This is a genomic window from Allopusillimonas ginsengisoli (assembly GCF_004153455.1).
Classification (GTDB): Bacteria; Pseudomonadota; Gammaproteobacteria; order Burkholderiales; family Burkholderiaceae_B; genus Allopusillimonas; species Allopusillimonas ginsengisoli.
This window is the reverse complement of the sequence record NZ_SDQE01000004.1, coordinates 112,153-169,823: the sequence shown is the minus strand read 5'-3', so window position 1 is coordinate 169,823 and position 57,671 is coordinate 112,153. Positions and strand designations below refer to the sequence as shown.

The window sequence follows — 57,671 nt, the reverse complement described above, 5'->3', positions numbered from 1 at the left end:
CAGCAGTCGGCGCAAGCGCTCGGCAACGCGTCGCATGTCTTTGAGATTGTCCACCGGCGCAGTGCCCAGCAGAACGCCCGCTTCGGGAAGATTGGGCGTGAGCATGGTGGCCTGGGGGATAAGGCTTTCGCGAAGCTCGTCCACCGCCGCCCTTTCCAGCAGATGGTCGCCGCTTTTGGCGACCATGACCGGATCCAGCACAATGTGAACAGGTTTCCAGTGGGCCAGGCGTTCTGCCACGGCGCGGGTTACCGCTTTCTGGCCGAGCATGCCGATTTTGACGGCATCGATGCGTACATCGGCGAACAGCGTGTCGATTTGTTCGACCACAAATGCCGCAGGCACGGGCGAGATGCCTGTGACACCCCGTGTGTTCTGGGCGGTGAGCGCCGCGATGACCGCCGTGCCGTAGGCGCCCAGCGCGCTCATGGCCTTGATGTCGGCCAGAACGCCAGCGCCGCCGGACGGATCCACGCCAGCGATGGTTAAAGTATTAGGGATCATTGCATTACCTGCTCCGGATTGATGTGCGTATTGTATTCAACGCGCTCGATCAAGCAGCACGCACAGGCGTTCGGCTGCGTCCACCATGCGTGGGCCGGGGCGAAACAGCCAATCTGGATTGATGCCATACACCCTGTCCCGGGTGGCCGCGGGCAGGCCAAGCCTGGCCCAGCGTTGTTTCAGATCCGAGATGTGTTTTGCGTCCAGATAAGGGGCAATGATGACATCGGGCTGTCGCAACAGCACGCTTTCGCGGCTGGCCTGCGCCGCAGGCAGCTTAATATCAGCAAAGACATTGACGCCGCCGCAGGCCTTGAGGGCGTCGTCGATGACGGGGTCGCTGGCCACGACATACAACGGCGGTTCGCTGATTTCGATGAACACCGACACGGGCTTGCGCGGCGCATATCGCGTGCGCAATGTCTGGATGCGCGAGGTTAGGGCGCTTGCGGCTGGTGTCGCGGCCTCGTGGGTACCGAAAAGCTTCCCCATGGCCAGCACCTGGGCGGGAATATCGTCCAGGGATGCGGGGGCGGACAGAGCGAGGGGAACGCCAGCGCGCTGTAGTGCCGGCGAGAGGCGGCGGGCCGCGCCTGTGGCGCGCCAGGAAAGCACGAGGTCGGGATCCAGGGCCAGCGTGGCTTCGATGCTGACGGCCACGCCATCTCCCACGCGGTCAATGGTGCGAGCCGGTGGCGGGTAGTCGCTGCGCGCTACGGTGCCGACGATGTACTGGCCTGCGCCAGCCGCAAATATAAGTTCAGTGATATGCGGCGCCAGGGAGATGGCGCGCCGATATGGGCCGCTCGTGCTGGCGGCAGAACCTGTGGCTGCTTCCTGGTCCTGCGCGGTGGAGGCAGTGACCGCCTGAGCGGCGGCCGCCTCGCCGGCCATGGCTGGCGAGGCGACGCATGCCGCGGTCGCCAGGAGCAGGGCGCTGGCCAGGCGAGGGACGACGGCGCCTGCCTGCATGGCCTACATCCGCACTGCGAGGTTGACGAAGACCGTGGAGCCGGGCATGTTGTAGCCGTATGCGTTGCTGTAGCGCTTGTCGAGTATGTTGTCCCAGCGTACTTGCACGCTGGCGTTGTGTGTAAGCGCATACTCGGCCGTAAGATTCATCAGGCTGTAGCCGCCCAGGCGGATCTGGTTTGCCGTGTCGTCGTAGCGCTTGCCGACAAACATGTATTCCGCGCCCATTTGCAGCGTGCCGAAGGCATGTTGTGCGTTCAGGCGATAGACTTGCCGCGCGCGCCGGTTCAGTTGCTTGCCGGTATTCACGTCTTCAGGATCAAGAAAATCCGCGCTGCCGCCCAGCGTGGTGTTGCCCCAGGCATACTCGCCCGTGAGTGTCACCCCTCGCAGGCGCGCTTCGTCGATGTTGATGCTCCGGAAGGTGAGGCTTTCGGACCCGATCATGTCGCGAACCCGGTTCTGGAACGCGGTGACGCCAAAGCGCATGTTGTCCTTGGCATAGGTGACGCGGGCTTCGACGTTGCGTGACTTTTCGGGTTTAAGATCGGGGTTGCCGTAGTAGGGGTAGTACAGGTCCGAGAACGTGGGTGCGCGAAAGCCGGTGTTGGCGGCCACGCCGACGGTCCAATACGGTGTCACATCCAGATCGTAGCCCAGCCCGCCCGTGGTTTCGTTGCCGTAGCCGGTGATGTTGTCGTTGCGCACGCTGGCCTGCAGATGATGCGCGCCCACGTCCGCGCGGTAGATCAGGCCGACGGAGTTCGTATCCCGGCGGCTCACGTCGAAATTTTCTGAGTGCTGGGGGCGTTCTTCGAGCCGCTCAAACACGGCGGAGACGCGCTGGCCTTCTCCCAGGCGAACATTGTTCTGCCACGTGAAGCTGCGCTGCAGCGTCGAGAAGATAGCGTTCCAGGCGCGGTCTTCGTACCCCGTTTTGCTAAGGCCAAGGCGCAGCACGCTTTCCCAGTAATCGGTGAGGGCGTCTGTGCTGGTTATTGAATAGGCCTGTTGGCGGTTAAGGCTGTAGGCGGGGTGGGCGAAGGCCCCAGCGTCGTAGTCGGCATTGATATAGCTGTTGTAGGCCGTGATTCCGACGTGGTGCCCGGGCTTCCAGCGATAGCCCACAGAACCGGACAGCGAATGCTGGCTGTAGCCGTCTTTGTCGTCATGGTAGCTGTATGGGCCTGCGTCCGGATTGCTGCTGTTGAAGCCGCTGCTTTCGGCCATGCTGGCCGAGAAGGCGTAGTTCCACCCGTCTTGTGCGCCCGAGAATCCGGCGCCGGACTTGAAGGTGCTGTGGCTGCCCAGGCCGATATTGGCATGCGCGGCAAACGGGCGATCTTCCCCGCCCTTGCTGGTAATGATATTGATGACACCGCCGATGGCATCGGAGCCATACAGGCTGCTGGCCGCACCACGCACGATCTCGATGCGCTCGATCGTTGCCGCGTCCAGGCTGTTCCAGTTGAAGCCCCCCGCCACGGAATCGTTGGCCCGAATGCCGTCAATCAGCACCAGTGTCTGGGCGGGCTTGGCGCCTCGCAGGAATATACCCGTGGAGGTTTGCGGGCCACCGGTGTTATAAAACTGCAGATCGGGCTGGCGCGACAGGATTTGGGCGACGCTGTCCGCGCCGGCTCGTTCCAGTGTTTTGCGGTCGATGACGGTGACGTCGCCGATGACATTTTTTTCGGATTCGGCGGCGCGGCCGGGTGTTACCACGATGCCGTCCAGGCTGGGAATGCCTGACCCGGATGAGGGCGGCGCCACGGCGCCGCTGGTGGCCTGCGCATGGGAAACACAGGAAATGGACAAGGAAAGAATGGCGAGCGCCAGCTGATTGCGTTGCACAGGCATGATGGACCCTGAATGACGCGCGTCCCCGCACGTCGTTGTGATACGAGACGCTTCCACACCCTGGCCGGGCGCGGGCGCGCCGCGAAATGGCGATGCAGGATAGGAAACGGGCCAAGGAATGATTGAGGCTGGTGTCGGGCTGGCATGCGGACATGCTTACCGTTGCGGGGGCAGCACAGGTTGGACGCACGTATAGCGCGGTGCGTATTCTGTTTCCCATTTAGCTTTCGCAGAGCAGGGCCTGTGGCCCGGGCTCCGAAAGCACCTCTTTCGTGACGAAATATAACATGGCGCCTGCCGTGACCGTGCGATAAGGCGCCGCTGGCGGCGTCTGCGTACCACCGGGGTCTGCGGCGATACAATGAAGGCCTTGCTAACCAAAGGTATCCTCCCAACGCCGTGTCCCATCCATCCTTGCCCTACCCTTTGTCCTCCTACACTCACGGAGCCGAGTTCGCGCGCCTGCTCGGCGAGCGGATACTCATCCTGGACGGTGCGATGGGCACCATGATCCAGCAATACAAGCTGGGCGAGGCGGATTTTCGCGGAGACCGGTTCGCCGATCATCACAAGGACGTCAAGGGCAACAACGAGCTGTTGTCGCTGGTTCGCCCTGACATCATTGCCGACATCCACCGTCAGTATCTGGAGGCTGGCGCGGATGTCATCGAGACCAATACCTTTGGCGCCACGGTCATTGCCCAGGGTGATTACGACCTGTCGGATATTGCCTACGAGCTGAACCTGGTCTCGGCCAGGCTTGCGCGCGAAGCCTGTGATTCGCTCAGCACCCCGGAGCGTCCGCGTTTCGTCGCCGGCGCGCTGGGGCCGCAGCCCAAGACCGCTTCCATTTCGCCCGATGTCAACGACCCGGCGGCGCGCAATGTGACGTTTGAGCAGTTGCGCGATGCCTATACCGAACAGCTCAATGGCTTGCTCGACGGGGGCATAGATATTGTTTTGATCGAAACCATCTTCGATACGCTCAACGCCAAGGCGGCGATATTCGCGGTTGAAACGGTGTTCGAAGAACGGGGCGTGCGCTTGCCGGTGATGGTGTCCGGCACCGTGACCGATGCCTCGGGCCGCATTTTGTCGGGTCAGACCGTCGAGGCTTTCTGGAATTCAGTGCGTCATGCCCGCCCGGTCACGATCGGTCTGAACTGTGCATTGGGCGCAGCCTTGATGCGGCCCTACGTGGCTGAACTCTCCAAGATCTGCGACACCTATGTCTGTGTGTATCCCAACGCTGGCCTGCCCAATCCCATGGCCGAGACGGGTTTCGACGAAACACCCGAAGACACCTCGTCGCTGCTTGAAGAATTCGCTCAGGCCGGGCTGGTGAATATGGCGGGGGGCTGCTGTGGCACGACCCCCGAGCACATCCGGGCGATTGCTGCCAGGGTGGCATCCTTGCCGGTGCGGGTTGTGCCCGATGTGCCTGTCAAAACCCGGTTGTCAGGTCTGGAGCCGCTGACGATTGATCGCGACAGCCTGTTCGTGAACGTGGGCGAGCGGACCAACGTCACGGGCAGCAAGATGTTCCTGCGTCTGATACGCGAAGAAAAATACGAAGAGGCGCTTTCAGTTGCGCGACAGCAGGTCGAGAACGGCGCGCAGATCATCGATATCAATATGGACGAGGCCATGCTGGACTCGGCCGTGTGCATGCGCCGCTTTCTCAACATGATTGCGTCCGAGCCCGACATCGCGCGCGTGCCCATCATGATCGACAGTTCCAAGTGGGAAGTGATCGAGCAGGGGCTGCGCTGCGTGCAGGGCAAGCCAGTGGTCAATTCGATTTCCATGAAGGAAGGCGTTGAGGCGTTCCTGGAGCACGCCCGTCTTTGCCGCAAGTACGGCGCGGCGGCTGTTGTCATGGCTTTCGATGAGCAGGGCCAGGCTGACAATCTCGCGCGGCGCAAGGAGATTTGTGAGCGTGCTTACCGCTTGTTGGTGGATGAGGTCGGTTTTCCGCCGGAAGACATTATTTTCGATCCAAACGTATTCGCCATTGCCACCGGCATCGACGAACACAATCATTATGCCGTGGACTTTATCGAAGCCACCGGCTGGATTACCAGCAATCTGCCCCATGCGCGCGTATCGGGCGGCATTTCCAATGTGAGTTTTTCCTTCCGTGGCAACGAAGCCATGCGGGAAGCCATTCATACTGTTTTTCTGTATTACGCCATCCAGCAGGGCCTGACCATGGGCATTGTCAATGCGGGCCAGTTGGGCGTCTATCAGGATATCGACAAGAACGTGCTGGACATGGTCGAGGACGTGGTGCTGGATCGCTCCGAGCCGTTGGGCAAGACCGATCCCGCTGATGAGCGCACGTCTACCGAGCGGCTGGTCGAGTTGGCCGACGCCATCAAGGGCTCGGGCGTCAAGAAGGAAGAGGACCTGACCTGGCGCGAACAGCCTGTGGAGCAGCGGCTGTCGCATGCACTGGTGCATGGGATCACCACCTTTATTGTCGAGGATACGGAAGAAGTGCGGCAGAAAATTGCCGATGCAGGGGGGCGTCCCATTCAGGTCATTGAGGGGCCGCTGATGGACGGCATGAATATCGTGGGCGACCTCTTTGGCGCCGGCAAGATGTTCCTGCCGCAGGTCGTCAAGTCGGCCCGGGTCATGAAGCAGGCGGTGGCGCACCTGATTCCTTTCATCGAAGAAGAAAAGCGCCAGATCGAGGCCGCGGGTGGGGACGTTCGCTCCAAGGGCAAGATAGTGATTGCCACCGTCAAAGGCGATGTGCACGATATCGGCAAGAATATCGTGACCGTGGTCTTGCAATGCAATAACTTCGAAGTCGTCAACATGGGCGTGATGGTGCCCTGCGCCGACATCCTGGCCAAGGCCAAGGAAGAAAACTGCAATATGGTCGGGCTCTCCGGCTTGATCACGCCGAGCCTCGAAGAAATGGCGTATGTCGCTTCCGAGATGCAGCGCGACGATTACTTCCGCGAGCGCAAGCTGCCGCTGCTGGTGGGGGGCGCGACCACCAGCCGCGTGCACACTGCCGTGAAGATTGCGCCCAATTACGAAGGCCCGGTTATCTATGTGCCCGACGCCAGCCGCTCTGTGGGGGTGGCCACTAATCTGATGTCTGATCAGGTGGATGCGTATCTTGCCGAGGTGGCCGAAGAATACGAGCTGGTGCGCAAGCGCCATGCCAACCGCAAGGCCACGCCCATGGTCAGCCTGGAAGAGGCGCGCGCAGGCCGGCCCGCGATTGATTGGCAAAGCTATACGCCGCCCCGCCCCAAATACCTGGGCCGGCGTACGTTCAAGAATTACGACTTGCACGAGATCGAGCGCTTTATCGACTGGACGCCGTTTTTCCAGACCTGGAGCCTGTTCGGGCAGTATCCCGCCATTCTCAATGACAAGGTGGTCGGTGAACAGGCCCGCAAGCTCTTTGAAGAAGGCAAGGACATGCTGCGCCGTGTCATCGAAGGCCGCTGGCTGACAGCGAGCGGGGTTGTGGCGTTCTATCCCGCCAACATGGTCAACGACGAGGACATCGAACTCTACACCGATGAAACCCGGTCCGAGGTGCTGCTGACCTGGCGCAATATCCGCCAGCAGACCGTCAAGCGCGAAGGCGTGGACAACAAATCGCTGGCCGATTACATCGCACCCAAGGAGAGCGGGGTAGCCGACTATATCGGCATGTTTGCCGTGACGGGCGGGCTGGGCATGGAGAAATACGAAAAAATGTTCGCCGATGCGAACGACGATTACTCTGTCATCATGCTCAAGGCGATTGGCGACCGGCTTGCCGAAGGCTTTGCCGAATGCCTGCACGCGCGGGTGCGGCGTGATCTGTGGGGCTATGTGCCTGACGAATCATCGCTCAGCGACGACGATATCATCGCCGAGAAGTATCAGGGCATACGTCCGGCGCCAGGGTATCCCGCTTGTCCTGAACATGTCGTCAAGAAGGAGATGTTCCGCGTGATGCAATGCGAAGAAGTCGGCATGCAGCTCACCGACAGTTATGCCATGTATCCCGCGTCCAGCGTGTCGGGCTTTTACTTCAGCCATCCCGCCTCGCAGTACTTCAATGTAGGCAATATCGGCGCCGATCAGTTGCAGGATTATGTGCGGCGCAGTGGCCGCGACGAAGACGACGTACGCCGCACATTGGCCAGCGTATTGGGTTGACTGCCATGGATCCGTCTTCCGCCCTCACCGAGCAGACGGGCTCCGCCCGCCGCAAGGCACTGGGGGATTTTCTGCGCCGCGTGCGCGGTCGGGTACAGCCCGAGAGCGTGGGGCTGACGGCGGGAGGAAGGCGTCGAACCCCTGGGCTGCGGCGTGAAGAGGTGGCACAGCTGTGCGGCATCAGCGTTACCTGGTACACCTGGATCGAGCAGGGGCGCGACGTGTCGGTATCCACAGGTGTATGGGCTCGGCTGGCCTCGGTCATGGCCTTGTCCAGGGCCGAACGGCAATATTTGTTTGAACTGGCTGAATGCGCCGACCCGGAGCACGGCGACGATCAGGTCTCGCCGTTGCCCGCCTACCTGGCGGACTGCGTGCACAGCATCACGGCGCCCGCTTACATACTGGATCGTTGCTGGAATGTGCTCGCGCGCAACCAGCCTTTGCTGCGCCTGTTCGATGGCTGGCCGGATCGAGACCCAACGCCTAATCTGCTGCGCTATATTTTCATGGACCCTGCGGCGCGAGCGCTGGTTGTGGATTGGGAGCAGCGCGCCAGCCGTGTCGTCGCCGAATTCCGTGCCGATGCAGGTGTGCATCAGGACGAATCCGATGTTCATGCGCTGCTGTCCGAGCTTTTGCAGGGCAGCAGCGTGTTTGCGCATTGGTGGACGCGCCACACCGTGGTGGACCGCGCGGGCGGCCTGCGCGAATTCAATCACCCCGCCGATGGGCTGCTGCGCTACCAGCAGATTACGTTCAGGCTGGCGACCCGCCCGGATTGCAAGCTGGTCATGCTGCTGGACTAAGCGCGCGCGATGCTTGCCTGGCCTGCATCTGGCCGGGATGTTTTTGGCGCGGCGCGCGCATTTTCCGTCAAGCGCGCCTCTACAATTCGTCTGCATGCCAGCCGTCTTTGCCGATTGGATGGCAGGCAAGAACGGTGGGTATGCGCAGCGAACAGGCCAGGAATTGGCTCTTTATCCTCTTGACAACATCCCGTAGTGGGACTAATCTCTTATGCGTGTGATAGCAATAAGTTCTTTACGCAAATTCTGGGCGCAATACCCGAATTGCGAGCAGCCCCTGAAAGCATGGGTAGACGAAGCCAGGCAGGCCAGTTGGCTTACACCCGCCGACATCAAGGCGCAGTTTGCCAGTGCCAGCATCCTCAAGCGTCGGCGCGTTGTATTCAACCTCAAAGGCAATCACTGCCGCCTGGTTGCCGCGATTGCGTATCGCACGGGTATTGTTTACGTGAAATTTGTCGGTACGCATGCGCAATACGATCTCATCGATGCCGACACCATTGAAATGGAATGACCGTGGAAATCCGACCTATCCGTACCGAAGCCGACTACAAAGCCGCTCTCAAGGTCGTCTCCAGGCTCGTCGAAAACGACCCGGAGCCTGGCACGCCAGACGGCGACAAGCTCGATATCCTCGCAACGCTGATTCAGTACTACGAATCGCAGCATTATCCTGTTGCGCTGCCTGATCCCGTCGAAGCCATACGGTTTCGCATGGAGCAGGCCGGTCTCAGCGCCAAAGACCTCGAGCCCATGATTGGGCGCCGCAACCGTGTCTACGAAATCCTGAACGGCAAGCGTACGCTTACACTGCCCATGATCTGGAAGCTGCACCGTGAGCTCGGCATTCCAGCCGCCAGCCTGATCCAGCCGCCGGCGCAAGGCTGATCAGTTGCGCTTTACACGCAACTGATCGCCCGCGTTGGCGGGCAGTCTGGCAAATGAAAGGGCCGATGCGGCCGCAATCAAGCCAATCACGATAAAGCCCCAAATGATGTCCGCCAAGGCGAGCGTGGTATCACCCCGGATTTTCATGCTCACATTCAGCGTGACAGCGGCACAGGCAACGCCCAGGCTGATCCCCAGCTGCTGCGCCATGGCGGCAAAGCTGCTGGCACGGCTCATGGCTTCGGGCCCCAGATCCGCGTAAGTCAGGGTGTTCACCGCGGTAAATTGCAACGAACGAAAAAAGCCTCCCGTAATGAGGATGGCGGTCATGACCCAAATAGGTGTATCCGCGCGAAAAAATCCGCATAAAGCAACAAAAACACCCGTAAACAGCGCATTGATGATGAGCACCTGCTTAAAACCAAAGCGATTCAGCACCCGGTTGGCCACTAGCTTCATGGCCATTGAGCCGATCGCGCCGGTGAACGTGATCAGCCCCGCCGAAAAAGGGGATAGGCCGAAGCCAACCTGCAGCAGAATCGCCAGCAAAAAGGGCGCAGCCCCAATAGCGAAACGGCAGAGATTTCCGCCCACGATGGAGATCGAAAACGTACGGATGCGCAGGAGCGACAGATCAATGATAGGGTAGGCCACCCTGCGGGCATGCCATACATACAGCAGTCCCGTAACGAGGCCCGTCGCGATCAGCAGCGCCAGTTGCCGCGGGGGCATGGAACCGTGTCCGGCCGCCTCAAAACCGGAAACCAGCGTCGCAAGGCAAATACTGCTGAGCAGAAAACCCAGCCAGTCCAGGGGCTGGGGTTCCACGGGGTAGTCATCCCGGATATAGTGAATGACCAGCGCAATGCCCAGTATGCCCACGGGCACGTTGATCAGGAAAATCCAGTGCCATGAAGCATAGGTAACCAAAAAACCACCGACCGGCGGACCTATCATGGGGCCCAGCAGGGCGGGCAACGATAAAAAGGCCATGGCCTTGATGAGTTCTGTTTTGGGCACCTTGCGCAGCAGGATGATGCGGCCTACCGGCACCATCATGGCGCCGGCCATGCCTTGCGCCACGCGCGAAATGACCAGTTGGCCGACCGTCTGAGACAGTGCACAGGTGATGGAGCTGAGTGTAAACAGTAAAATAGCGGCAATAAAGACCTTTTTGGCGCCAAATCGATCAGCCGCCCATCCGCTGATGGGTACAAAAACCGCCACCGCCAGCAGGTAGCTGGTGATGGCGACATTCATGCGCACCACCGTTGTGCCGAGCGATTCCGCCATGACGGGCAGCGCGGTGGCCACCACGGTGGAGTCCAGCATCTGCATAAAGAGCGCGCAGCCAACAATCAGCGGTATCATGCGCACAGCGCGCAGTTCTCTTTCCGAGAGGGTGGCGGGGGGAGGTGGTGCAGGGGTGTCGGTGCTGTCTGGAGGCATTAGGCGGCTGTGCGGCGTCCGAGTGAAGTAAACTCGAATCCGTTGGTTCAACAACGTTTACAAGCAAACATTATGGCAAAGAATTACGAGTCCGAAATTACCCAGTTCCTGAAAAAATACAAAACGGAACACCCGGATACCGAAATGCGTCAGCGTGAAGGCCGTGCGCGGCTGTGGGACAAGTACATCGATCCCGAGCTGCAAGAAGGCTTCAAGGCGGGCCGTGTTGCCCTGAAACCTTACGTCTACCAGACCAAATAACGCCGCATGTCCTCACCCAGAGACACGGCCGGCGAGCTTGCTGCATTGGTCGAACCAGACGTCGACAGCACGCCAGACGTGGTCGATAGCGTAGCGCTTGCGCGCCTGTATGGCGAGCCACTGTTTGCCCTGCCGCAGGATCTTTACATCCCGCCGGACGCCCTGGAGGTTTTTCTTGAAACCTTCGAGGGGCCGCTGGATCTTCTGCTTTATCTGATCCGCAAGCAGAATTTCAATGTGCTGGATATTCCCATGGCCGAGGTCACGCTGCAGTATCTCTCGTATGTTGAGCAGATACGCAAGCACAACCTGGAACTGGCGGGAGAATACCTGCTGATGGCGGCCCTGCTGATCGAGATCAAATCCCGCATGCTTTTGCCCGTCAAAAAGGCAGACAGCGGAGAAGAGGTCGATGATCCGCGTGCGGAACTCGTCCGCAGGCTGCTCGAATACGAGCAAATGAAGCTGGCCGCGCAAAAGCTGGACGCCCTGCCGCAGCTGGGCCGCGACTTTCATCGCACGCATGCCTTTGCCGACCTGTCCGTCGAGCAGGTGTTGCCGGAAGTGTCGCCCGATGATTTGCGTGCCGCGTGGCAGGACATCATGCGTCGTGCCAAGCTCAACGCCAGCCATCGCATCACCCGCGAGCAATTGTCTGTGCGCGATCACATGAGCCAGATACTGCGCCGCCTGGGCGATGTCCGCTTCATGGAGTTCAGTGATCTTTTCATGGAGCGCATACACGAAGGCGATGGTCCTGCCATTGTCGTGGTGCATTTTCTGGCCATGCTCGAGCTGGCGCGCGAGTCGCTGCTCGAAATCACGCAGGCCGAGCCCTACGCGCCCATTTATGTGCGCCTGTCCTATATCCGTGCCGCTGCCTGAGCGGCGTGCAGCGCTACATCCGCATCGGAGACTCTCTTGAAAGTCGTACACACCATAGAAGAATTGCGCGACCAACTGCGCGGACAGCTACGCGTAGCCTTCGTGCCGACCATGGGCAATCTTCATCAGGCACATCTGTCGCTGATGAAGCTGGCGCGGCAACACGGCGACCCGGTCGTCGCCAGTATTTTTGTCAATCGCCTGCAGTTTGGCCCCAACGAGGATTTTGACCGTTATCCGCGCACGCTGGAGCAGGATATCGAGAAGCTCGAGCGCGAGCGCGACGTCTATGTGCTGTTTGCGCCCAATGAGCGCGAAATGTATCCCGAGCCGCAAAGCTTTCAGATTCAGCCGCCGACCGATCTGGGGGGGATCCTGGAGGGCGAGTTCCGGCCGGGGTTTTTTACGGGCGTGAGCACGGTTGTACTGAAGCTGTTTTCCTGTGTGCAGCCCAGCGTCGCCGTGTTTGGCAAAAAAGATTATCAGCAGTTGATGGTGGTGCGGAACATGTGCAGGCAGTTCCAGTTGCCCGTCAACATTCTTGCGCATGAAACGGTGCGCGACCAGGATGGCCTGGCTCTGTCCTCCCGCAATATGTATCTGCAGCCGGCAGAGCGCGCCGAAGCGCCCCAGCTTTATGCCACGCTGCAGCAGGTGCAGGCCGAGTTGGCGGCGGGCAGTACGGATCTTGCCGCGCTTGAGGCGCAGGCCAGGTCGCATTTGGCGTCACGGGGGTGGGAGGTTGATTACATTGCCCTGCGCCGCCAGCGGGATCTCGGCATCCCGGTGGACGACGAAATCCAGGCTGGCGAGCCACTGGTTGTACTGGCCGCCGCCAAACTGGGTGCGACGCGCCTGATAGATAACCTCGAGATATGTAAACACTGACAGCAGACTACGGGGCGCTGCTGTGCCAATATGCCCAGCAGGCTCCCGCAACGTTGACGCGACGGAGCCTTGCAATCTTCACGAGAAGGGGCATGGAATGAATGAAATCCGTAACAAGCAGGCATCTTCGCCGTTTTCGGTGCTCACGCCACGCGAACGCGATGTCATGGCCTATGTGATGCAAGGCGAGCCCAACAAGCGGATCGCCGCGACCTTGGGCGTGTCGCAGCGGACGGTGGAGGCGCATCGGGCGCGCATCTTTCGGAAAATGCAGGTTCGCAATGCTGTTCAACTGACGCATCGCGTGCTGACGTGGCCGACGGAATCCTCGCATTAGGCGGACAGCGCCGTTTTACTTCACACACATTGCCGGGCTTGCATAGCGCAAGTTCGGCAATGCTGTTTTTGGACGCGCGCAGCTTAGCTGCAGGCCAGTGGCGCGTTGCCGGCAAGCTCGTCGATAGGATCGATATTGGCCTGGCGCGTGAGCCGGTATTCGAGCTTGGGCTGTATGTTGTTGAGCATATTGATGACCAGCACGTTGTCGTTCTGGAAGGAAAGGTCGGCCTGATTGCCCTCCTTGCCCACACTCAGCAGAATGCGCGTGGGTTGCGAGCCGATGACCTCCCAGCATCCCTGTTGAACGGTGTCCGGGAGGGTGGCGGCTGAGTTCAGATAATGCGTGCGCGCCCGCCATTCTCCGGTTGGGGCCAGCGTCAGGGTGATGCGCATGGCAGGGCAGTCGCCCCCTTCATTGGTAAGACAGGGCACTGTGCCCAAAAAGGTTTTGGCTTCTGTGAGCGGGCGTACGCGCTGGGCGGCCTGGGCCTGCGCCGCCGGTGCTTCGCCCGCCATTGGCCGCGGGCCCTCGTGATCGCCGAACCCGAGCTGGATCTGCGAGGGCGCCCGCGATGTGCTGCGGCCCTGCGCGTGCATACGCGCATCGGATTCGGTATTGTCGCGCGAGCTGGCGTAATAGTCGGGTGAGCGGGTTTGTGCGCAGGCGGTCAGCGCAAGCGCCAGCAGGGCGATGCCCAGCGACTTGCAGGAAAAGCGGAAAGGCAGAGCGGGGCTAGGCATGAAGTGTTCCTGTTGCGGCGTGGTGTTTTCTGGCATTCTACAGCCTCATGCCGTTGTCTTGAAGGGGCTGGACAGGTGGCGGCTTGTTGTACATTCTGTATTTCGGACAACAGGCTCGGGCTTTCTCGGAACCAGATGATGCGACACGATATGTACAAGATAGGCCTGACCGGCGGAATTGGCTCAGGAAAAAGCAAAGTCGCGGATATGCTTGCCCACTGGGGGGCGGCTATTATCGACACCGACGTCATCGCGCACGAACTCACCGCGCCGGGCGGGGAGGCGATCGAACCGATCAGGCATCAGTTCGGTCCCGGCGTTATCGCGCCTACCGGTGCGCTGGACCGGCAGGCCATGCGCGAGCTTGCCTTTGAAAGCCCCGGCGCGCGCCAGCAGCTCGAAGCCATTCTTCATCCGATGATAGGTTTGCTTACACAAAAGCGGGCTCAGGAGGCAGACGGATGTTATCTTGTATTCGTTGTTCCGCTGTTGGTCGAATCAGGTCGGTGGCGTGAGCGGGTCGATCGTATTTGTGTCGTCGACTGCGATCCCGACACACAGGTTCGCCGTGTGCAAGCCCGCAGCGGGCTGACGTCGGAAGCCATTGGGCGTATCATGAGTGCACAAGCCACTCGGGAGGCGCGGCTTGCTGCGGCAGACGACGTTGTTTTAAACGATGGGCGCACCGATATCGACGAGCTCACCCGGCGCGTCCGGGAACTGCACGACTTCTGGTGCGCTCAGGCGCGACAGGCAGGCAGTGGTTCCTAGTCTTTATAAAGGTTTTTGCTCGCGTGATTCTTTACGAATATCCCTGCAACGAACGCGTTCGCTCGCTACTGAGGGTTGAGCACCTGTTCGACCGCCTGTTTTTCTTTGCCAAGGGCGCAGACGTACATCATCATCAGGTGGCCGTCGCCACCTTGTTCGATTTGCTCGATATCTGTGACCGCACCGACTTGCGCGGCGCTGTGCTGCAGGATCTCGAGCGCCAGCGTGCCTCGCTTGCCGCCCTGCGGGAACATCCCGGGGTCGATGCGCAGACGCTCGATACCATGCTGGCCGAAATCCAGGGTACCGCCGCCGAGCTTGGAGCTCAGGGCAGGGTGGGCCAGGAACTGCGCGATAATGAATGGCTGGCCAGCCTGCGTGGCCGCCTGGCCGTGCCGGGCGGCTCTTCCCAGGTGGACATGCCTTCTTATTTTTCCTGGCAGATCCGGCCCCTGGATGAGCGCATGCAAGATCTGCATCGATGGATCTCTCCCTTCCTACCGTTATATAAAGGCCTGGCCCTGATTTTGCGCGTGCTGCGCAATTCGGGTGACGCCGTCGATCTGGTTGCGCGTCAGGGCGCCTACCAGGAGATGCTGGGCGGCAAAATATTCCAGTTGCTGCGGGTCTGGATTGATTCCACCGTTACCACGTTTCCCGAAATGAGCGCCAACAAGTATGTGATCTGGGTGCGTTTCGCGTCCCAGGACGCCGAACTCAAGCCTCAGCCGGTCACCACTGACGTAGCTTTCAAGCTGGCTCGCTGTACGGTCTGAAACGTGAATAGTTGTTGCGCTACATTTCAGATGGCCGAAGTCTGTGTCCGTTAGGTCGGCAATAGGCGAAAATGACGCCTGTTTCCCTCTCATCGGAGCCCTGAATGCCGGAACTTCGGTCCGCGCCTCAAGAAAAACGCCGCCTGCACTGGTTGTGGTGGGCGGCTGCATTGTTGTTGATCGTCGGCGGCTATTGGCTCGCGACGCGGCAACCGGCGCAAACTGTGAGCAGCCCTTTTTCCCGCCGTGGCGCGATGGCAGGCATGCCCGTGCCCGTCAAGGTGGCGCCGGTGCAGGATGGCAGAATCAATTACGTACTCAAGGCCGTGGGCACGGTTACGGCCTACAACACGGTCACTGTCCGTAGCCAGGTCGATGGCGAACTGATCGACATTGCATTCACAGAGGGCCAGAAGGTCCAGCAGGGGGACCTTCTGGCGCAGATAGATCCACGCAGCTACCAGGTTGCGCTGGATCAGGCGCTGGGACAGCAAAAGCAGAACGAGGCTCAGTTGCGCAATGCGCAGCGCGACTTGCAGCGTTATCAGCAGCTGTTCAAGCAGAACTCCATTGCGCGCCAGCAGGTTGATACCCAGGCCGCCCTGGTGCAGCAATTGCTTGGTGCGGTTGCCAGCGACCAGGCGGCCGTGGACAACGCCAGGCTGCAATTGGGCTATACGCGCGTGATTGCGCCGATTTCCGGACGCCTTGGCCTGCGCAACGTAGACGCCGGCAACATCATTAATGCATCCAGTACGGATGGCTTGGTGGTGATTACCCAGACTCAGCCCATTAGCGTGGTGTTCACCTTGCCGCAAGCGCAACTGCCCGAAGTCGCGGCACAGGTGCGCGCCGGCAAGACGCTGTCCGTGGCACTCTACGACAGTGCGGATGTCAGGCGTCTGGCCAGCGGCGAGCTGGTGTCCATTGACAATCAGATCGATGTGGCGACAGGCACGGTAAGGCTCAAGGCGCGCTTCGCGAACGAGGATGAGTCTCTCTTTCCCAACCAGTTCGTCAACGTGCACTTGCATGTCGACACCGCCGATTCCCTGGTGATTCCGTCTGTGGCGATCCAGCAGGGCACCATCGGCGCGTTTGTCTATGCGATCGATGACGACAACACGGTGCATATACAAGCTATCCAGACCGGCCGGGTGGACGGCGAACTCACGGGTATTGTGGCAGGCCTGCAGGCTGGCCAGCGCGTGGTCACAGAGGGCGTTGACAGGTTGCGCGAAGGCGCGAAGGTGGACATTGTCAGCGATGACGCGGCCGCTGTTGCAGCGCCTTCCAGGCCAGCGACAGGCATGGGTGGCAAGGGCGAGCGCGCGGATGGGCCTGGCCAGGCGCAGGCTGGCGCCCGCAAGGCGCAGTAGGGCAGGCCGTGAATCTGTCGCGAATTTTCATCCTGCGGCCGGTGGCGACAACACTGGCGATGATTGCCTTGCTGATCTCGGGGCTGATCGCCTACCGGATGTTGCCGGTGGCCGCCCTTCCGCAGGTGGACTATCCCACGATACAGGTATCTACTCTGTATCCTGGCGCCAGCCCCGATGTCATGACGGCGCTTGTAACGTCGCCGCTGGAACGGCAGTTCGGCCAGATGCCGGGCTTGACGCAAATGACCTCGACCAGTTCGGGCGGCGCGTCGCTGATCACCTTGCAGTTCGATCTGGAGCTGCCCCTGGATGTGGCCGAGCAGGAAGTCCAGGCCGCCATCAATGCCGCCTCCAACTTGTTGCCTAATGACTTGCCGGCGCCGCCTATCTATAACAAGGTCAATCCCGCCGACACTGCGGTGATCAGCCTTGCGGTGACATCGCCTACCCTGCCTTTGTACGAGGTACGCGATCTCATCGATATCCGCGTTGCCCAGAAGCTGTCCCAGATTACCGGCGTGGGGCTGGTCAGCGTGGCGGGCGGCCAGCGGCCAGCGGTACGGATACAGGCCAATCCCCAGGCGTTGGCGGCGCATGGCCTGACCCTGGCCAGTCTGCGCAACGCCATTACGGGCGCCAACGTCAATCAGCCCAAAGGCAATCTGGATGGGCCGCAGCGCTCCACAACCATTAACGCCAATGATCAGTTGCGCTCGCGCGAAGACTACGAAAACCTGATCGTGGCCTACGAAAATGGCGCAGCCCTGCGGCTCAAGGATGTGGCCGAGGCGCGCCAGGATGCGGAAAACATTCGGCAGGCGGCGTGGATGGGCGACACGCCTGCGATCCTGCTCAACATTCAGCGGCAGCCGGGCGCCAATGTGATAGAAGTGGTGGACCGGGTCAAAGCACTATTGCCGTCCTTGCGCGAAGCCTTGCCCACTGGTGTGGATGTGACGGTGGCCACGGATCGCACGCAGACCATTCGCGACTCCGTTGAACACGTCAAGCGCGAGATGCTGCTGGCGATCGGTCTGGTGGTGCTGGTGACGTTTGTCTTTCTGCGTAACTGGACTGCCACCTTCATTCCCAGCATTGTTGTGCCGCTGTCTCTGGTCGGCACGTTTGGCATCATGTACCTGGCGGGGTTCAGCATCAACAATCTGACGCTGATGGCATTGACGATTGCCACGGGTTTTGTGGTCGACGACGCCATTGTCATGATCGAGAATGTGGCGCGCTATATCGAAAAGGGCGAAACACCGCTCAAGGCGGCGCTCAAGGGGGCGCAGCAGATCGGGTTTACGCTGGTGTCGCTGACGCTGTCGCTGATTGCCGTGCTGATTCCCCTGCTGTTCATGAGCGATGTCATTGGCCGCCTGTTTCGCGAATTTGCCATTACGCTGGCGGTGGCCATTCTGCTGTCGCTGGTCATTTCGCTCACACTCACACCGATGATGTGCGCGCGCCTGCTGCGGCCGGAATCCGAAACCAAATCCGGCCGCTTTCAGCGAGCGGCGGCGGCAGGGATGGAGCGGCTGATCAGGATGTATGACCGGGGGCTGGGCTGGGTGCTAGGCCATCAGAGGCTGACCCTGCTCGTTGCATTGGGTACGCTGGTATTGACGGTGCTGCTCTACATGATGGTGCCCAAGGGATTTTTTCCGCAGCAGGATACGGGCCTGATCCAGGCCATCAGCCAGGGGCCGCAAACGGTATCGTTCAGTGGCATGGCCAAGCGTCAGTCCGCGGCAGTGGATCGCATTCTGCAAGACCCGGACGTTCAGGCGGTGTCGTCGTTCATCGGTATCGATGGCAACAATGCCACCCTCAACACGGGCACCATGCAGATTGCCCTCAAGCCGCTCAGCGAGCGCAGCGCCACCGCGGTTGAGGTCATTGAGCGTCTTAACGAGCGGCTTGCCCCGCTGTCCGATATCCAGGTTTTCATGCAGCCAGTGCAGGACTTGACGGTTGATGACCGTGTGGCGCGCGCGCAGTATCAAATGACGTTATCGGATCCCGATACGGCGGTGCTGTCCGAATGGACCCCCCAGCTTATCCAGGCCTTGCGGGGGATTCCGGAGCTCAGTGAGGTGACAGGCAACCTGCAGGACCGAGGTTTGCAAACGTCGCTGGTCATCGATCGGGACGCAGCGGCGCGCCTGGGCGTCACCAATGCCGTGATAGATGACGCGCTCTACGATGCATTCGGGCAGCGGTTGATTTCGACGATCTTCACACAGTCGGCCCAGTATCGTGTCGTACTCGAGGTGGCGCCGCAGTTCCGTCAGGATCCACAGGCGCTGGATCATATCTATGTGCCGACGTCATCGGGCACCCCGGTGCCGATCAGCAGCCTGGCGCGCATCGAGGAACGCAGCACATTACTGGCCGTCGAACGGCTGGGTCAGTTTCCGGCAACAACGATTGCCTTCAACCTGGCGCCGGGTGTGGCACTGTCGGATGCGGTAGTGGCGATACGTCACGCCCAGGCGGAACTGTCGATGCCGGCGTCGCTGGATCTGCGTTTTCAGGGGGCTGCGCGCGCCTTCCAGCTGTCGTTATCCAGCACGCTATGGTTAATGCTGGCGGCTGTTGCGACCATGTATATCGTGCTGGGCGTGCTGTACGAAAGCTATATCCATCCGATCACCATACTGTCGACCTTGCCTTCGGCCGCGATTGGCGCGCTGCTGGCGTTGTTGATGACGGGCGCTGAGCTGGACATGATAGGCGTGATCGGCATTATTTTGCTGATCGGCATTGTCAAGAAGAACGCCATCATGATGATAGACTTCGCGCTGGATGCCGAGCGGTCGCGCGGACTGGCGCCGCGCGAGGCCATCCACGAAGCGGCGCTGCTGCGCTTTCGCCCCATTTTAATGACCACGCTTGCGGCGCTGTTCAGCGCCCTGCCGTTGATGTTTGCAACCGGATCCGGCGCCGAAATGCGCCAGCCGCTGGGGTTGGTCATGGTTGGCGGCTTGCTTTGCAGCCAGGTGCTGACGCTGTTCACCACACCCGTGATCTATCTGATGTTCGAGCGGCTGGCCCGCCGCTCGCGCCGGCCCGCGACGCAGCGCATGGCCGATGATGGAGCCGTGTAATGCGGTTCTTCAGCCTGTTCATCATGCGGCCCGTTGCGACGACGCTGCTTTGCCTGGCCATGGTGATGACAGGCGGGCTGGCGCTGCTATTTCTGCCGGTATCGCCTTTGCCGCAAATTGATTTCCCCATGATCTCCGTCTCGGCCAGCATGTCGGGGGCCAGCCCGGAGACCATGGCCTCCAGCGTGGCGACGCCGCTCGAACAATCACTGGGTGCGATCTCGGGCGTGAGCGAGATGAGTTCGCGCAGCTCCGAAGGCTCGACGCGCATATCGCTGATGTTTGATCTGGATCGCGATATCAATAGCGCCGCGCGCGATGTACAGGCCGCCATCAATGCAGCGCGCACCATGTTGCCATCCAGCCTGCGCAACAATCCTACCTATCACAAGGTCAATCCGTCTTCGGCGCCCATTATGGTGCTGGCCTTGACCTCGGCCACAGCCACCCAGGGCCAGCTGTACGATCTGGCGGCGACAGTGCTGGCCCAGAAGCTGTCGCAGGTCGTGGGCGTCGGCGAAGTGGAAGTCGGCGGCAGTTCGCTGCCTGCCATTCGCGTGAGCCTGAATCCCCATGCGCTCACGGCGGCGGGCGTTGCGCTGGACGAGGTACGCGCTGCACTGGCCAGCGCCAACACCATGCGGCCCAATGGCGTGGTTGAGAACGATCTGTATAACTGGCAGGTAAGCTCGGGCGGGCAGATGACGCGGGCGCAGCAGTACAAGCCGCTGATTGTCGCCTGGCGGAACGGGTCGCCGATTCGCTTGCAGGATGTCGCGCGCGTCGAAGACTCGGTCGAAAATGTATTCAATGTCGGGTTCTTCAATGACCGCCAGGCCGTGCTGCTGCTGGTGCGGCGTCAGTCCGACGCAAACATCATTGAAACCGTGGATGCCATACGCGCGCAGCTGCCTGCTTTCGAAGCCATGTTGCCCGCGCATGTCACCCTGACGGTCGCCCAGGACAGAACGCCCAGCATACGCGCCTCCTTGCACGAAGCGGAAATCACCTTGCTGATTGCGGTGGTGCTGGTGGTGCTGGTAGTGTTGTTGTTCTTGCGTAACCTGCGGGCAGCCCTGATACCGGCTATCGCGGTGCCCGCGTCGTTGATCACGACCTTCAGTTTCATGTTGTGGTTCGGGTACACCCTGAACACCGTATCGTTGATGGCCTTGATTGTTGCGACGGGATTCGTGGTCGATGATGCCATTGTCGTGCTCGAGAACATCATGCGTCATATCGAGCGTGGCGCAACGCCTTTGCGCGCGGCGATACGTGGCGCGCGTGAGGTGGGATTCACGGTGCTGGCCATGAGTCTGTCATTGGTCGCCGTGTTTATTCCGATGTTGCTGATGGGCGGCATGGCGGGCCGCCTGTTCAAGGAGTTTGCCGTCACCTTGTCGGTATCCGTCCTGGTGTCCTTGTTGGTCTCGGTGACAGTCACGCCCATGATGTGCGCGCGCTTGCTCAAGGCGCAGCCGGTGCGGCAGCCCAAGGCGTCTACCGGAATGAGGCATGCCGCGGGCGGGCTATGGCGCGTCCTGCGCTCGGCCGCCCAGGCGACAGGCCAGCTGTTCCAGTCCATAGGAGATTTATTTTGGCGCGGCTATCGCCGCTCATTGGGCTGGGCCCTGGCGCACGGACGCTTCATGATGCTGTTGCTGGCCGCGACGATAGGCTTGAATCTCTATCTGTATGCCGTGGTGCCCAAGGGGCTGCTGCCGCAGCAGGATACGGGCCAGTTGCTGGGCTTTTTCCGCGTGGACCAGGGCACGTCATTTCATGCCATGAAGCCCAAGCTCGATCATTTCCGGGACATCCTGCTGCAGGACCCCGCCATCGAAACCGTGGCGGGGTTTGCAGGTGGGCGCGGGGGCAGCAACTCCACCTTTTTGATGATACAGCTCAAGCCGTTGGCGGAGCGGCAGGCCAGCGCGATGGATGTTGTGAACCGGTTGCGCGGCCAGTTCGTGGGTGTGCCTGGCGCTCGGCTGACGCTGGTGCCGCAACAGGACATCTTTGTGGGCGGAGGCAGAGGTGGCGGCTCTTACGATTATGGTCTGAAAGGCAGTGATCTGGACGTCATCAAGACATGGCTTCCGCGAGTGCAGCAGGCCATGCTGGGTCTGCCCGAGCTTGTCGATGTCGAGACGGATATCGAAGACAAGGGGCGGCGCGTGCAACTGGTTATCGACCGTGATGCGGCCACGCGCCTGGGAGTGGATATGGCCTTGATCGCCTCCACACTGAACAATTCTTTCAGTCTGCGCCAGGTGTCGGTGATCTATGGGCCGCTCAACCAGTATCACGTCGTGATGGGTGTCGACGATCAGTATGCGCAGGATGCCGAGTCGCTCAAGCGGGTGGAGGTTGTCACCGCGGACGGCAACCGCGTTCCCTTGTCTGCCTTTACCCGGTTCGAAATGGGGAGCGCGCCATTGAGCGTACGCCACGAAGGCCTGTTGGCGTCGGAGTCCATTTCTTTCAATCTTGCGCCCGGCGTGTCGCTGGAACAGGCGACGCTGGCGATTGATCGGGCCGTGGCCCGCACGGGGATGCCGACAGATCAGATACAGGCGGGCTTTCAGGGCGATGCGCGCGAGTTGCAAAAGTCTTTGTCGCAGCAGCCTTTATTGATTCTCGCCGCACTGGTCACAATGTATATCGTGCTGGGCATGCTATACGAAAGCTATGTGCACCCTATTACGATTTTGTCGACGCTGCCTTCTGCAGGGGTCGGCGCGCTGCTGGCCCTGCTGATGCTCAAAGAAGAATTTTCGCTGATTGCGCTGATCGGTGTGTTCCTGTTGATCGGCATTGTCAAGAAGAACGCCATCATGATGGTGGACTTTGCCTTGCTGGCCGAGCGCCAGCAAGGGCTGTCATCGCGCGAGGCCATTTATCAGGCCTGTCTGGTACGGTTCAGGCCGATCATGATGACCACGCTGTCCGCCATGCTGGGCGCGTTGCCGCTGGTGTTGGCCTCCGGCGCCGGCGTCGAAATGCGAAGGCCGCTCGGGCTGACGATTGTTGGCGGGCTGTTAATCAGCCAGGTGCTGACGCTGTACACCACGCCGGTGGTCTATTTGTACCTGGACCGCTTCCGCCTTTGGGCGGCGGGCTACCGACGCAAGGGAGGGCTGGCCAATGCGACGAGTCAATAACACAGACAGTGCTATCTGGATAGAACCTATGACACAGGCAATACAACCGCAGAATCGTTTTGCGCGGTCTTGCGCATACCTTTCGTTTACCGCGAAGATGCTGGTGGCGGGCGCGCTGGTGTCACTGTTGGCCGCCTGTGCGGTGGGGCCTGACTATCAGCGTCCCGACATGGATGTGGGCGCCTCATTCAAAGCGCTGAGCGACGAAGCGATCAGCGCCGGCAACAAAGGCTGGGTACAGGCCAGGCCCGATGACGCTGCCCTGCGTGGTGACTGGTGGGCCATGTATGACGACGCGACGCTGTCCGGATTAATGGCGCGCCTGAACGCAGGTAATCTTGATGTGGCCCAAGCCGAGGCGCAGTACCGCCAGGCCCAGGCAGCGCTGCGGTCATCGCGCTCCGCGCTGTTTCCCACTGTGGGCACCTCGGCCTCTGCCACGCGTTCGGGCAGCGGTGACGGCGGCTATTCGAATTACAACACCGACGGCGGCGGGCGCGGCGCGGCCATTGGTAACCAGTACAGCCTGGCAGGAACCGTGAGCTGGGAGCCTGACCTGTGGGGCAGGGTGCGGCGCTCCGTCGAGGCCAGCCAGTCCAGTCTGCAGGCCAGCGCCGCGGACATCGCCACAGTACGTTTGAGCATGCAATCCACGCTGGCGCAGAGCTATTTCAGCCTGCGCGTTGCGGACGCCGAACGTCGCCTGTTCGAGCAGACGGTTGCGGCGTACGAGCGATCATTGCAGACGACACAGAACCGCTATCAGGCGGGCGTGGCCGGGCAGGCGGATGTGGAGACGGCGCGCGCACAGTTGGAGAACGCGCGCGTGCAGTTACTTGCGCTTGAATCCCAGCGGGCTCAACTGGAGCATGCCATTGCCGTGCTGGTTGGTGTGCCGCCTTCCTCCTTCAGCTTGCCCGAGACCACGGCACTGGCAGGGGTGCCTGACATCCCTGTGGGCTTGCCGGCTCAACTGTTGCAACGGCGCCCCGATGTCGCTGCGGCGGAAAGGCGTGCTGCTGAGGCCAATGCGCGCATAGGTGTGGCGCAGGCCGCCTGGTTCCCGGATCTGACGCTGAGCGCGCAGGGTGGTTTTCGAAGCGGAGAATGGGCTGAATGGCTGAGTGCGCCCGCCCGTTTCTGGTCGCTGGGTCCCGCGCTCGCCTTGACCATTTTCGATGGCGGGGCACGACGTGCCCAGGTGGAGCAGGCCCGGGCCGCTTACGATGCGCAGGCCGTTTCCTATCGTCAGTCTGTACTGGTCGCCTTGCGCGAAGTGGAGGACTATCTGGTGGGTCTGCACGCCCTCGGCCGGGAGCAGCTTGCTCAGCGTCGTGCGCTGGAAGCGGCGCGGGAGTCGCTGCGGTTGATCCAGAATCAATATGATGCCGGCATGATTGATTATCTGAGTGTTGTGCAGGTAGAGGCCACGGCGCTGAATGCCGAGCGAGCGGCGTTGCAACTGCAAGCTCAGCGGCTGACCACCAGTGTTCAGCTCATCGCTGCGCTGGGCGGTGGATGGCAAGGTGGCTATCGGGTGAACGTGCCAGCAGAATAGGCCGATGGCAGGCAGGCTGTCTTATCCTGCCTTATTCTGCGCCAGGCCCCGTATCCCTGCAATGCCATGCGCGCCATGTTGCCGCGCGGTTTCCATGATGTCTTGGGACATGCCGCCAATAGCGAAGACGGGCAGGCCGGCTTGTTCGGCGAGCGCGGCAAAGCCCGGCCAGCCCATGCCGGGCAAGCCCGGGTGGCTCGGGGTGTCGAGCACGTGGCCCAGCACGACGAAATCGGCGTCGAGCGCGCGCGCCGCGTTCAGGTCTTGAACGTCATGAGCCGACACGCCGATCAGGCGGCCGTCGCGGCAATCGGCGCCTTGCGGCGCTGTGGCGGTAGCCGCGTTGCCAGCGCCCTGGATGGAGGGTGGCGTGCTGGCGTGTGCCGTACGGTGTTGTTCTATTGATTGGATGTCGCCGCCTGAAAGGCGTGCGGACAAGGCTCGCGCCCTGGCCACAGCGTCGGTCGCGCGAAAGTGCACGCCGTCAGCCTCTTTCCACCATGACTCGGGATGAATGCTGTTGAGCAGGCAGCGTGCACCGTGCGCATGGCAAAGCTGAAGCACTTGCTGAAAGGCATCGTGCAACTGCGGCTCGTTCATATCGGTACTGGGCTCGCGGAATTGCACGAGCTTTATGCCGCCCAGCAGCGCCTTTTCGATACGAACAAGGCTGGCGGGCAGTGCGGCCAGGCTGCCGATGCCCGTGATGAGATAGCGGTCGGGCAGCCGTATCCAACGCATGGGGGGCAGGGTGGCGGGCAGCAGCGGCTCGACCGGCAGGCTTTGTGCCCGGGGGTCGACCCAGGCCAGCGCCTGGCCTTCGACACCTGTGGGTTCGCCTTGCCAGGCCGTTACCCGGCAAAACGCCAGCCGGACAATATTCTTGGGGTATTCATGGATATAGGTGATCCAGGGTGTGGCGTGGGTGACGGTGATGTTCAGTTCTTCTTTCAGCTCGCGCGCGAGTGCCTGCAAGGTGGTTTCGCCTGGCTCGATCTTGCCGCCTGGCAATTCCCACCATCCCGACCACGGCTTATCGCCAGGGCGCTGCGCCAGCAACATCGTGCCGTCGGGTCGCAGGATGAGGCCTGCCGCAACATCCACGAAAGGTTTGCTCATGATTTGGCACCAGGTTCGGCTTTCTGCGTAGATGGGTTCGCTTGCGCGGCATCGGGCCACCAGGCACGCCGACGCCGGGCAATTGCGTCGGCACGACGCGAAGTGGCGGTACGTCGTGCGGTGGGTCGGAAAGCGGGGAGGGTGGGCTTGAACATGCGCTGAAATGACATGAAGGGATGGTTAAACGTGACGCGCGGCCCAGTCGCGAGCGAACTGGCGTGCAACGCGGCCGGAGCGGGATCCCCGCTCGAGCGCCCATTGCAGGGCTTCTGTGCGGGAGGCCTCGATATCCGCCGGTTTGCAGCCAAGCTCCCCGAGCCAGTAATTGACAATGTCGAGATAGTCGTCCTGCTTGAAAGGGTAGAAGGACAGCCAGATGCCAAAGCGCTCCGACAGCGAGATTTTTTCTTCGACGGTTTCGCCAGGATGGATCTCGCCATCACTCTGGTGCTGGGCGCTGAGGTTCTCGCTCATGTACTCGGGCATGAGATGACGGCGGTTGGAGGTAGCGTAGATGAGCACGTTGTCGCCCGAAGCGGTTACGGAGCCGTCGAGCACGGATTTGAGTGCCTTGTAGCCGGGTTCGCCTTCTTCGAAGGACAGGTCGTCGCAGAAAATGATGTAGCGCTCGGGGCGCCCGGCGACCAGGTCGACAATGTCGCCAAGGTCGCCCATATCGGATTTGTCGACTTCGATCAGCCGCAAGCCTTGCTCGCCATAGGCGGCCAGCATGGCCTTGACCAGAGAGCTTTTGCCGGTGCCGCGCGCGCCGGTCATGAGTACATTGTTGGCGGGCTTGCCTTGCAGAAAGTGCCGGGTATTGCGGTCGATGACGCCTTTTTGGCGGTCGATATGCTGCAGGTCTTCCTGGTTGATCACGGACACATTGCGCACCGCGTCGAGCCAGCCTCGCGCCCCTCGCTTGCGCCAGCGAAACGCGTGCGCGGACCAGTCTATTTCGGGAGGAGCAGGCGGCAGCCAGGCTTCGAGTTGCGCGAGGACGCGTTCAGCGCGGTCGATAAGCGTGCCAAGATCGGGGGAAGTCAACAGAGTCTCCGGTACGTGCAGCGGCAAAAACCTCTATTATCGCCAATTTGCGGTTGCTTATCATCTGCCCGCGGGCCGCCACTGGCAGGCGTGTCACGTATAATCCTAGCCTTGATCCGCAGGAATCCGATCACCCCCTATTTGAGCCGGACCACGTTTTGAGCCTTACCGAGTTAATTTCCCCTATTGCAGACGACATGAATGCGGTCGATGCCGTCATTCGCGATCGTCTGAATTCCGATGTTGTCCTTATCCGCACCATAGGCGATTACATCGTGGGTGCGGGCGGAAAGCGCATGCGGCCGGCACTTTTGCTCTTGATGGCCAAGGCGCTGGGCTACCAGGGTACGCAGCATCATTTGCTGGCGGCGGTGGTCGAATTCATTCACACTGCCACGCTGCTGCACGACGATGTCGTCGACGAATCCGATATGCGCCGCGGCCGCAGCACCGCCAATGCGATGTTCGGCAATGCAGCCAGCGTGCTGGTCGGCGATTATCTGTACTCGCGCTCTTTCGAGATGATGGTCGAGTCGGACTCCATGGCCGCCATGACGGTCCTTTCGGCGGCAACCACTGTGATCGCCGAAGGCGAGGTGCTGCAGCTGCTCAATGTTCACGATCCGGATGTCTCTCTGGATCGTTATCTGCAGGTCGTGCGCTACAAAACCGCCAAGCTGTTCGAGGCCGCCGCCGAGGTAGGGGCAATTGTGGCGGGCGCTACGCCGGCGCAGCAGCACGCTGCGGCCGCCTACGGCCGCCATATAGGCACTGCCTTTCAGCTTATCGACGATGTGCTCGACTACAGCGGCGATGCCCAGGTGTTGGGCAAAAGCGTCGGCGATGACCTGCGCGAAGGCAAACCCACCATGCCGCTCATTCGCGTCATGGCGGTGGGCGACGCTGCACAGCAACAACTGATTCGGGATGCCATCCGCAATGGCGAGGCCGACTTCCTCGCGGTGGCTCACGCCATCCAGCAAACCGATGCCCTGGCCTTTACGCGCGAGGCAGCGATCGCCGAGGCGGCCCTGGCCCGCGAGGCGCTGCAGGGCCTGCCGGTTTCCGTTCATCAGGAAACTTTGCTAAAATTCTGTTCCTTCGCGGTTGAACGAGACCGCTAAAGTTTCCCGCGCTGCGGTACCCACCCTGCCTTTGGCTGGGCGCCGCGGCAAGCTTCAAGATCGGGGCGTAGCTCAGCCTGGTAGAGTACTGCGTTCGGGACGCAGGAGTCGCATGTTCGAATCATGTCGCCCCGACCACATCTTTCGGTAAACCCCGGCTCTACGCCATAATCGGGGGATCAGCCCATCCATCAAGCGCCGCTTAGCGATCTGCCGGCTTGAAACCATCCCGGTTGGGCATGACAACGCTCGGCAATGACTCCTGGTCCATCGTCGCGCTATCCGGGATGATCTTCGCCTCGGCCAATATATAAGCGGTTACGGCGTAAACATCGTCGTCGGACATGGTGTTCGGTGCGGTGAAAGGCATGGCGCGTTTGATGTAATCAAACAGGGTAGTAGCGTACGGCCAGTAGCTCTCCACGGTTTTTATTGGTGCACCGCCCTGATCGCTTTTAGCCAGAGTGCCGCGTCCACCGATCAGGCGGTCGCCTATACCGCCCTCCAAATTCGCGCCATGGCAGGCCAGGCACTGCTGCGCATAGACTTTCTGGCCCTGCATCACCGTTCCAGACCCGGCTGGCAAGCCGCGTCCGTCGGGCAGCGGCGATACAAACTGCTTGAGTTCATCCTCGGTGATATTTGTGCCGAAGCTGTAGGGATGTGACTCGGATGCCTGTGTGGAGGATGAGGAAGTGGCGGTTTGTGCGGCCGCGCTGCCCAAACAGGCCAGTGTCAGCGTTGTGGCGATCAGCGCTTTGTTAGTAGTGATGTACATTTGACACCTCCCCGCTCGCTGCAACTTTCCAGCTTTGAATGCCGTTCAGATGATAGACCGATGACAAGCCGCGCTCGTCCGCCAGTTGCTTGATGGTGGGTTGTACGTAGCCGGTTTCATCGGTACATCGGCTTTGCAGTATCGCTTCTTGGCCGCTCCACTCCCACGGCAAGGTGAATCGTGTATGACAGATAGGCAGCACAGGGTCGTGCAAGATCGCATCGCGCCAATTTTTTCCGCCATCCACTGAAACTTCGACACGCTTTATGGTGCCTCTACCCGACCAGGCGAGTCCGGAGATCTCATAGAAACCGGGTTCCTGCAGCAGCATCTCGCCTGATGGATAGGTGATGACGGACTTGGCTTCCATCAGAAAGGAGAACTGCAATGCGGTGCCGTCCGGCATCAAGTCTGTGTATTTAGACGTTTCTTCGCGCGTCATGAAAGGGGTGTCTGAAATTTCGAGCCGGCGCAACCACTTGATTGCCATATTGCCTTCATAGCCTGGCACCATGAGGCGCAGCGGATAGCCTTGCTCAGGCCTGATCGCCTCGCCATTCTGGCCGTAGGCCAGGAGGCAGTCTTTCATGGCTTTCTCTATCGGTATGCTGCGTGTCATGACGGCAGCATCGCCGCCCTCGGCCAGCAGCCATTTGGCACCCGGGCGCAGGCCGACCTCATTTAAGATGGTCGATAGCGGAACCCCCACCCACTCGGATGTAGAGGTCAGCCCATGTGTTCCTTGCACAGTCTTCAGCGTGGGCTTGGCCCATTCTGTCAAACCGTTGCCCGAGCATTCCATGAACATGAGCCTGGACAGCATGGGATAGCGCTTGATGTGCGCTATCGAAAACTTTTTTGCCTGCTTGACCATGCCATGTACATACAACTGATGCGTGGTGGGGTCGATGGTTGCGATGCCGCCGTGATGACGCTCATAGTGCAGCCCAGAGGGCGTGACGATACCCATGCTGTTTTGCAAGGGCGTGAAGCTCCATGACGATTCGGTAGTTTTGGTGGCGTACCGGGTGCGCACCTCGGTCTCGAACTGTGATCGCCCCCCGTAGCCGCCATCGTCCACAGCGACACCCACCCCCTGGATTTTCGTGGCATCGGGCGGAACTGTTCGCTCGATGGCGCCTGGTGTGGCTGCGGTTGCCGCGCTATGTGCGCCGGCAGTACCCAGGGCCGCCATTGCGCCCAACATGAAGCGCCGGCGTGGTGGCATGCCATGTGGCAGGCTGACGGGATCGGAGCCTCGGTAGTAAGGAGAGGACGGGTCGCGCTGTTCGAGGTGAAGAAGCCTGGCTTCCAGCTCTTGCAACTGGCTGAGCCCAAATTTGCGGGATGAGAGTTCGTCGCTATCTGCTGATTTTTTCATTGTACCGCTCCGGTGAGGTGTTCGGGTCGATAGCAGGAAAGGCGCGATAAAACGTGGATTACAGGCAAATGGAGGGGGGAGTGGGAAGGAGGATGGTCGCCCGCGCCTGCGAAGTTTGATCATAGCGGGTCGGACGGGCGCGGACAAGAGCGGGAAAACGGTGCCAACCCTCGCGTTTGATTTTTCTTTACCCACGCTTAAAACACGCCTATACTAAATATAGAATCACATTCCAATATTTAGAATATGGATAAAACCCTGGTCAAAGGCCTGTCTGTTCTCGAGTTTCTTGTGGAGCGCGCCGCGCCCTGCAGTGTCTCGGAAGTAGCGAAGGCATTTTCGTTGGTGCCCAGTAATGCGCACCGCACGCTGAACACGCTGGTGGCGCTGGGCTATGCAAAGCAAATGCCTGATTCGCGCTACCAGCCCAGCCTGCGCCTGTTCGAGCTCGGATCCAAGGTGGTGGGAATGCTGGATATTCGCCATATTGCCCATCAGGCCATGGCAGAGCTGGCCGCTGGCACGATGGAAACCATTCACCTGGTCGTGCGCGATGGAAGCCAGGTTGTCTATCTGGACAAGGTCGACAGCCCTCAGCCGGTGGCCGCCTATTCGCATATCGGTGGTCGCGCGCCTGCGCAGTGTGTCGCCAGCGGTAAGGCATTGCTGGCCCACGCCTTGCCCGGTGACAAGGCGCAGGCTTTGCGCTGGCTGCGCGACACTTTGCCTGCGCTTGAACCGTATACAGCGTTCAGCCATCTCAAGCATGATGCGTTGCTTGATGATCTCCTGCTGGTGCGCCAGCAAGGCTATGCCCTGAACCGCGGAGAATGGCGTGAAGACGTTTCGGGACTGGGAGCGCCGGTATTCGATGGCCATGGCCAGGTAGTCGGTGCGCTCGGCATTAGCCTGCCCAGCATACGTGCCACACCCGAACGCCTGCCTGAATTGATTGCGCCGCTGCGCGAGGCTGCCGCCTCGACGTCGGCGCTGCTGGGTCACCGGCCTAACGTCGCGGTTGCACCGGTGCCCGCTTTTTTAACGCAACGAGTTTGAACAAGGCATGAAGTAACCATGAGTTGATTACCTGCCGCCAGGAAGGCGGCGCCACCAGCGAGGAGACAACGATGTCAATTACCATGTTGTGCAGTCGAGGATCAGATAGTGGCAGTGCCTTCAGAGGTTTGAATCCCTGGCGCAGGATGTTCCTGCCCGTGGCCATGGCCGTGGGGATGGTTGCTGCCGGGCCAGCGGCGCAGGCTTCCAGCGCTTGGCCTGAACGACCCATACGCATGGTGGTGCCGTATCCGCCAGGCGGGGGTACCGATATTATTGCGCGCATCATCCAGGAAGATCTCACCAAGCAGTTGGGTCAGACGGTTGTGATAGAGAACCGGGGCGGCGCGGCGGGAATGATAGGCACTGAAGCCGTCGCACGCGCCGAGCCAGATGGCTATACGATGTTGTTTACGCTGTCATCTCACACCATCAATCCCGCCATCTACAAGAAGCTGAGTTTCAACACAGCCAAAGACTTCGCTCCCGTGTCGCTGGTAGCGTCGCTGCCGCAGATTCTGGTCGCCAATCCCGAATTTGCCGTCAATAATGTCCAGGAACTCATCAAAGAAGCCAAGTCCAGGCCAGGCGAACTGTCGTACGGATCAGTGGGCAATGGCTCGCCCAGCCACATAGCGGGCGAACTCCTTGGCCTGCGTACCGGCGTTCAGATGCAGCACATTCCTTATCGTGGCGGAGGACCGGCTGTCAATGATGTGCTGGGCAATCAGATCCCCTTGCTGTGGGTATCCATTCCTGCTGCCGTAGGCTTTGTCAAAACAGGGCGTTTGAAGCCCCTGGCGGTATCGACAGTGCGGCGCAGCCCCTTGTTTCCGGACGTTCCCACGATGCAGGAATCGGGCGTGCCGGATTTTGAGGTCGATTCATGGTACGCCATGTTCGTACCCAGCAATACGCCGCAGCCCATCATCGACAAAGTGGCCAAAGCCATCTCGGTGGTTGTGAGCAAACCTGAAATTAAAGATAAGCTGCTTGGCCAGGGTGCTGAAGCAGTCGGCAGCACACCGAAGGAGCTGGAGTCTGTCGTGAACACCGAGCTCAGCAAATGGGTCGCCCTGGCCAAGGACGCCAACATCAAACTCGATTGAATACAACCGGAACATCTGGATAGGAGTTTCTTTATCATGCAGACACCATCGGCCAACTTACCTTTGCGCACTGACGACGATGCCATGGCGCAGGTGGCCGCGTTAGTAGCGCGCGCTCGCCAGGCTCAACAGGCCATTGATCACTATACGCAAGCCCAGGTGGATGACCTGGTCGCGGCGTGCGGCTGGGCCATCATGGAGCCCGAGCGTAATCGCAAGCTGGCCGAGCTCGCAGTGCGCGACACCGGGCTGGGGAATGTCGACGACAAGATCACCAAGAATCACCGCAAGACGCTAGGCTTGCTGCGCGATTTGCAGCAAGCCCGGACGGTCGGGGTCGTCTCGGAAGATAGCGAGCGTGGCGTGATCGAATTCGCGCGACCGGTGGGCGTGGTGGCTGCCATTACGCCATCGACCAATCCCGGGGCGACGCCGGCCAACAAAATCATCAACGCCCTGAAGTGCCGCAATGCCGTGATTGTGGCGCCGTCCCCCAAGGGCGTGGGTACCTGCGCAATGCTGTTGGGCTTTATTCACGACGAGCTGGAACGTATCGGTGTGGATCGCGGTCTGGCCGAGGGTCTGGTCCAGATGTTGCCGACGCCGGTATCCAAAGCCCTGACGCATGCGTTGATGATGCAGGCGGATCTCGTGGTGGCCACTGGAAGCCAGGCCAATGTGCGCGCAGCCTACCTGAGCGGTACGCCGGCCTTTGGGGTCGGGGCCGGCAATGTCGCCAGTATCGTGGATGCGAGCGCCGACCTGGCGGCTGCGGCTGAACGCATCATGTTGTCCAAGACGTTCGACAATGCAACCAGCTGTTCTTCCGAAAACAGCGTGATCGTGGACGAGTCCGTGGCAGATCGTTTTATTGAGGCCTTCTCCAAGGCGGGCGGCGTCCTGCTGACGGCGGAAGAAAAATCTGCATTGCAGGCTGCAATGTGGCCGGAGGGCAGGCTATCCGGCGCGATCACCGGCAAATCGGCAGATGTGATCGCAGCACAGGTCGGACTGCAGCGGCCAGCGTTTGCTCAGGCCCGGGCGCTGGTGGTGGAAGAGGATGGCTTCGGGCCGGATCATCCTTTTTCTGGCGAAAAGCTCTCGCCCGTGCTTACTATGTATCGTAGCCGCGGGCGTGAGGATGCGGTGCGCATCGTGAACGCGATTTATGCCTTTCAGGGCGCCGGGCATTCGGTTGGCCTGCATATTGACCCTGAGCAGGCCAGCGCGCACGCCAGGCATTTGGCCGAAGTGCTGCCTGTGGCGCGCGTGATCGTGAACCAGCCGCATACCGTGGCGACAGGTGGCAGCTTTGAAAACGGCCTGCCGTTTTCGCTTTCCATGGGCTGCGGCACCTGGGGCGGCAATAACTTCTCATCCAATATGGATTACCGGCAGTACTTGAATATCACGCGTGTGGCCTTTCCCATACCGGGCAGCATGCCTGCGGAGGCGCAGATTTTCGGTTCTTTCTTTGAGAGGTTCGGGCGATGAAGCAAAACGCTGCTCACACATTGCATGCGCTGTTGCAGGGCCACGCAGAAAGCCAGCCCGATGCGTTGCTGCTGATCTCACCCGAAACGGACAAGCGACTCAGTTATCAGGGGCTGGCGCAGCAGACCGAGCGTTTCGCCCGCTGGGCAGCCGGACGGGGCTTGAAAGCGGGGGACAGCATTGCCATGCTGCTGCCCAACGGCATTCAGGCGAGCCTGATCTTTCTTGCCTCGATGGCCAGCGGCTATGTCATTGTGCCGTTGAATCTATTGGCAACGCCTGCGCAGATGCTGCACTGCTTGCGTCATAGCCGTGCGCGCCTGGTTGTGACGTGCGCCAGCCTGTCGGCCTCTGTGCATAAAGTGCTGCCAGAGCTGGCAGGCAGTCAGGGGGCGCCGGACATCGTGGAGATCGATCCGGACGCGGACCGGTTCGAACTGGACGGCGCACCGCTTGTGGCGCCAGTGGCTCCTGGACCAGGCGATATTGCATTGCTGATGTACACGTCGGGGACAACAGGCACGCCCAAGGGTGTGCCTCTCACGCATGCCAATTTGCTGCATGGCGCTCGCTCGGTGGCGCAGTGGCACGGGCTAGGGCCTGCGGATAGAGTGTTGTCCGCCTTGCCGCTCTACCATATCAATGGTCAAGTCATCGCTACGCTGACGCCGTTTGTCTCGGGTGGCAGCATCGTGGCGCCAAGGCGCTTCAGTGCAAGCCTGTGGTGGGAAACGGTAGAGCGCTATCAATGCACCTGGCTGAACATGGTGCCCACAATTATTGCTTACCTGCTCAATGGCGATGCGCATCCTGACGATGCGTCGCATACCAGCGTGCGTTTTGGCCGTTCGGCGTCCGCGCCGCTTCCGGTGGAGCATCATCAGGCCTTCGAGCGCCGTTTCGGCATTCCAATCATTGAGGCGATGGGCATGACCGAAACCGCTTCGGTGATCTTCTGCAATCCGCAGGATCCCGCCGGGCGGCGCTATGGTTCTCCCGGCCTGCCTTGCGGCGTGGAAGCCCGCATCGCCGGGCGCGACGGCGGGCAGGTGGAAGATGGCGAAGTGGGCGAGGTCATATTGCGCGGACCCAACGTCATGCAAAGCTACTTCGACAATCCCGTGGAAACGGCCAAGGCTTTTGACACAGACGGTTGGCTGAGAACAGGCGACTTGGGCTATCGTGATGCGGAAGGCTATTTCACTATCACAGGCCGTATCAAGGAGTTGATCATCAAGGGCGGCGAGAATATTGCCCCCCGCGAAATCGACGAAGCGCTGCTCGGCCATGCCGCGGTGCTGGAAGCCGCCGCGGTCGGGTTGCCCGACCCCGCTTATGGCCAGGAGATCTACGCGGCCGTGACGCTCAAGCCAGGTGCGCAGGCCGACGCCCAGGCGTTGCTCGCGCATTGCCATGAGGCATTGGGCCGCTACAAAACGCCACGCGAGATACGCATCGTGGATGAGTTGCCCAAAGGGCCGTCAGGTAAAGTCCAGAGACTTAAATTGGCTGATTTGTGGACGGTCAAGGAGGCAGAAAAAGCGTAGCCTAACGCAGGGAGCCGCCATTGCGGGCTGTAGTGCCTTCCTGCATAATGCCTGCTTGATTTGTTGGTATTACTTGGACAGTTGCGGCGATATTCCGTGCACTGGCGCAGGCAGTGCCGGCCTTTTACTTGATCAGATCTGGTTAATACATGATCGCCACCGCTGCCCTTCGCGCTGATCGCGACGCCCGCAATTCCGCAATCGCACTTGGGTTGGCGCTGCCTGTCGATACGCTGCTGTACCTGCTTCTTCCCATGTATCACACCGAATTCGGCCTAAGCCTGGCAGAGGCTGGGGTGCTGCTTGCGGCCAACCGGCTGGTGCGCATCGTTGGCTATACATGGGTGGCGCGAGCCTATGCGCGCCATGGCGATAGGCCTGCCTGTCTCTGGGCGGTCGCGGCAGCGGCCGTGTCGGGGCTGGGCTGTGCGCTGTTGTCCGGGTTCTGGCTCTTGCTGCCTTTGCGCCTGTTATGGGGCCTGGCTTTTGCGGCACTCAATCTGTCAACGCAGGCGCTTGGCACCATCGTGCCCGAAGGCGCTGCACGGCGGTATGGACGTTCGCGCGCCTATATCGCCGCAGGGCCGGTGCTGGCGTTGCCGCTGGGGGCGGTCATGGCTCAGTATTGGGGGCCGCGCTCAATATTCTTTCTCCTGACCGCCGTTGCGTTGCTGGGTCTGCTGGCGGCTCGCGCGCTGCCGTTCGCACCGCACGCGGAGCCTGCGCGCCGTCGCGGGCTACGGCTTCCCAATAGCCTGGATACCTGGTCCTTTCTTGAAGGCTTGACGCTGGACGGTCTGTTCATCGTGGGGCTGTCTTATCTGGGCAAAGACATGATGCCTGGCGGTGCCGTGGTGGTGGCGGGGTCGCTGCTGGCCATGCGTTATCTGGGCGAGATCATGCTCAGCCCGCTGGGTGGCCGCCTCGCGGATAGAGTTGGGCCCGAAAAACTGCTGGTGTGCCTGTCCTTGATGACAGCGGTAGCGTTGATAGGATTTGGCGCCGGCTGGCTATGGAGTTGCGCGGCAGCGATTGTCATCTTGCGCTCCCTGCAACTGCCCTTGCTGGCGCCCATCGTTGCACGCCGTACGCCTGGCCCCGGACGGGTGCAGGCACTGGCGGCACGTTCTATCTGGCGCGATATCGGCGCAGGGTTAGGGCCGATGTTGGCGGGGGTGCTGTTGCCCTTCGCGTCACCCCTCTGGCTGTACAGTGTTCCCGCGCTGTTGCTGGCCTGGGCTGCGATTGCGTGTGCGAGATCTGTCGAGTAGCAGCGCGCTCAGTAGAACTGCACAAGCCCTGGCTGGTCTGCCTGTTCAAAGATGCGCCGTACACGATCCTGCCAGGCTTGCGCGAATCGTTCCTGCTGGGCGGGATCGGGATTGTCGCCGGTGGCGGCCAGCAGTGATGGCATGAGTTCAGGGGCGGACGGAACCTGGCTGGCGTCAAAGCTCACCGTCACGCTCGCGCCGGTGTCGAGCCGTTCAAAGCGGATGTCGCCCTGGATGGGGACATCAAAAAAAAGAAGATTGCGGCGGTCGTGCTTGCCACGTATACCTTTGAAGCCGTTGTCCGTGGTGGCGCCGGTTATAAAACTTGTCACGTTGGCAATGACACCCGTTACGCCCTTGGCTTGGCTGTCGCGAAACTGAACCTTGATACCGCCGCGCAAGGGTGGCTGGTCCGGGTAGAGCCGCTTGAGGGCCTTGGTCGTCATCAAGTAGGCGCCGGCAACTGTCGGGCATGAGTGGCCGGCCAGCTTGACGGTATCGGCGTAGGTGTATTCGATCAGGCCAGCATCTGCAGCGCCAAGCAGCTGTGCCAGGGGGTCCTGCATGATAATGGCGGGGATAGCGTTAAAGAATGCGGGGAAAGTCATGATGTCAGCCGGTGCGTGATGAGTGTTGCCGGCAGGTGATTGCTTCCATGCTGTGGCCTTGGGCCAGCGATTGGGGTACTCCTGCTGGATAGTGGTATCACTATAGGCCGACACTGTTCCGATCGCGCCATAGCCCCGACGCACGGTGTGGTCTATGCCACGGGCTTGGCAGGAGATCGGACCGGAACCTGTCTGGCAGTGGCCGGCGTCTAGCCGCGTCCTATATAAGGCATCTTGGTCGCCATCACCGTCATGAACTGAACATTGGCGTCCAGCGGCAGGCTCGCCATATACAGTACGGCCCGGGCAACGTGCTCCACATCCATAAGGGGTTCCGGGCGCGTCGACCCGTCCGCCTGCAAGACGCCGCGGTTCATGGCCTCGGTCATGTCGCTGGCGGCATTGCCGATATCGATCTGGCCGCAGGCAATATCGTATTTGCGGCCATCCAGCGAGGTGGCTTTGGTCAGCCCGGTGATGGCATGCTTGGTGGCCGTATAAGACACCGCGTTGGGCCGGGGAACATAGGCCGAGATCGATCCATTGTTGATAATGCGGCCACCGCGCGGTTGCTGGTCGCGCATCAGGCGAAAAGCACCTTGGGTGCACAGAAAAGCGCCTGTCAGGTTGATATCGACGGCGTTCTTCCATTGCTCGTACTCGAGTTCTTCGAGCGAGACTGCGCGGGCGAAAATACCGGCGTTGTTGAACAGCAGATCGAGCCGGCCGAAGCGTTCCTTGATGCTTGCAAACAGTGCTTCCACATCAGCGGGACTGCTGACATCCGTGGGGACGACCAGTGTCTCCACACCCAGCGCGCGTCCTTGCTCCGCTGTGGCCTCCAGTGGCTCGCGGCGCCGGCCCGCCAGCACCAGTGAATATCCGTCGCCCATCAGTGCGAGAGCGATGCTTTTGCCGATGCCGGATCCCGCGCCAGTGACCAGCGCTACTTTCTTGGTGTTCATGGTTACTCCTCCCGATGGTTCTGTCTGGGCATGGTGACAAGACACTGAGTGTAGCCGTTCCGGTTAATGATGCTTCATGCCTTGCGACCATTCCCAGGCAAGGTCGCGTTTCATGCGTACGTTGAGGGCGGCGGTGATCAGCATGGCGATGAGCGCACCCAGCGCCGCCAGCCCCATGTCCTTGTGGGCATCCCAGATATCCCCCTGCGTGCCCAGATAATGCATGCCAAGGTCGCCGCCGAACATCATGGCGGCGCCCCATTCGATCAATTCGTAAAGGGCCGACGTGCTGAGGGTAACGTCCAGCGGCAGAAAATAGGCCCAGAAGCCGCGTACTTCGACGATGCGCAGAAAAAATTCCCGAATGGGGTAGGCCAGCAGCAGGCCGTAGGAAAAATGCACCAATCGGTCGTAGTGATTCCGTTCCCAGCCAAAGACGCTATTGAGCGTATGACCCGTGAGCGCTTCCCACCATTGGTTGTATGGCACGTCGGAGTACGTATAGTGCGAGCCGATCATATGCAGTGTCAGGAACAGCAGGATCAGCAGCAGCGAAATATTGGAAAACCGGAACTGCTTTCTGATCAGCCAGAGTGCGGCAGCCAGCGCCAGCACCAGCATGTTTTCCAGCAACCATGCCGCGCGGTCGGACGGGTGAATGGCCAGGGCCGCCCAAAAGATGAGATAGGCCGCGGCGGCGCCATAGACAGTTTTGCGGCCCAGCCGCTGCTGTGAAAGCAAATGGATATTGGCGTCATGCATGCTTGACTGTCGGCTGGCAGCGAGGAGGGTGTTGCCCCTGCGCATCAGACCTGCCGCGCTTTTCCCGTAAGTGTTGATACTTGATGCAACTCAGCGGGAAAGTATAGTGAATATCGTCGCAGCAGGCGCCAATTTGACACGCGCGCTTACAAGAACGAACAGGCCCGGTGGTATAAAAATTTTCAGGAGCAGGCATTTTGCCTGGAACCATCTGATGGGAGTTTCAATGAATCGAACTATCACTGCTGCATTGGGTATTGTTCTGTGCGCAGGCCTGGCCGCCTGCGGTACCACGCGCGACAAGGAAGGCGACCTGGCCCAGAAAACTGTGGAATACAAATGCGGCACAGGTAACGGCGAATCGCTGACAGCCCAATACACTTTCCAGGGTCAAGAGGCGCTGGGCGCAAAGGTCATCTTCGGCGACCAGGTTGTAGACCTGACGCGCTCGACCTCCAGCAACGCGGATATGGTCGGCAATACGTTCCGAGGAAATGGCTATACCTGGACGACAGACAAGTTCACCTATGATACGGCGGGTGAAGCCAATGGCACGATGCTGACGCAGGATGCGGCGGCGGGGCAGGCCGGCGCGAGCCAGGCAGGCTCGGCGACGGTGCTGGCGCGCGAATGCAAGGCGATCAGCGCTTCGTAGTGCCGGGGGCTGCGTAACCGGCAGCCTTGATCTCCGGCAAAAAGGGGCGGCATTCTGTTCAGCAGAGGCCGCCTTTTTTTTGCGGCGTTGGTGGTTAGTGGCATCGGCTTGCGGGCTTTCGCGACAGGCGACGTCGGCAGGCATCGTATGTGCAGGGCGATGGGTTCAGCCAAGGTGGCGGGCAGCGCAGAAGGATTCCGGGCTAAACTGCCCGTATGGTCCGGACGATGTTTCTCCTATGCGCATACTTCTTGTAGAAGACGAAAGCGAACTGGCCCGCTGGCTGACGCGTAGCCTGGCCAGGCATGGTGGTTTTGTGGCCGATTGGGCGGATGATGCCGAGCTTGCCGAGCGTCGCATGGCGGTCGAGGAGTTCGATGCCATCGTTCTTGATCTCGGCCTGCCCGGCATGGACGGGCATACGTTTCTTGCCAGGCTGCGGGCGCGGGATGATCGTACGCCCGTGTTGGTGCTGACCGCGCGCGACTCGCTGGTCGAGCGTATCGATACCCTGCACAAAGGCGCGGATGACTTTCTGCGCAAACCTTTCATTATCGAAGAGCTCGAAGCGCGTTTGGTGGCCTTGGTCAGGCGCAGCCGTGGGCGCGATCATCCGCGGCTGTCGCTGGGCGATCTCGTGCTGGATACGGCGGCGCAGCGTTTTTTGGCGGGCGGCCAGCCTTTGGCCTTGTCGCCTCGCGAATTTGCCGTGCTCAAAGTGTTGATCCAGAAAAGCGGAGAGCCGGTCTCCAAGCAGCAGATTCTGGATCGCATCAGCCCGGATGATCGGGAAATCAATCTCGAGGCCATAGAGGTACTGGTGCACCGCTTGCGGAAAAAGCTGGTCAATACGGGGGCTTGCATAGAAACCCTGCGCGGCATGGGCTATTGCCTGGAGCCGGCTCGTGAAGTTTAGTCGGCAGACACGCAGCAAGCGCAGCCTCAAGTCCATTCTGCTGTGGTCGCTGGTGCCCACGTTGCTTTTGTTCATGACGGCTGCGTTGTGGCTGTCCAATCATCAGTTGCGCAAACAGATCGATCTGGCCTACGACCGTTCGCTGGCGGGCGCCTTGCGCTCTATTGATCATCAGATATCCACGGTCAGCGGCGGCCTGTCCATAGAGCTGCCTTATTTGATGCTGGAATTCTTTGAGCTGACCGCGAACGAGAATGTCTATTATCGTGTGATGACGGAAGACGGTCTGGCCGATATCGGCAATCAGCAACTGCCTTTGCCAGAAGGGCCGTTGGTCTCCAACCAGCCACGCTTTTACACCGCAGTCTATCTTGGACAGCGCGTGCGCATTGCCGCATTGGCCCGACCAATGGATCCGCCGATCTACAACAATATCGGCGGGCGGGTGATCGTCCTGGTTGGCGAAGATGTCGCCACGCGCGAAGCCTTTATCGAGTCGATGCTGTGGCAGTCGGTCGAACGGGATATCGTGGCGGTCCTGATGATCATGCTCATCCTGGTGCTGGCCGTGCTGTTTGCGCTGCGGCCGCTTACACGGCTGGAGCAGGAACTGGAGGATCGGCCGCCTGATGACCTGCGCCCCATCGAGGATGACGATATCCCCGCGGAGGTGCAGCCGCTGGTGAAAGCCGTCAACCTGCACATGGCACGCTATGAGCGGCAGGCCAGGTTGCAGAGTCAGTTCCTGGACGATGCCTCGCACCAGTTGCGCACCCCGCTGGCCGTCCTCAGAACGCAGCTTGGCTATGCGTTGCGCGAGTCCGATCCACAAGAGGTGCGCATGGCGCTCATGGCCATGGGCGAGGGGCTGGAGCGGGCCGAGCGGACAGCGAATCAACTGTTGGCGCTGGCCAGGGCGCGCGAGGCCTCGGCGCTTGACGATGAACCCGAAGATACAGAGCTTGTGGCATTGGCTGAAGATATTGTCCGGGTGCTCTATCCGGCGGCCCGAGCGCGTCGCCAGGACCTTGGCCTGGATTGCCCCGATGGCGCGATATGGATGCGCGCGCCCGAATGGCTATTGCGCGAAGCCATTGCCAACCTGGTCGACAATGCCTTGCGCTATACCCCGGTCGGGGGCGTGGTCACTTTGTCTGTACGTCGCACCGCGTCCGAGATACGCGTGATGGTTGAAGACAACGGGCCTGGCATGTCGCCCGCCGATATCGAGAAAGCCGGGGTGCGGTTTCGGCGTGGCAAGGCAGGCAAGAACACCTCGGGCGCAGGGCTGGGCCTTGCGATTGTGGACGCCATTATGCAGCAATTGCATGGCCGTTTTTTGCTCGAATCAGAAGGAAATGGCTGTCGCGCCATATTGGTGTTTACCCTAGATATGCCCCGTTACGGGTCGTTGCCGGCAAGAAAAACGAAAAATTGAAAGCATTCCGAAAGCCAAGTTTTCGTACGCTTGCGCCGTGAGTAGGCTGGCGTTATGGGCCGGCACATCCCGCATGCTGCTGTGTGCATGCAACGATTCCATCAGGAGACGGCATATGAAAACAACATTTTTGCGTAAGCTTTTGTCAGGGTTTTTGCTGGCCAGCGGCGTGCTGGCGGCGGGTTCGGCCTTGGCGGCCGATGGGCCGCGTCGGCCCGAATGTATTGCGCCGGCGCAGCCTGGCGGCGGCTTTGATCTTACCTGCAGATTGGCGCAGGAAGGCCTGGAAGTGTCTGGCCAGCTCAAGGAGCCCATGCGCATTATCTACATGCCGGGCGGTATCGGCGCAGTGGCCTACAACCATGTGGTCGGCCAGAAGCCGAGCGCGGGCAACAGCATTGTCGCGTTTTCGGGCGGGTCGCTGTTGAATCTGGCGCAAGGCAAATTCGGCAAATACAACGTCAATGACGTACGCTGGCTGGCGGCGGTGGGTTCGGACTATGGCGTGGCGGTGGTGCGCGATGACTCACCCTATAAAACGCTGAAAGACCTGATGGACGCGCTCAAGGCCGATCCCAGCAAGATCGTACTGGGCGCCGGTGGTACGGTGGGCAGCCAGGACTGGATGAAAGCCGCGCTGACCGCACAGGCTGCAGGCATCGATTTCCGCAAGATGCGTTTTGTGGCCTTCGAGGGTGGCGGCGAGTCCAATACGGCTCTGCGCGGCGGCCATATTCAGGCTTACATGGGTGATGCGGCAGAGGCCTACACCATGCTCCAGGGCGGCTCGCCTATCCGGGTGCTGGCCGTATTTGCCGATGAGCGTCTGCCCGGCGAAATGTCCGATATTCCTACCGCCAAGGAACAAGGGTTTGATATCGAATGGCCCATCATCCGCGGCTTCTATGTTGGCCCCAAGGTGTCTGACGAGGACTACAACTGGTGGGTCCAGGCCTTCAAGAACATGCAGGATGATCCCAAATTCGCCGAGCTGCAGAAGAAGCTTGGGCTGTTCCCCTTCAAGATGTCCGGCCCCGAGCTCGACGCCTTTGTCAAAGAGCGCGTCAAGGCCTATGAAGAGCAGGCCCGCAGTTTTGGTCTGGTCAAGAAGTAAGTCATGACGGATCGCTACCTTGGTTTTGCCGCGATCCTCTTCGCGGCGCTCATGGTCTGGTTCGGATGGGATATCGAGGCTCCATTTTCCTACGAACCCGTGGGGCCGCGCGCCTTTCCGCTGCTGCTGGCCGCCTGCATAGGCTTGTGCGGCGTCTGGCTGCTGTTCAAGGGCCGCTTTCATGCCGAAGGCAATCCGCCCGGCGCCAACGGACGCATTGCGCTGATGGTGATCTATTGCATTGCCTATGCGCTGCTGTTCGATACGCTGGGTTTCATCGTTGCCACAGCCCTGGTCACTGTGCTGGTAGGCCGCCTGTTTGGCGGGACCTGGGGCAAGGTTGCGCTGGGCGGTGTGATCATGAGCATTTTCTTCTTCGTTCTGTTCGACCGGGTGCTTGATGTGGTTCTGCCCCTGGGTCTTCTGGAGTCTGTCCTGTGAGCGAAATCCTTTCCCACCTGCAGATGGGCTTTGGTGTCGCCTTTTCGTGGTCCAATCTGGCGGTCGCCCTGATCGGCGCTTTCTTTGGAACCATGGTGGGCGTGCTGCCGGGGCTCGGCCCCATCAACGGCGTGGCCATGCTCATCCCCATCGCGTTCGCGATGAACCTGCCTCCGGAAACGGCGCTGATTCTGTTGGCTGCCGTATACGTGGGCGCCGAGTATGGCGGCCGCATCACGGCCATTCTCATCAACGTGCCTGGCGAGGCCAGCGCCATCATGACCACGCTCGATGGCTATCCTCTGGCGCGCCAGGGGCTGGCGAATGTGGCGTTGTCACTGTCCGCCTGGTCGGCCTTTTTTGGTTCGCTGGTGTCGGTCATCGGCATTATCATCCTGGCGCCATTGCTGGCGAAATGGGCGCTGGCCTTTGGTCCGGCCGAATATTTCGTGCTGATGGTCTTCGCTTTCTGCTGCCTTACCAGTCTGCTGGGCGACAAACCCGTCAAGGGGGCGCTCTCCGCGCTGATCGGCCTGGCGATCGCGACAGTAGGTGTTGATTCGAACTCCGGTATTTATCGCTACACATTCGACTCCGTGCATTTGTTCGATGGCATACAGTTTGTGGTCGTCGTCATTGCACTGTTCGCGGTGGCGGAGCTGCTCGAGATGCTTGAAAAGCTCGTCGGCGGGCAGCATGTCGAAGTCGAGTCCAGCGGGCGCAAACTGTTCAATGTCAAAGAGCTGGCGTTTACGTGGTGGACCGTGGTGCGCAGTTCGCTGCTGGGGTTTGTCGTGGGCGTGTTGCCTGGCGCTGGCGCAAGCGTCGCGTCAGCGGTGGCCTATTCCAATGAGAAGCGGATCTGTGAAAACAAGGATCCCGTTAATTCGAAGTTTGGCAAAGGCGATCTGCGGGGCGTCACCGCGCCTGAAGCGGCAGCTACGGCGTCGGCGGTGGGCTCGTTTGTTCCCATGCTGACGCTTGGCGTGCCGGGATCGGGCACGACAGCAGTGATGATGGGCGCGCTGACGCTTTATAACATCACGCCCGGCCCCGTGCTGTTCGATACCAAGCCCGAGCTGGTGTGGGGCCTGATCGCGTCGCTCTTTATCGCCAATGTGATTCTGTTCCTGATGAACGTGCCCATGGTACGCGTGTTCTCCAAGGTGCTGTCGGTGCCGGGCTGGTTGATGGTTCCGGGCATTCTTGCGGTCAGTTATATCGGTGTGTATGCCATCAACGCAGGTACTTTCGATCTGATGATGGCCGCTGTCATTGGCGGGATCGGCTACCTGCTGCGCAAGGCTGACGTGCCGATGGCGCCGCTGGTGCTGGGCGTCGTGCTGGGCGACATGATGGAGCAAAATCTGCGGCGCGCATTGTCGATCACGGATGGCAACCTGCATATTCTGTTCGACAGCGGCATTGCAAAAGGCCTGTGGCTGGTGTCGATCGTGATTGTGGTGGTTCCGCCTGTGCTGCGTTACCTGCGCAAGCGCAAATCGCGTTTGCAGACCGCCTGAACGGCCTGCGCCCGATGTTTGGATGTGGCTGAGGCCAGCATGAGAAACCGGGTGCGCGATGCGCCCGGTTTCTTGCCTTGGGTGCGGGGCTGCCGTGTGTGAATCCTGGCTTTTACAGGGTGTTCAGGGCCACTGCGGCGTGCTTTCCCGCAATGCGGAGGCTGGCACGTCCCAATGCATGGGGATGCCTTCTATCCAGCAAGGGGGTACCAGCCGCTGCGCAGGACCCCAGCTCGTCATCTCGATGGCTGGCGCCAGGTCTGCGTCAGTTTCAGGCGTCAGGGCGCTGGTGCGGATCGCCTGTTGCGATGCGAGCAGTTCGCCGGTACACGCCAAAGATAGTTGCATGGTTGTGCCATGCCCATCGTGCAATCTATTGGTAAGCCCCTGCAATGCGGCCGCAGCCATCAGGTAACCTGTGGCTTGATCCAGCGCCTGCACAGGCAAGGGCGTAGGGATGTCTTTGTTGAAGTATTCCATGCCTGCATGCGCAATACCGTTGCTCAACTGTACCAGGCTGTCGAAGCCGCGCCTTGACTGCCAGGGGCCGGTCCAGCCATAGGCGTCCAGGCACACGTCGACCAGACCGGGGCGTATCGCCTGGCGTTCGCGCTCGCCCAGACCCAGACGCGCCAGTGCGTCGGGTCGATAGCCATGTATCATCACATCGGCTTCCGCCAGCAATGACCGTAGCAGCTCCAGTTGCTGGCCATCCCGCAAATCCAGTTCGGCGCAACGCTTGCCCAGCGTGACTTCGGGCACCATGCCGGGCTCTGTCCACCAGGGGGGATCGATGCGCAACACCGTGGCGCCATAGCCCGCCAGAAAGCGGGTGGATACGGGTCCCGCCAGGACGCGGGTCAGGTCGAGCACGCGCAGTCCAGCCAGCGGCCTTCCCGGGCTGGCGAGCGTGCGGCGCTGGCTGGTGCCGTTGTGACGAAGCCCAGCGTCACGCTCGTGGCGGGAGCAACGGAAAACCGGCTCTGCGGCGACCGCCTTGCCTTGCGGATGTTCGGCCCACGATGTGCGGCTATGCATGGCCGCCGCACACGCATGTGCCTGGACCAATGCATCCTCAAGCGCTTGCGCATCCCAATGGGCAACGGCGTTGGCAACAGCCTGATGGTCGGGCGCGCAACCCAGCACCGCTATCGCAGCGGTGCGATGGTGCGGCGCATTGGCGTGTATGCGCAACCAGCCGTCCCGCGTGCGATAGTCGCCGGTAATGGGATCGCGCACATCGGGTAAGCGCCAGCCCTGCGGGCGAAGAGAGGTGCCGAACCACAAGGAGGCCAGGCGTCGGTCAACCGCCACATCAGGGCGCCGGCCGAAGCTTGCGTCGACATAATCCGCCAGCGCCTGTGCGGCAGTGCCGATGGCAGCGACAGCCAGCGGCGTGACCGCAAAGGCAGATTGCAGGCTGCCTTGTCCCAGCAGGACCGGTAGGTGGGGTGAGGTCGGGGGCGCGCACGGCTGCATGGCGTGCATGAAATCCGTGATGATTGCAGAGTCATCCATGATGGTGTCCCGTATGGCGTAAAGCGGCGCAACGCATGGTGTTGCGCGATTTTCTACTGTACATCATTCATTGATGCCCGGCGTACCAAGATCATTGAAACTTCAAGCGTGTTGGACGCCGACGCATGCAGACGGTACAATGCGTCCCGAGACATTCTGTATTGCAGCAAGCGCGCGGCAATAGTTGGCAGAATGATATTTTGAGGCAATGCCTCGTCAAACGGCTGCTACGCAGTAGCCCGGTTTAACCGCCGAAACAATATGCCCGGCCTCGCGGCCGCGGAACTATCCGCTGGTTTCTTTGAGGCCGGTACCGCAGATTCAGGCTTTCAGCGCGTCAATGCCGGTTCTACCGGGTTTTCGTCCTTTGCTTTGCCTGGGGCTGCAACAAGGCACCTGGTATGTGTCTTTCATGCAGGACTGCAGTGGCTTGGCCGCAGCGGGCCGGTATGACTGCGCGCGTTCGTACCAACGCCATGCATGCAACAAAAGGGAGAAATAAAACATGCTAGAGGGAGAATTTTTTCAACTCTCGACGTCGTCGGCATTACTGCTGCTCGTTGGGTTCTACGGGCTTACATTCCTGCTTTCCCTGCTCATCGGGAAGAAAAAGGAAAACGTTGACGGCTACATGGTTTCCAACAATGCAGTCGGTTTCGGCCTTTCTGCGGCAAGCATGATCGCTACATGGATCTGGGCTGCCTCATTCTATGCGAGCGCGACGTCGGGCTATCGCTATGGGCTGTCGGGCCCTATCCATTATGGATTCTGGGGCGCCCTGATGATTCTGTTCATTTATCCGTTCGGTCGGCGCTTTCGCGCCTTGGCACCCAAGGCGCATACCCTGGCAGAGGTGATACAGGCCCGTCATGGTTCGTCCAGCCAACTGATCATGGCGGTGTCCAATCTGATCGGCAGCTGTATCAGCCTGATGGTCAACTTTACGGCAGCGGGGGCGCTGGTATCGGTGCTGAGCCCCCTCAGCTTCATACAGGGTGTGCTCATCGCGGGTTTGGGCGTGCTGTCTTATACCTTGTGGTCGGGGTTTCGGGCATCGGTCATGACCGACTTCGCACAGTTGATCGCCATGATTCTGGCCGCCGTGATCATTATTCCGCTTATCTTTTTCAATGCGGGCGGCACAGACATGTTGATGGCCAATATGTCCAACCTGTCGCTTGAGCAGCAGGACTTCTTCTCCACGACAGCCATTCTGGAACAGGGCGCTCCCTACTTTGTGGCGGTACTGGCCTATGCAATAGGCAATCAGACCATCGCGCAGCGGCTGTTTGCGGTGCGAGAAGATCTCATCAAATCCACTTTTCTGACGGCGACCATAGGCTATGGCGCGGTCGTGATCGGGCTGGGCATGCTGGGTATGCTCGCGCTCTTTGTGGGTATGCAACCGGCGGATGGCGACATGAACAACATCATCCCCCAGATGGCATCCACCTATTTGCCGCCTGCGGGTATCGCCCTGTTTTTCATACTGGTGATAGGCTCGCTCTCGTCAACGGCCGATTCTGATCTCTCGGCGCTGTCGGCCATCATGATGACCGACATCTATGGCAAGAATCTTGCGCGCGGGAAACCCAATCCGGCGCGCATGCTGTGGTGGGGGCGGATCACGATGATCGTGGCAACTATGCTGGGTGTCGTTTTTGCCAGCTTGCAGCTTGATATTCTGATGATGCTCGTGTTTGTCGGCGCGTTGTGGGGAGCCATCGTGTTTCCCGTGATTGCCAGTTTCTACTGGAACAAGGTCACCAACAAAGCGTTCACTACTTCGGTCATTCTGGCGGTGCTGCTGTTTGCTGTTGCCCGGTTTGAACTCATTCCGATGGATGGCGTTACCGCGGTGTTCTTTGAGTTGTGCGCGACCGTGGGGATTGGAATCGTGATTGGCTTGATGGCCTTCGGCTTTTCCAACTTCCGGATTGCGCTGGTGATTGGCACGCTGGCGGGTGTGGTTGCCGCGCCTTATGTGCTGGGCAACCTGCGTGATTACACCGTATTGCTGAGTTCGTTGACTGCCTATGGTGTCAGTGCCATTGTGTGCACGCTGATGAGCTGGCGCAGCAAAGAAGATTTTGATTTCAGCCTGCTGGCCAAGCGCGTTACTTCATTTCATGACGACGAGCCGGAAGCGCAGCAGGATACCGTTCTTCCGGGCCGTGAACTGGCTTCGGCACGAAGCTAAGGAGACAAACCATGACAGCGATTCTTCTTACCGGATACATTCTTGTCTGGCCTGTTATTTCTGCGGCCATTCTGCTGCTGCTGGTGATTTGCCTGATTCGAGACATGCGCGCCGCCCGCAAGGGCGGCGGCGACATGGTCTAGGCCGCAGCCGCCTTATCCAGAGTTGCGCAGCCCGGCGGCGATCCCATTGATGGTCATGTGGATCGCGCGCTGGCTGCGGCTTTCTTCATCGCTGCCCTGGCCGCGTTTTTTGCGTTCCTGGCGATGACGGCGCAGCAGCTCCACCTGCAGGTGATTGAGCGGATCAATATAGGCGAAGCGTTCGCTGAGCGCAGCGCCCAACTGCACATCGTTGGCCAGCAGCTCGTGCTGGTTAATCTGCTGGAACATGTCCAGCGTAAGCGCGAACTCCGCTTCGATGCGCGAAAAAACACGCTTGCGCAGCCGCGCATCGGGGACGAGTGCGGCGTAGTGCTTGCCAATATTCAAATCGGTTTTGGCCAGCACCTGTTCCATGTTCGACATCAGCGTACGGAAGAAGGGCCAGACTTGCGCCATTTCGCGCAATTGCGCCAGACGTTGCGCAGGCGTTGACGGTGCGCCGTCACAGCCTTGCTTTACATAGGCATCCAGTGCCGATCCGACGCCATACCAGCCTGTCAGCATGATGCGGCATTGCGCCCAGGAGAATCCCCAGGGGATGGCGCGCAGGTCTTCGATCTTCTGGCTGGATTTGCGCGAGGCGGGGCGCGAGCCGATATTCAATCCGGCGATTTCCAGTATTGGCGTTGAGGCAAAGAAGTAGTCATTGAAGCCTTCTGTGCCATACACCAACGCCCGATAGCTGCGCTCGGCCATGTCGGACATGAAATGAAGCGCAGCCCCAAAACGGGCCATGTTGTCGTCTTCGGACTGGGAGGTGGGTGACGTTGTCGCCAGGCTGGCTTCCAGTGTCGCGGCAACGATGTTTTCCAGATGCCAGCGGCCGACTTCGGCGTCCTTGTACTTGCCTTGTATCACTTCGCCTTGTTCCGTAAGACGGATCTGCCCGTTCACCGTGCCTGGCGGCTGGGCCAGGATGGCGTCGAAACTCGAACCGCCGCCGCGGGCGACAGAGCCGCCGCGCCCGTGAAACAGACGCAGGCGAACCTTGCGCTTCTTGAATACTTGCACCATTTCCCGTTCTGCGCAGTACAGGGCCCAGTTGGACGTGAGGTACCCGCCATCCTTATTGCTGTCGGAATAACCCAGCATGACTTCCTGTATGCCTTCCTGAGTTTCGCGCACGCGGGCGGAAACTTCGGGCAGGTCAAGCCATTGCGCCATGATCTCGGGGCCCCGCATGAGATCAGGTATGGTTTCGAACAGCGGCACGACCATCAACCCTGCCTGCAGGGCTTGCGTATCCGGCAGCGTGGGTGAAATCAGGCCTGCTTCTTGTTGCAGCACGAGCACCTCCAGCAGATCGCTGAGGGTTTCGGTGTGAGACACAATTGTCTGGCGTATGGCGGCTTCGCCATATTTGCTGCGGCAGGTGGCGGCCATGCGCAGAATGGCCATCTCCTTTTCGGTTTCCGCCGAATAGTTGAGCCAGGGGGAGACGAGCGGGCGCGCTTCGCGGATTTCGCGGCGCAGCAGCGCGATGCGCTGTGCTTCGTCCAGCTTGTCGTACACGACCGGCTTGCCATCCATCTGTACGCCTGCTGCCAGGAAAAGTTCGGTCAGAACGCGTTCGTGCACGTCCGAGCTTTGGCGCAGATCGACGGAAGCCAGATGGAACCCGAAAATACTGACAGCCTGTATCAAACCCGACAGGCGTAGTTGCGCGATCACGCCGCCATGGTGCCTGTCCAGCGAATCGGCAATCACTTGCAGATCGCGCAGAAAGGCATCTGGATCAGGGTAGGGCTGGGCTTCGTACGTGGGGCGACGCGCCAGTGTGCGCCCGGTAAGCGTCACGGCCGTCGCGGCCATGCGGGCATAAACGTGAATGAAGGCGCGTCGATAAGGTTCATCCAGACGATGGGCCGAGGCGTCCTGGCTGGCCAGCGACAGCGCCTGCAGTTCGGGGCTGGCATTTTCCAGGGAGCGGGACAGCGACAGCTCTGTGCCCAGTATCTTGATTTCATCCAGATAATGCTGGATCACCAGGGTGGACTGGCGCAACAGCGCTTGCTCCAGCGTGGCTGCGTCGACGTTCGGGTTGCCGTCGCGGTCGCCGCCTATCCAGCTGCCCATGCGCAGAAACGGCGGCAGAGGCTGCGTGTTGACGGTAAACACGCTTTTGCCAAGCGGCGTCAAGCGATTGGAAAGGTCTTGGTACAGGCGCGGCAAGGCACTCAGGAATGAGCTGGTGTAGTAGCTCAGCGCGTTGTCTATTTCATCGACAACAGTCAGTTTTTGGCGGCGCAGCATGCGAGTCTGCCACAGCGTCGCGACCAGGCCGGTCAGGCGCAGATTGAGCTGCTGCTGTTCGGACGGCGTAAGCGTGTCGTCGTTGTGAGCCAGTTGGCGAGCGATTTCGCGATGCAGATCCAGTGTGCTTTTGCGCTGAACTTCGGTAGGATGGGCTGTGAGGACGGGGACAATGCAGGCCTGTTCAAGATAGCGCAGAATCCTGCGCCGGCTGATGCCTTGCTCATGAAGCAGGTCCAGGGCATGCTGCAAACTGCCTTGCATGGGCGTGGCTTGCGTGAGTTCATGCTGCCGCTGGCGGCGGTTCTGGTCGCGGTCCTCGGCGATGTTGGACAGGTGCAGAAAATAGCTGAAGGCGCGCGCGACGGAATTGACGCCGTCTTCTTCCAGACGCTGGATTTGCCGCTCGAGCACGCGGCTGTCGTGAGGGTTGCCTTCGCGTCGGAATTTGACGGCGGCGCGGCGCATTTTCTCGATCACGTCATAAACCGTTTTGCCTTCGCACTCTCTGATGACCTCTCCCAGCGTCTTGCCGAGCTGACGGATGTCTGTGCGTAAAGCGGATGATTCCCTGGAAGATGGGGCGGGCTGGCTCACGAGGTCTCCTGCTGTTTTCGAGTGGTTGAAAGAATCCAACTATACGATGGATTATCATTGGATTTTTTCGCCTGCAGTTCCAACGACTGTTTTTCTTTGAGTTTCACATGCCGCAATATCGTTCACGTACGTCTACCCATGGCCGCAACATGGCCGGCGCCCGCGCCCTCTGGCGCGCCACTGGCATGCAGGATGATGACTTTAACAAACCCATCATCGCTGTTGTCAACTCTTTTACCCAGTTTGTTCCGGGCCACGTGCATCTCAAGGACCTGGGGCAACTGGTGGCTCGTCAGATCGAGGCGGCCGGCGGCGTGGCCAAGGAATTCAACACCATTGCCGTGGACGACGGCATCGCCATGGGGCATGGCGGCATGTTGTATTCGCTGCCTTCGCGCGAGCTGATTGCCGATTCGGTGGAGTACATGGTCAACGCACACTGCGCCGATGCGATGGTATGCATCTCCAACTGCGACAAGATCACGCCGGGGATGCTGATGGCCGCCATGCGGTTGAATATTCCTGTTGTGTTTGTGTCGGGGGGGCCTATGGAGGCGGGCAAGGTTTATGAGCCCGGCACCACGACCGTGATCGAAAAGCTCGATCTGATCGATGCAATGATCAAGGCCGCGGACCCGAATGTCACAGACGCGGAGGCAGCCGAGGTCGAGCGCAGCGCCTGTCCTACTTGCGGCTCATGCTCGGGCATGTTCACGGCCAATTCCATGAACTGCCTGACCGAAGCGCTCGGTCTGGCGCTGCCGGGCAATGGCACAATTGTGGCGACGCATGCGCGCCGCCAGGCCTTGTTCGAGGATGCGGGGCATCTGGTGGTGGACTTGTGCAAACGCTATTACGAGCAGGACGATGCTTCTGTATTGCCGCGCAGTATTGCCTCGTTTGCGGCGTTCGAGAACGCCATGACGCTGGACGTCGCGATGGGGGGCTCAACCAATACGGTGTTGCATCTGTTGGCGGCGGCACAGGAAGCAGGGGTGGATTTCACCATGGCAGACATCGATCGGGTGTCGCGTCGCGTGCCCTGCCTATGCAAGGTGGCGCCAGCAACCAACAAGTATCACATTGAAGACGTTCACCGCGCCGGCGGGATCTTTGGCATTCTGGGCGAGCTGGCGCGGGCGAATCTGCTCAATCTGGAGGTGGGTAATATTCACAGCGGCACATTGGGTCAGGCCATTGAGAAATGGGACGTGATGAGCGGCAAGGCCACGCAGGCGGCACAGGCCATGTACAAGGCAGCACCAGGCGGCGTGCGTACACAAGTGGCATTCAGCCAGAACCGGCAATATTTGCAGCTGGATCTGGATCGCGAGCAAGGGTGTATCCGTGATCGCGCGCATGCCTATTCTCAGGATGGCGGATTGGCGGTGCTGTACGGAAACCTGGCACCCAAAGGCTGCATTGTGAAGACGGCAGGTGTGGATGAAAGCATCCTCACCTATACGGGTGTGGCACGCGTGTATGAAAGCCAGGAAGACGCGGTTGAAGGGATTCTGGGCGATCAGGTGAAGGCGGGCGATGTCGTGGTGATCCGCTATGAGGGGCCCAAGGGCGGGCCTGGCATGCAGGAGATGCTGTATCCAACGTCGTACCTGAAGTCCAAGGGGCTGGGCAAGTGTGCAGCACTGCTGACCGATGGGCGGTTCTCGGGCGGGTCGTCGGGGCTGGTGATTGGCCATGCTTCGCCGGAGGCCGCGGAGGGCGGCAATATTGGTCTGGTGGAGGAAGGGGATACGATAGAGATCGATATTCCTGGCCGGACAATCCATCTGTCAGTCACTGATGAGGAGCTGGCACGCCGGCGGGCGGCGATGCAGGCGCGAGGGGCCCAGGCTTGGCGGCCTGTATGGCGGGAGCGGGTGGTGTCGCAAGCGCTGAAGGCTTACGCGGCGCTGGCAACATCGGCGGACCGCGGGGCTGTGCGAGATGTTTCGCAGTTAACGTAACGGGCGCACCCGGATTCGCGGCGCCTGTCTGGGATGATTATGGAAGCTACCTGGGTAGAGGTATGCGCGGCATCGGCCTTGGTGGACGGCGGTCTGGCGGTGAAACTGCCCGTGCTTCATGCAGGTGTTGCGGCAACTGCATTTTTTGTGCGGTTCGAGGGGCGGGCGCATGGCTATCTGAATCGATGTCCGCACATGGGCGCCGAGCTGGACTGGGAAGGCAGCGTTTATACGCGCGCAGGGGATTTGCTGATGTGCGCCCGGCACGGGGCAACGTTTCAGCCCGATACGGGCGTCTGCGTGGGTGGGCCCTGTCGATCCAGCATGCTGCATAAGCTGGATGTTTTCGAAGAGGTACGTTCGAACGTGCGGATGGTGGTGTGGCGGCCGTCAGGCAAGACACTTCCAGCAGTATCTTAATTGGGTGCGGCTTGAGGTGCGCCGGCATCGGGCTGTCGTCGCGCTCGCACTATAGCGTTATAGCCCGCCGCTGCACTGCACGACCGTCGCTGTCATGTAGGACGCGCCGGGCGAGAGCAGCCAGACGATGGCGTTGGCGATTTCCTCAGGTTCTGCCAGCCGACCCATGGGGATTTTGGGGGCGACGCGGGTGGGGCGGCCAGGTTCCCCGGCCGTGGCATGGATATCGGTGAGTGTCGAGCCCGGGGAAACAGCGCAAATGCGTACGCCGGTGGTGGCGAGTTCCCGGCCCAGGCCGATGGTGAAGGCTTCCAGGGCCGCTTTGCTGGCGGCGTAGTGTACATATTCGCCGGGGCTGCCGGTGCGTGCGGCGACCGATGACACGTTGATGATCACGCCGGGCACGCCGGCGCGGCTGAAGGCATCCAGGGCGGCGCGGGTGCATTGCATGGCGCCCAGCACATTCACGCGAAAGACGCGCTCTATGGTGTCGTCCGTGGTTTGCGAAAACGGGCCGATGGGGCCAGTGATGCCAGTATTGTTGACGAGCGCGGTCAGGGGGCCGAGCGCTTGTTCCGCCTGTGAGAATAGTCGGGGGATGTCGGCAGGCTGCCCGATATCCGCCTGTATGGCAACGGCCTTGCGCCCGCGTTGGGTGACGGCCTGGACAACACGTTCCGCGGCGGCGGCGTCGCTGACATAGTTGACGGCGACATCGAACCCGGCTTCAGCCGCCGCGAGAGCGGTGGCGGCGCCTATGCCCCGGCCCGCACCGGTAATCAAGACTACTTTACTGGCGGCCATGCTGTCCCCTTCTGTGGTGGCGTTGTCGGGGATATTATGCCGCAGGGGGCGTCTCGTTCACCAGTTCAGATAGAACATCGCCTTGGCCAGGAAGACGATGCCCAGCACGTGGCAGAACACGCTCAGATGAATGCGCTTGAAGTGGATGGAGCGCATCTTGCCGGTACGATGCAGTGTCATGGCCGTGATGAAATGCGCGAGGACACTGAGCGCCAGGACGATCTTGATGGTGAGCAGCAAGCCGAAACTGCTGTCAAATGGATGCGCCAGCATGGCCCGGTATTGCCAGGCCATGCCCACACCTGCGCTGTAGAGCACCAGCATGACCCATGGCATGATTTTGCGTGCGGTGGCGCCAATGGCCTGTTCCATGGTGCGCATCACTTCGCGTGGCACATGCTTGCGAACGTTTTCCAGAATAAGTACTTCAAAAAAGACGGTGCCGACGAACATGATGGCCGCAAACAGGTGAAGGGTGAGCAGAACGTAGTAATTCATGGCTGGAACGGATTGGGTTGAACGCGCATTCGGCGGGGCATACCTCACCTGGCAGCCGACAGCATTGCATGAGGCTGGGGGCAAATCCATGATGAATATCAAGAATAACGGCTGTTTACTGTCTTCATGCAACGCAACATTGGTGTCAGCGAGGCTATTGGCACGGCTGAGCAGGGGGACGGTTAAACTAATACGTTGGCGGGCATCGCTACGCGCCTGATTGGCGCGGGCGTCGGCACGCAGCGGCATCGGCCCAAACCAACACACATCAACAAGCCGCCTTTGTATCGGGTGGCCAGACGGAGACCTCCCAGCATGAGCACTTCCAGACGTTTACGTTCCAGCCATATCACTCAAGGTCCCGCGCGCGCGCCCAATCGCTCCATGTATTACGCGCTGGGCTACAAAGAAGAGGATTTCGGCAAGCCCATGGTGGGCGTGGCCAATGGTCACAGCACCATCACGCCCTGCAACAGTGGTCTGCAGAAGCTCGCCGATGCGGCCATCAGGGCGATCGAGGATTCGGGCGGCAATGCGCAGGTATTCGGTACGCCCACAATTTCGGACGGCATGGCCATGGGGACCGAAGGCATGAAGTACTCGCTGGTTTCGCGCGAAGTCATCGCCGATTGTGTTGAAACCTGTGTGCAGGGCCAGTGGATGGATGGCGTCCTCGTGATCGGAGGCTGCGATAAAAATATGCCGGGTGGCATGATGGGCATGCTGCGCGCAAACGTGCCGGCGATTTACGTTTATGGCGGTACGATTCTGCCGGGCCGCCTCGATGGCAAAGATTTGAACATTGTCAGCGTGTTTGAGGCCGTCGGCGAAAATGCGGCCGGTCGCATGAGCGATCAGGAGCTCAAACGCATTGAGCTACATGCTATTCCCGGGCCGGGATCCTGTGGCGGCATGTACACCGCCAACACCATGAGTTCAGCCTTCGAGGCGTTGGGCATGAGCCTGCCGTACTCTTCCACCATGGCCAATGTGCATGATGAAAAAACCGATTCGGCCGCCGAGTCTGCGCGCGTGCTGCTCAAGGCCATAGAGCGCGACCTCAAGCCGCGCGACATCGTGACCCGAAAATCCATAGAGAACGCTGTCAGCGTTGTCATGGCCACAGGCGGTTCCACGAATGCCGTGTTGCATATCCTGGCCATCGCCCACGCCGCGGATGTTGAATGGACGATCGATGATTTTGAGCGTGTGCGCCAGCGCGTGCCCGTGATCTGCGACCTGAAGCCCAGCGGCCACTTTCTGGCGGTGGATTTTCACAAGGCGGGCGGCGTGCCGCAGGTGATGAAGCTGCTGCTCAACGAGGGCCTGATCCATGGCGATTGCATCACGATAACGGGTGAGACGATTGCTGAAGTTCTCAAGGATGTGCCGGATACGCCTTCAGCAGACCAGACCGTGATCTTTCCCATCGAGAAGGCGCTCTACAAGCAGGGGCATCTGGCGATTCTCAAGGGCAACCTTTCGCCTGAGGGCGCTGTCGCCAAGATTACCGGGCTGAAGAATCCGGTCATTACCGGCCCTGCGCGCGTATTTGATGACGAGCAGTCGGCCTTGCAGGCTATTCTGGACGGCAAGATCAAGGCGGGCGACGTCATGGTGCTGCGTTATCTGGGGCCCAAGGGCGGCCCGGGCATGCCCGAAATGCTGGCGCCCACGGGCGCCTTGATCGGGGCGGGCTTGGGCGATTCGGTAGGCCTGATTACCGATGGTCGCTTTTCTGGGGGCACCTGGGGCATGGTGGTCGGTCACGTAGCTCCAGAAGCGGCGGTTGGCGGAACCATTGGGCTGGTTCATGAGGGCGACTCCATCACCATCGATGCGCATCAATTGCTGCTTCAGCTGAATGTGCCGGATGACGAAATCGAAGCCAGGCGCGCGCAGTGGAAAGCGCCGGCGCCCCGCTATACCCGCGGTGTGCAGGCCAAGTTCGCATTCAATGCCTCAACAGCAAGCACCGGCGCCGTCCTGGATAGCTTCTAGGCCGTGCCAGAGCCGTTATGGCGCTTGCCGGAAATCTGCCCGGTAGCGCCACAGCAGCCACGCGCACAGGCCCGAAGGCAGCACCAGGGCTGTATAGGCCAGTCCGTAGTTGCCCACGCCGCTGGCAATCAGGCCAAAGATGGGAGGGCCGACCACCACACCCAGAAAGGTCATGGCCAGCGTGCCGCCGGTTGCGATGCCGGCCTGCCCGGGCGGCGCCTGCCGGGCCACTTCGGCCAGATAGACGCCATTCCAGCCAATGGCGCAACTGCCAAAAATGGCCAGCAGAATGATCAGCGAGAGGTGGGCATCGGCGCGCAGAAACGGGATGACGAGCACGCAGCCGGCAATCAGCGTGGCCAGCAGGC

At 60.5% G+C, this 57,671-nt stretch carries 48 protein-coding genes, 1 tRNA gene and 1 riboswitch (2 of these 50 only partly in view); of the genes, 32 read left to right on the top strand and 17 right to left on the bottom strand.

Annotation, left to right across the window (positions count from 1 at the left end; genetic code table 11):
- The 3 genes in view from thiD to ERE07_RS10835 are tightly spaced (at most 36 nt apart) and all read right to left on the bottom strand, a layout consistent with a single transcriptional unit that may run on beyond the window.
- Window positions 1–504 carry the 5' portion of a bifunctional hydroxymethylpyrimidine kinase/phosphomethylpyrimidine kinase gene (gene thiD, locus ERE07_RS10845; RefSeq protein ID WP_130008835.1) on the bottom strand. Its footprint begins 339 nt before the window's first position, so the window shows 504 of its 843 coding nt (coding positions 1–504); its start codon is at window positions 502–504; its stop codon lies beyond the left edge, outside the window.
- A gap of 36 nt (window positions 505–540) precedes the next feature.
- Window positions 541–1,476 (bottom strand): cobalamin-binding protein, encoded by a 936-nt coding sequence (locus ERE07_RS10840; RefSeq protein ID WP_130008834.1) that lies wholly within the window; start codon window positions 1,474–1,476, stop codon window positions 541–543.
- A 3-nt stretch (window positions 1,477–1,479) separates the two neighbouring features.
- Window positions 1,480–3,336: a TonB-dependent receptor domain-containing protein gene (locus ERE07_RS10835; RefSeq protein ID WP_130008833.1), complete on the bottom strand. Its 1,857-nt coding sequence runs from the start codon at window positions 3,334–3,336 to the stop codon at window positions 1,480–1,482.
- 109 nt (window positions 3,337–3,445) lie between these two features.
- A riboswitch (cobalamin riboswitch) is annotated at window positions 3,446–3,620 on the bottom strand.
- Between the two features lie 115 nt (window positions 3,621–3,735).
- On the opposite strand from ERE07_RS10835, the gene metH reads away from it, so the two are divergent.
- From metH to ERE07_RS10815, 4 genes are all read left to right on the top strand, one after another.
- A complete protein-coding gene (metH, locus tag ERE07_RS10830) occupies window positions 3,736–7,512 on the top strand; it encodes a methionine synthase (RefSeq protein ID WP_130008832.1) in 3,777 nt (1,258 codons plus the stop codon).
- A 5-nt stretch (window positions 7,513–7,517) separates the two neighbouring features.
- Window positions 7,518–8,321, top strand: a complete 804-nt coding sequence (locus ERE07_RS10825; RefSeq protein WP_130008831.1) for a helix-turn-helix transcriptional regulator — start codon at window positions 7,518–7,520, stop codon at window positions 8,319–8,321.
- 211 nt (window positions 8,322–8,532) lie between these two features.
- Window positions 8,533–8,835, top strand: coding sequence for a type II toxin-antitoxin system HigB family toxin (locus ERE07_RS10820; RefSeq protein WP_130008830.1), 303 nt, complete (start codon window positions 8,533–8,535; stop codon window positions 8,833–8,835).
- Window positions 8,832–9,209 carry a helix-turn-helix domain-containing protein gene (locus tag ERE07_RS10815; protein ID WP_130008829.1) on the top strand — a complete coding sequence of 126 codons (378 nt, stop codon included), beginning with the start codon at window positions 8,832–8,834 and terminating at the stop codon, window positions 9,207–9,209. Before ERE07_RS10820 ends, ERE07_RS10815 begins: the two co-directional genes overlap by 4 nt.
- Here ERE07_RS10815 and ERE07_RS10810 read toward each other — a convergent pair whose 3' ends face one another.
- On the bottom strand, window positions 9,210–10,658 hold the full coding sequence (locus tag ERE07_RS10810) for a DHA2 family efflux MFS transporter permease subunit (protein WP_425330973.1): 1,449 nt from the start codon (window positions 10,656–10,658) through the stop codon (window positions 9,210–9,212).
- A 72-nt stretch (window positions 10,659–10,730) separates the two neighbouring features.
- Here ERE07_RS10810 and ERE07_RS10805 point away from each other — a divergent pair, with 72 nt between their 5' ends.
- The 4 genes from ERE07_RS10805 to ERE07_RS10790 all read left to right on the top strand — a co-directional run bounded on the left by ERE07_RS10805 (window position 10,731) and on the right by ERE07_RS10790 (window position 13,029).
- Window positions 10,731–10,919, top strand: a complete 189-nt coding sequence (locus tag ERE07_RS10805; protein WP_130008828.1) for a DUF3460 family protein — start codon at window positions 10,731–10,733, stop codon at window positions 10,917–10,919.
- Window positions 10,920–10,925: 6 nt separating this feature from the next.
- Window positions 10,926–11,804, top strand: coding sequence for a segregation and condensation protein A (locus tag ERE07_RS10800; RefSeq protein WP_130008827.1), 879 nt, complete (start codon window positions 10,926–10,928; stop codon window positions 11,802–11,804).
- 36 nt (window positions 11,805–11,840) lie between these two features.
- Window positions 11,841–12,692 (top strand): pantoate--beta-alanine ligase, encoded by an 852-nt coding sequence (panC, locus tag ERE07_RS10795; protein ID WP_130008826.1) that lies wholly within the window; start codon window positions 11,841–11,843, stop codon window positions 12,690–12,692.
- A gap of 97 nt (window positions 12,693–12,789) precedes the next feature.
- Window positions 12,790–13,029, top strand: coding sequence for a response regulator transcription factor (locus ERE07_RS10790; RefSeq protein WP_130008825.1), 240 nt, complete (start codon window positions 12,790–12,792; stop codon window positions 13,027–13,029).
- Window positions 13,030–13,112: 83 nt separating this feature from the next.
- Here the strand turns inward: ERE07_RS10790 and ERE07_RS10785 are convergent, their stop codons facing one another.
- Window positions 13,113–13,772, bottom strand: coding sequence for a copper resistance protein NlpE N-terminal domain-containing protein (locus tag ERE07_RS10785; RefSeq protein WP_130008824.1), 660 nt, complete (start codon window positions 13,770–13,772; stop codon window positions 13,113–13,115).
- Between the two features lie 150 nt (window positions 13,773–13,922).
- On the opposite strand from ERE07_RS10785, the gene coaE reads away from it, so the two are divergent.
- The 6 genes from coaE to ERE07_RS10755 all read left to right on the top strand — a co-directional run bounded on the left by coaE (window position 13,923) and on the right by ERE07_RS10755 (window position 24,533).
- Window positions 13,923–14,543: a dephospho-CoA kinase gene (gene coaE / locus ERE07_RS10780; RefSeq protein WP_130008911.1), complete on the top strand. Its 621-nt coding sequence runs from the start codon at window positions 13,923–13,925 to the stop codon at window positions 14,541–14,543.
- Window positions 14,544–14,566: 23 nt separating this feature from the next.
- Window positions 14,567–15,319, top strand: a complete 753-nt coding sequence (gene zapD, locus ERE07_RS10775) for a cell division protein ZapD (protein ID WP_130008823.1) — start codon at window positions 14,567–14,569, stop codon at window positions 15,317–15,319.
- Between the two features lie 104 nt (window positions 15,320–15,423).
- On the top strand, window positions 15,424–16,698 hold the full coding sequence (locus tag ERE07_RS10770) for an MdtA/MuxA family multidrug efflux RND transporter periplasmic adaptor subunit (protein ID WP_130008822.1): 1,275 nt from the start codon (window positions 15,424–15,426) through the stop codon (window positions 16,696–16,698).
- 8 nt (window positions 16,699–16,706) lie between these two features.
- Complete coding sequence (locus ERE07_RS10765; protein WP_130008821.1) at window positions 16,707–19,811, top strand: multidrug efflux RND transporter permease subunit; 3,105 nt, start codon at window positions 16,707–16,709, stop codon at window positions 19,809–19,811.
- Window positions 19,811–22,975 (top strand): efflux RND transporter permease subunit, encoded by a 3,165-nt coding sequence (locus tag ERE07_RS10760; RefSeq protein ID WP_130008820.1) that lies wholly within the window; start codon window positions 19,811–19,813, stop codon window positions 22,973–22,975. Before ERE07_RS10765 ends, ERE07_RS10760 begins: the two co-directional genes overlap by 1 nt.
- 97 nt (window positions 22,976–23,072) lie before the next feature.
- The gene (locus ERE07_RS10755) at window positions 23,073–24,533 is read left to right on the top strand and encodes an efflux transporter outer membrane subunit (RefSeq protein ID WP_130008910.1); all 1,461 of its coding nucleotides are present in this window, start codon (window positions 23,073–23,075) and stop codon (window positions 24,531–24,533) included.
- Between the two features lie 21 nt (window positions 24,534–24,554).
- On the opposite strand, the gene ERE07_RS10750 is transcribed toward ERE07_RS10755, so the two are convergent.
- Window positions 24,555–25,652, bottom strand: coding sequence for a thiamine phosphate synthase (locus ERE07_RS10750; protein WP_130008819.1), 1,098 nt, complete (start codon window positions 25,650–25,652; stop codon window positions 24,555–24,557).
- 180 nt (window positions 25,653–25,832) lie between these two features.
- Entirely contained in the window at window positions 25,833–26,699 is an 867-nt protein-coding gene (locus tag ERE07_RS10745) for an ATP-binding protein (RefSeq protein WP_130008818.1), read from the bottom strand.
- A 158-nt stretch (window positions 26,700–26,857) separates the two neighbouring features.
- On the opposite strand from ERE07_RS10745, the gene ERE07_RS10740 reads away from it, so the two are divergent.
- Both ERE07_RS10740 and ERE07_RS10735 read left to right on the top strand, forming a co-directional pair.
- Window positions 26,858–27,823 (top strand): polyprenyl synthetase family protein, encoded by a 966-nt coding sequence (locus tag ERE07_RS10740; RefSeq protein WP_130008817.1) that lies wholly within the window; start codon window positions 26,858–26,860, stop codon window positions 27,821–27,823.
- A 61-nt stretch (window positions 27,824–27,884) separates the two neighbouring features.
- A tRNA-Pro gene (locus tag ERE07_RS10735) sits at window positions 27,885–27,961 on the top strand.
- Window positions 27,962–28,025: 64 nt separating this feature from the next.
- Here ERE07_RS10735 and ERE07_RS10730 read toward each other — a convergent pair.
- Complete coding sequence (locus tag ERE07_RS10730) at window positions 28,026–28,601, bottom strand: c-type cytochrome (protein WP_130008816.1); 576 nt, start codon at window positions 28,599–28,601, stop codon at window positions 28,026–28,028.
- Window positions 28,585–29,829, bottom strand: coding sequence for a sulfite dehydrogenase (gene soxC, locus ERE07_RS10725; RefSeq protein WP_130008909.1), 1,245 nt, complete (start codon window positions 29,827–29,829; stop codon window positions 28,585–28,587). Before soxC ends, ERE07_RS10730 begins: the two co-directional genes overlap by 17 nt.
- A 399-nt stretch (window positions 29,830–30,228) precedes the next feature.
- On the opposite strand from soxC, the gene ERE07_RS10720 reads away from it, so the two are divergent.
- The 5 genes from ERE07_RS10720 (at window position 30,229) to ERE07_RS10700 (ending at window position 36,459) form a co-directional block, all read left to right on the top strand.
- Entirely contained in the window at window positions 30,229–31,038 is an 810-nt protein-coding gene (locus ERE07_RS10720) for an IclR family transcriptional regulator (RefSeq protein ID WP_130008815.1), read from the top strand.
- A 71-nt stretch (window positions 31,039–31,109) separates the two neighbouring features.
- Entirely contained in the window at window positions 31,110–32,147 is a 1,038-nt protein-coding gene (locus ERE07_RS10715; RefSeq protein ID WP_245153632.1) for a Bug family tripartite tricarboxylate transporter substrate binding protein, read from the top strand.
- A 36-nt stretch (window positions 32,148–32,183) separates the two neighbouring features.
- Window positions 32,184–33,641, top strand: a complete 1,458-nt coding sequence (sauS, locus tag ERE07_RS10710) for an acylating sulfoacetaldehyde dehydrogenase (protein ID WP_130008814.1) — start codon at window positions 32,184–32,186, stop codon at window positions 33,639–33,641.
- Window positions 33,638–35,188 carry an AMP-binding protein gene (locus ERE07_RS10705; RefSeq protein WP_130008813.1) on the top strand — a complete coding sequence of 517 codons (1,551 nt, stop codon included), beginning with the start codon at window positions 33,638–33,640 and terminating at the stop codon, window positions 35,186–35,188. Before sauS ends, ERE07_RS10705 begins: the two co-directional genes overlap by 4 nt.
- 149 nt (window positions 35,189–35,337) lie before the next feature.
- Window positions 35,338–36,459 carry an MFS transporter gene (locus ERE07_RS10700; RefSeq protein ID WP_130008812.1) on the top strand — a complete coding sequence of 374 codons (1,122 nt, stop codon included), beginning with the start codon at window positions 35,338–35,340 and terminating at the stop codon, window positions 36,457–36,459.
- A gap of 8 nt (window positions 36,460–36,467) precedes the next feature.
- Here the strand turns inward: ERE07_RS10700 and ERE07_RS10695 are convergent, their stop codons facing one another.
- The 3 genes from ERE07_RS10695 to ERE07_RS10685 all read right to left on the bottom strand — a co-directional run bounded on the left by ERE07_RS10695 (window position 36,468) and on the right by ERE07_RS10685 (window position 38,794).
- The gene (locus ERE07_RS10695) at window positions 36,468–37,181 is read right to left on the bottom strand and encodes an FmdE family protein (RefSeq protein WP_245153631.1); all 714 of its coding nucleotides are present in this window, start codon (window positions 37,179–37,181) and stop codon (window positions 36,468–36,470) included.
- A gap of 95 nt (window positions 37,182–37,276) precedes the next feature.
- A complete protein-coding gene (locus ERE07_RS10690; RefSeq protein ID WP_130008811.1) occupies window positions 37,277–38,032 on the bottom strand; it encodes an SDR family oxidoreductase in 756 nt (251 codons plus the stop codon).
- Between the two features lie 63 nt (window positions 38,033–38,095).
- Entirely contained in the window at window positions 38,096–38,794 is a 699-nt protein-coding gene (locus ERE07_RS10685) for a DUF2238 domain-containing protein (protein WP_130008810.1), read from the bottom strand.
- Window positions 38,795–39,020: 226 nt separating this feature from the next.
- Between ERE07_RS10685 and ERE07_RS10680 the strand changes: the two genes are divergently transcribed.
- The 6 genes from ERE07_RS10680 (at window position 39,021) to ERE07_RS10655 (ending at window position 44,881) form a co-directional block, all read left to right on the top strand.
- Window positions 39,021–39,449, top strand: a complete 429-nt coding sequence (locus tag ERE07_RS10680) for a hypothetical protein (protein ID WP_130008809.1) — start codon at window positions 39,021–39,023, stop codon at window positions 39,447–39,449.
- A gap of 238 nt (window positions 39,450–39,687) precedes the next feature.
- The gene (locus tag ERE07_RS10675) at window positions 39,688–40,365 is read left to right on the top strand and encodes a response regulator (protein ID WP_130008808.1); all 678 of its coding nucleotides are present in this window, start codon (window positions 39,688–39,690) and stop codon (window positions 40,363–40,365) included.
- Window positions 40,355–41,803 (top strand): sensor histidine kinase, encoded by a 1,449-nt coding sequence (locus ERE07_RS10670; protein ID WP_245153629.1) that lies wholly within the window; start codon window positions 40,355–40,357, stop codon window positions 41,801–41,803. The genes ERE07_RS10675 and ERE07_RS10670 overlap by 11 nt, the downstream gene beginning before the upstream one ends.
- 115 nt (window positions 41,804–41,918) lie before the next feature.
- Window positions 41,919–42,917 (top strand): Bug family tripartite tricarboxylate transporter substrate binding protein, encoded by a 999-nt coding sequence (locus tag ERE07_RS10665; RefSeq protein ID WP_130008807.1) that lies wholly within the window; start codon window positions 41,919–41,921, stop codon window positions 42,915–42,917.
- A gap of 3 nt (window positions 42,918–42,920) precedes the next feature.
- Window positions 42,921–43,358: a tripartite tricarboxylate transporter TctB family protein gene (locus tag ERE07_RS10660; RefSeq protein WP_130008806.1), complete on the top strand. Its 438-nt coding sequence runs from the start codon at window positions 42,921–42,923 to the stop codon at window positions 43,356–43,358.
- Window positions 43,355–44,881, top strand: a complete 1,527-nt coding sequence (locus ERE07_RS10655; protein WP_130008805.1) for a tripartite tricarboxylate transporter permease — start codon at window positions 43,355–43,357, stop codon at window positions 44,879–44,881. Before ERE07_RS10660 ends, ERE07_RS10655 begins: the two co-directional genes overlap by 4 nt.
- 123 nt (window positions 44,882–45,004) lie before the next feature.
- On the opposite strand, the gene ERE07_RS10650 is transcribed toward ERE07_RS10655, so the two are convergent.
- Window positions 45,005–46,399, bottom strand: a complete 1,395-nt coding sequence (locus ERE07_RS10650) for a CoA transferase (protein ID WP_245153627.1) — start codon at window positions 46,397–46,399, stop codon at window positions 45,005–45,007.
- Between the two features lie 505 nt (window positions 46,400–46,904).
- Between ERE07_RS10650 and ERE07_RS10645 the strand changes: the two genes are divergently transcribed.
- The gene (locus ERE07_RS10645; RefSeq protein WP_130008804.1) at window positions 46,905–48,599 is read left to right on the top strand and encodes a sodium:solute symporter family protein; all 1,695 of its coding nucleotides are present in this window, start codon (window positions 46,905–46,907) and stop codon (window positions 48,597–48,599) included.
- A gap of 11 nt (window positions 48,600–48,610) precedes the next feature.
- Entirely contained in the window at window positions 48,611–48,742 is a 132-nt protein-coding gene (locus ERE07_RS21845; protein WP_425330972.1) for a putative transporter small subunit, read from the top strand.
- Window positions 48,743–48,754: 12 nt separating this feature from the next.
- Here ERE07_RS21845 and ppc read toward each other — a convergent pair whose 3' ends face one another.
- Window positions 48,755–51,613 (bottom strand): phosphoenolpyruvate carboxylase, encoded by a 2,859-nt coding sequence (gene ppc, locus ERE07_RS10640; RefSeq protein ID WP_130008803.1) that lies wholly within the window; start codon window positions 51,611–51,613, stop codon window positions 48,755–48,757.
- Between the two features lie 107 nt (window positions 51,614–51,720).
- On the opposite strand from ppc, the gene ilvD (ERE07_RS10635) reads away from it, so the two are divergent.
- Together ilvD (ERE07_RS10635) and ERE07_RS10630 are read left to right on the top strand one after the other, a co-directional pair.
- Window positions 51,721–53,580: a dihydroxy-acid dehydratase gene (gene ilvD / locus ERE07_RS10635; protein ID WP_130008802.1), complete on the top strand. Its 1,860-nt coding sequence runs from the start codon at window positions 51,721–51,723 to the stop codon at window positions 53,578–53,580.
- Window positions 53,581–53,619: 39 nt separating this feature from the next.
- Window positions 53,620–54,000, top strand: coding sequence for a Rieske (2Fe-2S) protein (locus ERE07_RS10630; protein ID WP_425330971.1), 381 nt, complete (start codon window positions 53,620–53,622; stop codon window positions 53,998–54,000).
- A 57-nt stretch (window positions 54,001–54,057) separates the two neighbouring features.
- Here the strand turns inward: ERE07_RS10630 and ERE07_RS10625 are convergent, their stop codons facing one another.
- On the bottom strand, window positions 54,058–54,804 hold the full coding sequence (locus ERE07_RS10625; RefSeq protein WP_130008800.1) for an SDR family oxidoreductase: 747 nt from the start codon (window positions 54,802–54,804) through the stop codon (window positions 54,058–54,060).
- Between the two features lie 57 nt (window positions 54,805–54,861).
- Window positions 54,862–55,302 (bottom strand): CopD family copper resistance protein, encoded by a 441-nt coding sequence (locus ERE07_RS10620; RefSeq protein WP_130008799.1) that lies wholly within the window; start codon window positions 55,300–55,302, stop codon window positions 54,862–54,864.
- A 315-nt stretch (window positions 55,303–55,617) separates the two neighbouring features.
- Here ERE07_RS10620 and ilvD (ERE07_RS10615) point away from each other — a divergent pair, with 315 nt between their 5' ends.
- Window positions 55,618–57,303: a dihydroxy-acid dehydratase gene (gene ilvD, locus ERE07_RS10615; protein WP_130008798.1), complete on the top strand. Its 1,686-nt coding sequence runs from the start codon at window positions 55,618–55,620 to the stop codon at window positions 57,301–57,303.
- Window positions 57,304–57,318: 15 nt separating this feature from the next.
- Here ilvD (ERE07_RS10615) and ERE07_RS10610 read toward each other — a convergent pair whose 3' ends face one another.
- A protein-coding gene (locus tag ERE07_RS10610; RefSeq protein WP_130008797.1) for an MFS transporter crosses the window boundary here: on the bottom strand, window positions 57,319–57,671 show its end. Its footprint extends 850 nt past the window's final position; only the last 353 of its 1,203 coding nucleotides appear in the window; its start codon lies beyond the right edge, outside the window; its stop codon occupies window positions 57,319–57,321.

Coding starts and splice junctions, on each gene's coding strand:
- ERE07_RS10750 (WP_130008819.1), bottom strand. CDS start 25,652: ATGAGCAAACCTTTCGTGGATGTTGCGGCAGGCCTCATCCTGCGACCC.
- ERE07_RS10805 (WP_130008828.1), top strand. CDS start 10,731: ATGGCAAAGAATTACGAGTCCGAAATTACCCAGTTCCTGAAAAAATAC.
- ERE07_RS10820 (WP_130008830.1), top strand. CDS start 8,533: ATGCGTGTGATAGCAATAAGTTCTTTACGCAAATTCTGGGCGCAATAC.
- soxC (WP_130008909.1), bottom strand. CDS start 29,829: ATGCCACCACGCCGGCGCTTCATGTTGGGCGCAATGGCGGCCCTGGGT.
- ERE07_RS10660 (WP_130008806.1), top strand. CDS start 42,921: ATGACGGATCGCTACCTTGGTTTTGCCGCGATCCTCTTCGCGGCGCTC.
- ERE07_RS10650 (WP_245153627.1), bottom strand. CDS start 46,399: ATGGATGACTCTGCAATCATCACGGATTTCATGCACGCCATGCAGCCG.
- ERE07_RS10825 (WP_130008831.1), top strand. CDS start 7,518: ATGGATCCGTCTTCCGCCCTCACCGAGCAGACGGGCTCCGCCCGCCGC.
- ilvD (WP_130008798.1), top strand. CDS start 55,618: ATGAGCACTTCCAGACGTTTACGTTCCAGCCATATCACTCAAGGTCCC.
- ERE07_RS10730 (WP_130008816.1), bottom strand. CDS start 28,601: ATGTACATCACTACTAACAAAGCGCTGATCGCCACAACGCTGACACTG.
- ERE07_RS10630 (WP_425330971.1), top strand. CDS start 53,620: ATGGAAGCTACCTGGGTAGAGGTATGCGCGGCATCGGCCTTGGTGGAC.
- ERE07_RS10690 (WP_130008811.1), bottom strand. CDS start 38,032: ATGAACACCAAGAAAGTAGCGCTGGTCACTGGCGCGGGATCCGGCATC.
- ERE07_RS10790 (WP_130008825.1), top strand. CDS start 12,790: ATGAATGAAATCCGTAACAAGCAGGCATCTTCGCCGTTTTCGGTGCTC.
- ERE07_RS10720 (WP_130008815.1), top strand. CDS start 30,229: ATGGATAAAACCCTGGTCAAAGGCCTGTCTGTTCTCGAGTTTCTTGTG.
- ERE07_RS10645 (WP_130008804.1), top strand. CDS start 46,905: ATGCTAGAGGGAGAATTTTTTCAACTCTCGACGTCGTCGGCATTACTG.
- ERE07_RS10680 (WP_130008809.1), top strand. CDS start 39,021: ATGAATCGAACTATCACTGCTGCATTGGGTATTGTTCTGTGCGCAGGC.
- ERE07_RS10760 (WP_130008820.1), top strand. CDS start 19,811: ATGCGGTTCTTCAGCCTGTTCATCATGCGGCCCGTTGCGACGACGCTG.
- ERE07_RS10755 (WP_130008910.1), top strand. CDS start 23,073: ATGCTGGTGGCGGGCGCGCTGGTGTCACTGTTGGCCGCCTGTGCGGTG.
- ERE07_RS10625 (WP_130008800.1), bottom strand. CDS start 54,804: ATGGCCGCCAGTAAAGTAGTCTTGATTACCGGTGCGGGCCGGGGCATA.
- ERE07_RS10840 (WP_130008834.1), bottom strand. CDS start 1,476: ATGCAGGCAGGCGCCGTCGTCCCTCGCCTGGCCAGCGCCCTGCTCCTG.
- ERE07_RS10835 (WP_130008833.1), bottom strand. CDS start 3,336: ATGCCTGTGCAACGCAATCAGCTGGCGCTCGCCATTCTTTCCTTGTCC.
- ERE07_RS10770 (WP_130008822.1), top strand. CDS start 15,424: ATGCCGGAACTTCGGTCCGCGCCTCAAGAAAAACGCCGCCTGCACTGG.
- ERE07_RS10800 (WP_130008827.1), top strand. CDS start 10,926: ATGTCCTCACCCAGAGACACGGCCGGCGAGCTTGCTGCATTGGTCGAA.
- ERE07_RS10700 (WP_130008812.1), top strand. CDS start 35,338: ATGATCGCCACCGCTGCCCTTCGCGCTGATCGCGACGCCCGCAATTCC.
- sauS (WP_130008814.1), top strand. CDS start 32,184: ATGCAGACACCATCGGCCAACTTACCTTTGCGCACTGACGACGATGCC.
- ERE07_RS10675 (WP_130008808.1), top strand. CDS start 39,688: ATGCGCATACTTCTTGTAGAAGACGAAAGCGAACTGGCCCGCTGGCTG.
- ERE07_RS10785 (WP_130008824.1), bottom strand. CDS start 13,772: ATGCCTAGCCCCGCTCTGCCTTTCCGCTTTTCCTGCAAGTCGCTGGGC.
- ERE07_RS21845 (WP_425330972.1), top strand. CDS start 48,611: ATGACAGCGATTCTTCTTACCGGATACATTCTTGTCTGGCCTGTTATT.
- ERE07_RS10705 (WP_130008813.1), top strand. CDS start 33,638: ATGAAGCAAAACGCTGCTCACACATTGCATGCGCTGTTGCAGGGCCAC.
- ERE07_RS10715 (WP_245153632.1), top strand. CDS start 31,110: ATGTCAATTACCATGTTGTGCAGTCGAGGATCAGATAGTGGCAGTGCC.
- ilvD (WP_130008802.1), top strand. CDS start 51,721: ATGCCGCAATATCGTTCACGTACGTCTACCCATGGCCGCAACATGGCC.
- ERE07_RS10665 (WP_130008807.1), top strand. CDS start 41,919: ATGAAAACAACATTTTTGCGTAAGCTTTTGTCAGGGTTTTTGCTGGCC.
- ERE07_RS10620 (WP_130008799.1), bottom strand. CDS start 55,302: ATGAATTACTACGTTCTGCTCACCCTTCACCTGTTTGCGGCCATCATG.
- coaE (WP_130008911.1), top strand. CDS start 13,923: ATGTACAAGATAGGCCTGACCGGCGGAATTGGCTCAGGAAAAAGCAAA.
- ERE07_RS10815 (WP_130008829.1), top strand. CDS start 8,832: ATGACCGTGGAAATCCGACCTATCCGTACCGAAGCCGACTACAAAGCC.
- ERE07_RS10685 (WP_130008810.1), bottom strand. CDS start 38,794: ATGCATGACGCCAATATCCATTTGCTTTCACAGCAGCGGCTGGGCCGC.
- ERE07_RS10810 (WP_425330973.1), bottom strand. CDS start 10,658: ATGCCTCCAGACAGCACCGACACCCCTGCACCACCTCCCCCCGCCACC.